At 43.3% G+C, this 57671-nt stretch carries 56 protein-coding genes and 2 tRNA genes (1 of these 58 cut by a window edge); 42 read left to right on the forward strand and 16 right to left on the reverse strand.

The annotated features are described in order from the left end of the window. Nucleotides 1-211: the start of an inorganic diphosphatase gene (ppa, locus tag PSF11_RS12485; protein ID WP_004915724.1), read on the reverse strand. Its footprint begins 320 nt before the window's first position; 211 of the gene's 531 nt are visible here — the first part of the coding sequence; its start codon is at nt 209-211; its stop codon lies off the left edge, out of view. Nucleotides 212-423: 212 nt separating this feature from the next. Beyond that, nucleotides 424-1431, reverse strand: a complete 1008-nt coding sequence (fbp, locus tag PSF11_RS12490) for a class 1 fructose-bisphosphatase (RefSeq protein ID WP_072502703.1) — start codon at nt 1429-1431, stop codon at nt 424-426. A 302-nt stretch (nt 1432-1733) separates the two neighbouring features. Here fbp and mpl point away from each other — a divergent pair, with 302 nt between their 5' ends. Then, on the forward strand, nt 1734-3113 hold the full coding sequence (gene mpl, locus PSF11_RS12495; RefSeq protein WP_014657320.1) for a UDP-N-acetylmuramate:L-alanyl-gamma-D-glutamyl-meso-diaminopimelate ligase: 1380 nt from the start codon (nt 1734-1736) through the stop codon (nt 3111-3113). A 177-nt stretch (nt 3114-3290) separates the two neighbouring features. Here mpl and PSF11_RS12500 read toward each other — a convergent pair whose 3' ends face one another. Next, the gene (locus PSF11_RS12500) at nt 3291-3677 is read right to left on the reverse strand and encodes a DUF6122 family protein (protein ID WP_004915730.1); all 387 of its coding nucleotides are present in this window, start codon (nt 3675-3677) and stop codon (nt 3291-3293) included. A 77-nt stretch (nt 3678-3754) separates the two neighbouring features. Next, nucleotides 3755-4225, reverse strand: coding sequence for a transcriptional regulator ArgR (gene argR, locus PSF11_RS12505; RefSeq protein ID WP_004915733.1), 471 nt, complete (start codon nt 4223-4225; stop codon nt 3755-3757). Nucleotides 4226-4774: 549 nt separating this feature from the next. Between argR and mdh the strand changes: the two genes are divergently transcribed. Next, nucleotides 4775-5713 (forward strand): malate dehydrogenase, encoded by a 939-nt coding sequence (gene mdh / locus PSF11_RS12510; protein ID WP_004915736.1) that lies wholly within the window; start codon nt 4775-4777, stop codon nt 5711-5713. A 78-nt stretch (nt 5714-5791) separates the two neighbouring features. Here mdh and PSF11_RS12515 read toward each other — a convergent pair whose 3' ends face one another. Further along, the gene (locus PSF11_RS12515) at nt 5792-6064 is read right to left on the reverse strand and encodes a helix-turn-helix domain-containing protein (protein WP_272682826.1); all 273 of its coding nucleotides are present in this window, start codon (nt 6062-6064) and stop codon (nt 5792-5794) included. Nucleotides 6065-6579: 515 nt separating this feature from the next. Between PSF11_RS12515 and PSF11_RS12520 the strand changes: the two genes are divergently transcribed. After that, nucleotides 6580-6927, forward strand: a complete 348-nt coding sequence (locus tag PSF11_RS12520; RefSeq protein ID WP_004915743.1) for a DNA-binding protein — start codon at nt 6580-6582, stop codon at nt 6925-6927. Between the two features lie 133 nt (nt 6928-7060). Further along, nucleotides 7061-7423 carry a DNA-binding protein gene (locus tag PSF11_RS12525; RefSeq protein ID WP_004915746.1) on the forward strand — a complete coding sequence of 121 codons (363 nt, stop codon included), beginning with the start codon at nt 7061-7063 and terminating at the stop codon, nt 7421-7423. A gap of 41 nt (nt 7424-7464) precedes the next feature. Here the strand turns inward: PSF11_RS12525 and ispB are convergent, their stop codons facing one another. Beyond that, a complete protein-coding gene (gene ispB / locus PSF11_RS12530; RefSeq protein ID WP_004915749.1) occupies nt 7465-8436 on the reverse strand; it encodes an octaprenyl diphosphate synthase in 972 nt (323 codons plus the stop codon). A 334-nt stretch (nt 8437-8770) separates the two neighbouring features. On the opposite strand from ispB, the gene rplU reads away from it, so the two are divergent. The 3 genes from rplU to cgtA all read left to right on the forward strand — a co-directional run bounded on the left by rplU (nt 8771) and on the right by cgtA (nt 10659). Continuing rightward, nucleotides 8771-9079 carry a 50S ribosomal protein L21 gene (gene rplU, locus PSF11_RS12535; RefSeq protein ID WP_004915752.1) on the forward strand — a complete coding sequence of 103 codons (309 nt, stop codon included), beginning with the start codon at nt 8771-8773 and terminating at the stop codon, nt 9077-9079. Nucleotides 9080-9098: 19 nt separating this feature from the next. Next, a complete protein-coding gene (gene rpmA, locus PSF11_RS12540) occupies nt 9099-9356 on the forward strand; it encodes a 50S ribosomal protein L27 (RefSeq protein ID WP_004915755.1) in 258 nt (85 codons plus the stop codon). Nucleotides 9357-9486: 130 nt separating this feature from the next. Further along, the gene (gene cgtA, locus PSF11_RS12545) at nt 9487-10659 is read left to right on the forward strand and encodes an Obg family GTPase CgtA (RefSeq protein WP_004915758.1); all 1173 of its coding nucleotides are present in this window, start codon (nt 9487-9489) and stop codon (nt 10657-10659) included. A gap of 81 nt (nt 10660-10740) precedes the next feature. Here the strand turns inward: cgtA and dacB are convergent, their stop codons facing one another. Further along, nucleotides 10741-12189, reverse strand: coding sequence for a serine-type D-Ala-D-Ala carboxypeptidase (gene dacB, locus PSF11_RS12550; RefSeq protein ID WP_004915760.1), 1449 nt, complete (start codon nt 12187-12189; stop codon nt 10741-10743). A 261-nt stretch (nt 12190-12450) separates the two neighbouring features. Here dacB and greA point away from each other — a divergent pair, with 261 nt between their 5' ends. Next, the gene (gene greA, locus PSF11_RS12555) at nt 12451-12927 is read left to right on the forward strand and encodes a transcription elongation factor GreA (RefSeq protein ID WP_004915763.1); all 477 of its coding nucleotides are present in this window, start codon (nt 12451-12453) and stop codon (nt 12925-12927) included. Between the two features lie 118 nt (nt 12928-13045). Here greA and yhbY read toward each other — a convergent pair whose 3' ends face one another. Next, nucleotides 13046-13339, reverse strand: a complete 294-nt coding sequence (gene yhbY / locus PSF11_RS12560; RefSeq protein WP_014657324.1) for a ribosome assembly RNA-binding protein YhbY — start codon at nt 13337-13339, stop codon at nt 13046-13048. Between the two features lie 206 nt (nt 13340-13545). Between yhbY and rlmE the strand changes: the two genes are divergently transcribed. The 16 genes from rlmE to PSF11_RS12640 all read left to right on the forward strand — a co-directional run bounded on the left by rlmE (nt 13546) and on the right by PSF11_RS12640 (nt 31602). Then, nucleotides 13546-14175: a 23S rRNA (uridine(2552)-2'-O)-methyltransferase RlmE gene (gene rlmE / locus PSF11_RS12565; RefSeq protein ID WP_004915770.1), complete on the forward strand. Its 630-nt coding sequence runs from the start codon at nt 13546-13548 to the stop codon at nt 14173-14175. A gap of 48 nt (nt 14176-14223) precedes the next feature. Continuing rightward, entirely contained in the window at nt 14224-16203 is a 1980-nt protein-coding gene (ftsH, locus tag PSF11_RS12570; RefSeq protein WP_127891335.1) for an ATP-dependent zinc metalloprotease FtsH, read from the forward strand. A gap of 66 nt (nt 16204-16269) precedes the next feature. Next, entirely contained in the window at nt 16270-17118 is an 849-nt protein-coding gene (gene folP, locus PSF11_RS12575; RefSeq protein WP_004915787.1) for a dihydropteroate synthase, read from the forward strand. Next, a complete protein-coding gene (glmM, locus tag PSF11_RS12580) occupies nt 17111-18448 on the forward strand; it encodes a phosphoglucosamine mutase (RefSeq protein ID WP_053110808.1) in 1338 nt (445 codons plus the stop codon). Before folP ends, glmM begins: the two co-directional genes overlap by 8 nt. A 260-nt stretch (nt 18449-18708) precedes the next feature. After that, the gene (gene secG, locus PSF11_RS12585; RefSeq protein ID WP_004915793.1) at nt 18709-19047 is read left to right on the forward strand and encodes a preprotein translocase subunit SecG; all 339 of its coding nucleotides are present in this window, start codon (nt 18709-18711) and stop codon (nt 19045-19047) included. A gap of 100 nt (nt 19048-19147) precedes the next feature. Continuing rightward, a tRNA-Leu gene (locus tag PSF11_RS12590) sits at nt 19148-19237 on the forward strand. 59 nt (nt 19238-19296) lie between these two features. Continuing rightward, nucleotides 19297-19373 (forward strand) — tRNA-Met (locus PSF11_RS12595). A gap of 206 nt (nt 19374-19579) precedes the next feature. Continuing rightward, complete coding sequence (gene rimP, locus PSF11_RS12600) at nt 19580-20032, forward strand: ribosome maturation factor RimP (protein WP_014657325.1); 453 nt, start codon at nt 19580-19582, stop codon at nt 20030-20032. A 23-nt stretch (nt 20033-20055) separates the two neighbouring features. Continuing rightward, on the forward strand, nt 20056-21564 hold the full coding sequence (nusA, locus tag PSF11_RS12605; RefSeq protein WP_004915799.1) for a transcription termination factor NusA: 1509 nt from the start codon (nt 20056-20058) through the stop codon (nt 21562-21564). 23 nt (nt 21565-21587) lie between these two features. After that, nucleotides 21588-24320: a translation initiation factor IF-2 gene (gene infB, locus PSF11_RS12610; RefSeq protein ID WP_004915802.1), complete on the forward strand. Its 2733-nt coding sequence runs from the start codon at nt 21588-21590 to the stop codon at nt 24318-24320. A gap of 103 nt (nt 24321-24423) precedes the next feature. Beyond that, nucleotides 24424-24834 (forward strand): 30S ribosome-binding factor RbfA, encoded by a 411-nt coding sequence (gene rbfA / locus PSF11_RS12615; RefSeq protein ID WP_014657326.1) that lies wholly within the window; start codon nt 24424-24426, stop codon nt 24832-24834. Beyond that, complete coding sequence (gene truB / locus PSF11_RS12620) at nt 24834-25778, forward strand: tRNA pseudouridine(55) synthase TruB (RefSeq protein WP_072502704.1); 945 nt, start codon at nt 24834-24836, stop codon at nt 25776-25778. Before rbfA ends, truB begins: the two co-directional genes overlap by 1 nt. A gap of 122 nt (nt 25779-25900) precedes the next feature. Continuing rightward, the gene (rpsO, locus tag PSF11_RS12625; protein ID WP_004915813.1) at nt 25901-26170 is read left to right on the forward strand and encodes a 30S ribosomal protein S15; all 270 of its coding nucleotides are present in this window, start codon (nt 25901-25903) and stop codon (nt 26168-26170) included. 280 nt (nt 26171-26450) lie between these two features. Further along, on the forward strand, nt 26451-28574 hold the full coding sequence (gene pnp / locus PSF11_RS12630) for a polyribonucleotide nucleotidyltransferase (RefSeq protein ID WP_014657328.1): 2124 nt from the start codon (nt 26451-26453) through the stop codon (nt 28572-28574). 78 nt (nt 28575-28652) lie between these two features. Continuing rightward, on the forward strand, nt 28653-29570 hold the full coding sequence (gene nlpI, locus PSF11_RS12635; protein WP_004915819.1) for a lipoprotein NlpI: 918 nt from the start codon (nt 28653-28655) through the stop codon (nt 29568-29570). Nucleotides 29571-29739: 169 nt separating this feature from the next. Further along, nucleotides 29740-31602: a DEAD/DEAH family ATP-dependent RNA helicase gene (locus PSF11_RS12640; protein WP_072502705.1), complete on the forward strand. Its 1863-nt coding sequence runs from the start codon at nt 29740-29742 to the stop codon at nt 31600-31602. 115 nt (nt 31603-31717) lie between these two features. Here PSF11_RS12640 and PSF11_RS12645 read toward each other — a convergent pair whose 3' ends face one another. From PSF11_RS12645 to PSF11_RS12655, 3 genes are all read right to left on the reverse strand, one after another. Then, on the reverse strand, nt 31718-32092 hold the full coding sequence (locus PSF11_RS12645; RefSeq protein ID WP_004915826.1) for a YjaA family stress response protein: 375 nt from the start codon (nt 32090-32092) through the stop codon (nt 31718-31720). Nucleotides 32093-32187: 95 nt separating this feature from the next. Next, on the reverse strand, nt 32188-32904 hold the full coding sequence (gene btsR / locus PSF11_RS12650; RefSeq protein ID WP_014657331.1) for a two-component system response regulator BtsR: 717 nt from the start codon (nt 32902-32904) through the stop codon (nt 32188-32190). 15 nt (nt 32905-32919) lie between these two features. Beyond that, nucleotides 32920-34605: a sensor histidine kinase gene (locus tag PSF11_RS12655; protein ID WP_004915834.1), complete on the reverse strand. Its 1686-nt coding sequence runs from the start codon at nt 34603-34605 to the stop codon at nt 32920-32922. A gap of 241 nt (nt 34606-34846) precedes the next feature. On the opposite strand from PSF11_RS12655, the gene PSF11_RS12660 reads away from it, so the two are divergent. The 6 genes from PSF11_RS12660 to PSF11_RS12685 all read left to right on the forward strand — a co-directional run bounded on the left by PSF11_RS12660 (nt 34847) and on the right by PSF11_RS12685 (nt 40888). Beyond that, nucleotides 34847-35818, forward strand: coding sequence for an HlyD family secretion protein (locus PSF11_RS12660; RefSeq protein WP_004915837.1), 972 nt, complete (start codon nt 34847-34849; stop codon nt 35816-35818). Nucleotides 35819-35829: 11 nt separating this feature from the next. Next, complete coding sequence (locus tag PSF11_RS12665) at nt 35830-36975, forward strand: ABC transporter permease (RefSeq protein ID WP_004915838.1); 1146 nt, start codon at nt 35830-35832, stop codon at nt 36973-36975. Then, nucleotides 36975-38132, forward strand: coding sequence for an ABC transporter permease (locus tag PSF11_RS12670; RefSeq protein WP_004915840.1), 1158 nt, complete (start codon nt 36975-36977; stop codon nt 38130-38132). Before PSF11_RS12665 ends, PSF11_RS12670 begins: the two co-directional genes overlap by 1 nt. A 404-nt stretch (nt 38133-38536) precedes the next feature. After that, a complete protein-coding gene (locus PSF11_RS12675) occupies nt 38537-38944 on the forward strand; it encodes a DUF350 domain-containing protein (RefSeq protein ID WP_004915844.1) in 408 nt (135 codons plus the stop codon). A gap of 16 nt (nt 38945-38960) precedes the next feature. After that, nucleotides 38961-39689 (forward strand): DUF1190 domain-containing protein, encoded by a 729-nt coding sequence (locus PSF11_RS12680; protein WP_072502706.1) that lies wholly within the window; start codon nt 38961-38963, stop codon nt 39687-39689. 2 nt (nt 39690-39691) lie between these two features. Further along, complete coding sequence (locus PSF11_RS12685; protein WP_004915847.1) at nt 39692-40888, forward strand: glutathionylspermidine synthase family protein; 1197 nt, start codon at nt 39692-39694, stop codon at nt 40886-40888. A 162-nt stretch (nt 40889-41050) separates the two neighbouring features. On the opposite strand, the gene PSF11_RS12690 is transcribed toward PSF11_RS12685, so the two are convergent. Together PSF11_RS12690 and ubiU are read right to left on the reverse strand one after the other, a co-directional pair. Beyond that, complete coding sequence (locus PSF11_RS12690) at nt 41051-41926, reverse strand: U32 family peptidase (RefSeq protein ID WP_272682828.1); 876 nt, start codon at nt 41924-41926, stop codon at nt 41051-41053. A gap of 13 nt (nt 41927-41939) precedes the next feature. Then, a complete protein-coding gene (gene ubiU / locus PSF11_RS12695; RefSeq protein ID WP_072502707.1) occupies nt 41940-42935 on the reverse strand; it encodes a ubiquinone anaerobic biosynthesis protein UbiU in 996 nt (331 codons plus the stop codon). 347 nt (nt 42936-43282) lie between these two features. Here ubiU and ubiT point away from each other — a divergent pair, with 347 nt between their 5' ends. Together ubiT and PSF11_RS12705 are read left to right on the forward strand one after the other, a co-directional pair. Continuing rightward, entirely contained in the window at nt 43283-43807 is a 525-nt protein-coding gene (ubiT, locus tag PSF11_RS12700) for a ubiquinone anaerobic biosynthesis accessory factor UbiT (protein ID WP_014657334.1), read from the forward strand. Further along, nucleotides 43801-44304 (forward strand): GNAT family N-acetyltransferase, encoded by a 504-nt coding sequence (locus PSF11_RS12705; RefSeq protein ID WP_036942691.1) that lies wholly within the window; start codon nt 43801-43803, stop codon nt 44302-44304. The genes ubiT and PSF11_RS12705 overlap by 7 nt, the downstream gene beginning before the upstream one ends. Here the strand turns inward: PSF11_RS12705 and PSF11_RS12710 are convergent. After that, nucleotides 44277-44588, reverse strand: a complete 312-nt coding sequence (locus tag PSF11_RS12710) for a GIY-YIG nuclease family protein (RefSeq protein WP_004915852.1) — start codon at nt 44586-44588, stop codon at nt 44277-44279. The genes PSF11_RS12705 and PSF11_RS12710 overlap by 28 nt on opposite strands. A 296-nt stretch (nt 44589-44884) precedes the next feature. Between PSF11_RS12710 and PSF11_RS12715 the strand changes: the two genes are divergently transcribed. Together PSF11_RS12715 and PSF11_RS12720 are read left to right on the forward strand one after the other, a co-directional pair. Then, a complete protein-coding gene (locus tag PSF11_RS12715; RefSeq protein WP_004915853.1) occupies nt 44885-45136 on the forward strand; it encodes a DUF1471 domain-containing protein in 252 nt (83 codons plus the stop codon). 114 nt (nt 45137-45250) lie between these two features. Then, nucleotides 45251-45688 carry a YhbP family protein gene (locus PSF11_RS12720; protein ID WP_014657337.1) on the forward strand — a complete coding sequence of 146 codons (438 nt, stop codon included), beginning with the start codon at nt 45251-45253 and terminating at the stop codon, nt 45686-45688. Here the strand turns inward: PSF11_RS12720 and nrdG are convergent. Both nrdG and nrdD read right to left on the reverse strand, forming a co-directional pair. Further along, entirely contained in the window at nt 45685-46149 is a 465-nt protein-coding gene (gene nrdG / locus PSF11_RS12725; RefSeq protein WP_014657338.1) for an anaerobic ribonucleoside-triphosphate reductase-activating protein, read from the reverse strand. The genes PSF11_RS12720 and nrdG overlap by 4 nt on opposite strands. 4 nt (nt 46150-46153) lie before the next feature. After that, entirely contained in the window at nt 46154-48292 is a 2139-nt protein-coding gene (nrdD, locus tag PSF11_RS12730; RefSeq protein ID WP_014657339.1) for an anaerobic ribonucleoside-triphosphate reductase, read from the reverse strand. A gap of 1778 nt (nt 48293-50070) precedes the next feature. Here nrdD and PSF11_RS12735 point away from each other — a divergent pair. From PSF11_RS12735 to PSF11_RS12770, 8 genes are all read left to right on the forward strand, one after another. Then, a complete protein-coding gene (locus PSF11_RS12735) occupies nt 50071-50622 on the forward strand; it encodes a fimbrial protein (RefSeq protein WP_004915868.1) in 552 nt (183 codons plus the stop codon). Nucleotides 50623-50836: 214 nt separating this feature from the next. Beyond that, nucleotides 50837-51415 (forward strand): fimbrial protein, encoded by a 579-nt coding sequence (locus tag PSF11_RS12740; RefSeq protein WP_004915870.1) that lies wholly within the window; start codon nt 50837-50839, stop codon nt 51413-51415. A gap of 57 nt (nt 51416-51472) precedes the next feature. Next, nucleotides 51473-53998, forward strand: coding sequence for a fimbria/pilus outer membrane usher protein (locus PSF11_RS12745; protein WP_061064454.1), 2526 nt, complete (start codon nt 51473-51475; stop codon nt 53996-53998). Nucleotides 53999-54026: 28 nt separating this feature from the next. Continuing rightward, a complete protein-coding gene (locus PSF11_RS12750) occupies nt 54027-54758 on the forward strand; it encodes a fimbrial biogenesis chaperone (RefSeq protein ID WP_014657341.1) in 732 nt (243 codons plus the stop codon). 31 nt (nt 54759-54789) lie between these two features. Continuing rightward, entirely contained in the window at nt 54790-55218 is a 429-nt protein-coding gene (locus PSF11_RS12755; protein ID WP_014657342.1) for a hypothetical protein, read from the forward strand. After that, nucleotides 55211-55744 (forward strand): fimbrial protein, encoded by a 534-nt coding sequence (locus tag PSF11_RS12760; RefSeq protein ID WP_004915879.1) that lies wholly within the window; start codon nt 55211-55213, stop codon nt 55742-55744. The genes PSF11_RS12755 and PSF11_RS12760 overlap by 8 nt, the downstream gene beginning before the upstream one ends. Then, entirely contained in the window at nt 55744-56277 is a 534-nt protein-coding gene (locus PSF11_RS12765; protein ID WP_072502708.1) for a fimbrial protein, read from the forward strand. Before PSF11_RS12760 ends, PSF11_RS12765 begins: the two co-directional genes overlap by 1 nt. 13 nt (nt 56278-56290) lie before the next feature. Further along, complete coding sequence (locus PSF11_RS12770) at nt 56291-57415, forward strand: adhesin (RefSeq protein ID WP_306169839.1); 1125 nt, start codon at nt 56291-56293, stop codon at nt 57413-57415. The last annotated feature ends 256 nt before the right edge of the window (nt 57416-57671 follow it).

Here is a 57671-nt window from a genome sequence, read left to right on the forward strand (position 1 = left end):
CAACAGGGTCACCATCTAAAGATAGTGTGTTGTTGATGTAACCATAGTTACATGGATAGAACATCGCTGTAGACATAAAACGGTCTACAAATAGAGCGCCAGAGTCTTTATCAACTTCATATTTGATAGGATCTGCATTAGCAGGGATTTCGATGATAACGTAGATATCTTCTGGCAGATCTTTACCTGCCGGTACATTGTTCAGGCCCATGAAAAAGTATCCTTTATGTTAAAAACTAATATGCCCATCAATAAGTTAAGCCCTATCTAAGCAACTTAAAACGATTTTGGGTACATAACGTGAAAGGTATTATAGCCGTAAAGAGGGGTAAAACTCACTAGTTGGTAGGGCATTCATAAAAAAAAGCTGAGAAAAGGCCACAAAAAAGGCGGGATTAGCCCGCCTTAGCGCGATGAATAACATTATTCAGCGTCAGGGAACTCACGCATAAAGGATTCCGCTTTTTCAACCATAGAAGCTGTACCAACAAAGAAAGGAACGCGTTGGTGAAGTTCAGTTGGGTTGATATCTAAAATACGGTCACGTCCGTTACTCGCTTTACCGCCTGCTTGTTCTGCAAGGAACGCAATTGGGTTGCATTCGTATAGTAAGCGGAGCTTACCATTTGGATGGCTTGCCGTGCTTGGGTAGATATAGATGCCGCCTTTAAGCAAGTTACGGTGGAAATCCGCAACCAGCGAGCCAATGTAGCGAGTCGTATAAGGGCGACCTGTCGCTTCATCTTGTTCTTGGCAGTATTTAATGTATTTTTTCACGCCCATAGGGAACTTGATGTAGTTACCTTCGTTGATTGAATACATTTTTCCTTCTGCTGGGAACATCACTTTTTCGTGAGAGAGGCAGAAGACACCAAGTGATGGATCATAGGTAAAGGCATGTACGCCACATCCTGTGGTATACACCAACATGGTGGATGAACCGTAAACGACGTAACCTGCCGCGACTTGACGATGACCCGGTTGCAAGAAGTCAGCTTCAGTCACCGGTTGGCCAATTGGGGTAATACGATGGTAGATAGAGAAGATTGTTCCGACGGAAACGTTTACATCGATATTCGAAGAACCATCCAGTGGATCCATTAATACGACATATTTCGCGTTTTCTGCACGATCGCCTTCGAAAATGACGATTTCATCTTCTTCTTCGGAGGCAATACCAGCTACTTCCCCGCGAGCTTTCAAAGCGGCTTTTAATTTTTCGTTTGCATACAGGTCAAGCTTCATCTGGACTTCACCTTGGACATTCGACACACCGCTTGTGCCAAGAATGTCTACAAGTCCAGCTTTGTTAATATCACGATGGATAATTTTAGCGCCCAGTTTGATTGCTGACAGTAATGCGGTCAGTTCTCCTGTTGCATGAGGAAAATCTTGTTGCTTATCGACGATGAATTCGCCTAATGTTTTCATGACGAAGGTCCTGAATATAATTGACAGAGGTTTGCAGGGGGGAATTGTACCCTTGCGCGTGGAGTTAATCTATACCCTTGATACGTTGTACCGCCGCGATGTGGGCCGTATTTTGTTACCTAAGTCACATACTTGAGCATGTACTCTTGGGATAACAGTAACTGGCTCTTGTTGCCGCGTTTGGATCATTTTGGGAATACTCTGCCTATTTTTCCCTGTATTTAATTCGAATTTTTTGTCTATATAAACCTAACGTTGATGGGTAGAATAGTGACAAACCTCATGCTATTGGATGGAAAATAATGCACATACATATTTTGGGTATCTGCGGTACGTTTATGGGGAGCTTGGCAATACTGGCTCGCTCCCTCGGGCATAAAGTAACAGGCTCCGATACAAACGTGTACCCTCCGATGAGTACCTTACTAGAAAAGCAAGGTATTGAACTCATTCAGGGCTATGACCCTAGTCAGCTAGAACCAGCACCTGATATGGTCGTTATTGGTAATGCGATGACGCGTGGTAACCCTTGTGTTGAAGCGGTATTGGAAAAAGGCCTCACTTATACATCTGGTCCACAATGGCTACATGATCATGTACTTCCTGAACGCTGGGTACTCGCTGTCGCGGGCACCCATGGTAAAACAACCACGGCGGGGATGCTTGCTTGGATCTTAGAAGATTGCGGTTATAAACCAGGGTTTTTAATTGGAGGCGTGCCAGGGAACTTTGAAGTATCAGCCCAATTAGGGGAAAGTCCCTTTTTTGTGATTGAAGCTGATGAGTATGATTGCGCGTTTTTCGATAAGCGTTCGAAATTTGTACACTACAGTCCAAGAACGCTGGTGCTCAATAACCTTGAGTTCGACCATGCCGATATTTTTGAAAATTTAGAAGCCATCCAAAAACAGTTCCACCATCTTGTTCGTATTGTGCCTGCTAGCGGTAAAATTTTCATGCCAGATAGCGATAATAACCTTAAACAGGTTATGACGATGGGCTGCTGGAGTGAGCAAGAGTTCGTCGGTGAACATGGTGAATGGCAAGCGAAAAAGCTGAACCACGATGGCAGCCAGTTTGAAGTCTATTATCAACAACAACGTGTGGGTGAAGTGAATTGGTCACAAGTGGGTAATCACAATATCCAAAATGCGTTGATGGCAATTGCCGCAGCACATCACGTAGGCGTGCCCGCCAAAGAAGCGTGCTTTGCTTTAGGTAAATTTATTAATGCTCGTCGCCGCCTTGAATTACGGGGGGTTGAGTATGGTGTCAGTGTTTATGATGATTTTGCTCATCATCCAACGGCGATCCTCGCAACACTGGAAGCGCTGCGCAGTAAAGTTGGGGGCACTTCCCGCATACTGGCGGTATTAGAGCCACGCTCTAATACTATGAAGTTAGGGGTTAATAAAAGTGATATTGCTCCGGCGTTAGGTCGTGCTGATGAAGTTTTCTTATTCCAGCCAAGCAATATTCCGTGGATGGTCACTGAAATTGCGGAAAAATGTGTTCAACCAGCCCGTTGGAGTGGTGATATTGATGCGTTGGCACAAATGGTCATTGAAACCGCTCAGCCAGGCGATCATATTCTTGTTATGAGTAATGGAGGTTTTGGTGATATCCACGGTAAGTTACTCGCCGGCTTAAAAAATAAAGCAGAGACAGAGTTAGACGACTAAATATAATGGCTGACGCAAAATGCCACTTCCCTTAACAGGACAGTGGCATTTTTTGTTTTTGGATAGTAGAAAACGTCTCGTATGTTATACGACTAAACTCAGTGAATGATATTGGTGAAATGCATTGGGTTAGCGCTGTAAAATCGCGCTCTTGGCGAGGTGTGCCGAGGCTAAATGTTAACTCGCCTCAATAAATTGGCGACTATAACAATAACTATACTGTAGCTCTTGTTTTAGGCTGCCCATGTAGCAATCTAAAGAATCTGTGCAGAGATGGAAAAGACAACCAACAGCGATAGCCTTTAATTTCCACGATGGCATCAAAAAGAGGATACAATAAGCGATTGCCGCCCAGAGAGTATGTAATGGGTGAAAACCAATGCCACAGCGATTAGGATCAAAAATTGGATCCGCAAGAAGATGGTCTAAATCAATCGCCATCGTGGCTATCATAAGCAGTGACGCTAATTTCCAATTTTTGCGCCAAAATAGATAACCGAAGAGAATGGGAACTAAAAAGTGAAATCCATAGTGCACAACGTTTCTGAATATCTCAAATATCACTTTGATAGCCCATCGTTTTTATATTCAATCGCGCACGAATGCGCGAATGGAATAGAAATTAAAAAATAAAAATGGATTTAAAGCTCTTGATCAAAGAGTGAAAGGATCGCTTCGTAAAGCTCTTTAGTTGTAAAATTATTCGCTGGTGTAGAGAAAATGGTATCATCCCCTGCGATACTGCCTAAGATCCCTTCCGCTTTCCCTAAAGAATCTAGCAAGCGTGCAATCAATTGTGCGGCGCCGGGGCTTGTTCTGATCACCACAACAGAATGGTTGTAATCGATATCCAGTACTAGGTTTTTTAATGGGCTAGTCGCCGTGGGAACGCCAGGCTCTGTGGGTAAGCAGTAGACCATTTCCATTTTTGCGTTGCGAGTGCGCACAGCACCGAACTTAGTCAGCATTCTGGAAATTTTTGATTGGTTGATATTTTCAAAGCCTTGCTCTTGCAGTGCGATAACAATTTCAGCCTGAGAGCTAAATTTTTCTTCTTTAAGCAGCGCTTTGAACGCTTTAACCAAGTCTTCTTGTTTAGACGGTGTACGCATAATTAACCCATCCTATGACAATAAATTGGTCTGTATTATCTGTAAATGTGAATTTTTATGCAACAAAATTGCGTTATGATGGTTTTGTATACGATGAAAAATGAAGGTTATTGTCTTTTTTATGCATAAAAAGAGAACATTGATGAAAGTTTAGTTTAGCAAAAGTTGATAAATAAAAATAATCAATAATCTTAATGATTTATGCCTATATAAGAAGAAAATAGACCCAGTAGCATAGAGAGGTAATGCAATTTGTTGCCAAAAGGTGTAAATTTTTTGTTAATCACTTTGTGAATAACGGGATTATCAGCAGTAAAAACAATTTATTATGCAAAAATCAATAGTGATAAAAACTATTTGTTAAAAAAGTGCCCCTTATCTCATTAACAGATAAGGATTTTGTTTAGAATAGATGAAATCAGTGCGTAAGCCTATACACATTAATATGCTTCAACATCTGTTAATGAATTGTTTTTTATCAGTAATGTGTTTACTACATAACAAGATGAATCAATATACTTTTTTAAGTACAAATAAAGGAGTTTCAGAATGAAAGTTGCAGTCCTAGGCGCAGCAGGTGGTATTGGTCAGGCTCTGGCCCTTCTTCTTAAAAACCAGCTTCCAGCAGGTTCAGAACTCTCACTATATGACATCGCACCAGTAACTCCGGGTGTTGCTGCGGACCTTAGCCATATCCCAACTGACGTTAAAGTAGTTGGTTTCTCAGGTGAAGATGCGACTCCTGCACTGAAAGGCGCTGATGTTGTCCTGATCTCAGCAGGTGTTGCTCGTAAACCAGGTATGGATCGTTCAGACCTATTTAATGTTAACGCGGGTATTATTCGCAATTTGACTCAACAAATCGCTGATACTTGTCCAAAAGCATTAATCGGTATCATTACTAACCCAGTTAACACAACAGTGGCTATTGCGGCTGAAGTGCTGAAAAAAGCAGGCGTTTACGACAAAAACCGTCTATTCGGTGTAACGACTCTGGATATCATCCGTTCTAATACTTTCGTTGCTGAACTGAAAGGTAAGAAACCACACGAAATCGAAGTGCCTGTCATCGGTGGCCACTCAGGTGTTACTATCCTGCCTCTATTGTCTCAGATCCCAGGTGTTAGCTTCACCGATGAAGAAGTTGTTGCTCTGACTAAACGTATCCAAAACGCAGGTACTGAAGTTGTTGAAGCAAAAGCAGGTGGCGGATCTGCAACACTGTCAATGGGCCAAGCAGCAGCACGTCTAGGCCTGTCTCTGATCCGTGGCCTACAAGGTGAGCCAAATGTTATCGAATGTGTTTACACCGAAGGTGAAGGTGAACACGCTCGCTTCTTTGCTCAGCCAGTCCGTTTAGGTAAAAATGGTATCGAAGAGCATATCTCTTACGGCAAACTGAGTGAGTTTGAACAAAAAGCACTGAAAGACATGCTTGATGTACTGAGAAAAGATATCGAACTAGGTGAAAAATTCATTAATGGCTAATTGCTATTAATTTTCACTTATTTCTTAAGAAAACCGCTGTCCTGATATTGTTGGGGCAGCGGTTTTTTTTATATTCTTTCAGCTTGAGGTTGGGGTTTTTTCTCTTACTTTTCTTTCTAATAATTCACCTGTAATTGGATTGAAATAGCGGCTTGGCCATATCTCTGAAGGATGAATTCCGAGATAATTCGCAATAATCCATTCACCTTTAGGCCAAGGACGAGATAAGGCATTCGCCAGTGTGGAGGAGCTTAAACCTGCTTGTCGAGATATTGCTGCTAAAGTCGTTCCGCGTTTACGTAAAGCGGCAATTATATCTACTGGATGCCAATCCGATTTCCGTAAGATCATTTTTTAGTCCTTTTTTTACTCAGAATCATGTAGAGTTAGTAGTACATCTAACAGGAGATTGTGATACATTCACTGCAATAGCCCTGTTATTGGAAATAAAATAACAGAAATTTTCCAAAATTATTTCTAATTTTTTCTAAAAATTCAGTTTTATGAAAGGAGTTTTATTTTTATGAAATATAAGAAAGATTTGGCATATATATTTGTGATTTTATCTAACATATTGAAAGTAAAAACTAACTAGTTTGGGTTATCTGTAAAAATCACATATTAATGATAGATGTTATAAGTACAGCTAATATATAAAGACGATCGCATGAAAAAAGATAGCTGTGACCTCGTGTATATCCAATCTATTGTTATTAAAAGAAATTAAAATATACTTTACATGTATAACTCATAAATTAATTAATAATAAATATTAATAAAACAAAAAAGAAAAAGGTTATTGAGAAAATAAACACGTTTTTCAGCAATTATTATTAAATTGTAAATCGTGACTAGGAGGGTCAGGCATGCAAAAAGAATGGTTAACGGCGAAAGAGTTAGTTGGCTTAAAAGGACTCCCAATGACTACTCAAGGTATCAATGCGATGGCTCGTCGTGAAAACTGGTTATGCCGCAAGCGGCGGGGGATTCAAGGAAAGGCGTTGGAATATCATATTAATAGTTTGCCTGAAGGTTTATTTGAGCCCCTTTCTGTTTATGAAGCCCCTGCATTATATCAAGCAAAACATCATGATAATGCATTTATTTGGCAGGAAGTTTATCACCAGCTTTCCCCGGAAGAGCGTAACCTTATATTGGCATTTATTATGCGTGAAGGTGTAATAGCATTGGTAGATTTAATAAATAAAAAATAATTTACCTAAAAAATCGGTTTGGGTAATTCAATAATGAAGAATAGGCATATTGGTACTCAACATATTCTTTATTAACAATATTTAGATAGAGCCTCAACGGCAGATTTCATAATATAAGTTCGAAAGAGATAATATGAAAAAAATGTGGTTCACTGCGAAAGAATTAGCAGGTTTAGAAGGCTTACCAACTTCTCCTCAAGGTATTAATTTGATGGCTAGAAGAGAAGGATGGAAAAATCGTCGTAAGCGTGGCGTTCAAGGTAAAGCCGTCGAGTATCATCTAGAGAGCTTACCTGGAGAAATACAGAGTCAATTGAGTCTTTCTGAGCCTTCAGTGGGCTATCAAAGCCAAAGAATGGATGCTTCACAAATTTGGATGGAAGCCTATTACCAACTCACTGAAGCGGAGCGTGATAAAGTGGTGAAATATATTTTGCGTTATGGCCTTTCATCATTGCTCGCTAGGATCGAAAAAGAAGAAAAAGGGGAAGAGTAGTCTCTTTCCCCCTCATCGCATTCAAAACGATACGTTTAACGCTATGAGTGACGTGAAATAGCCACCTCTGCGAGGCTGATTAACGCGTCTTTATAAACTGAATCATCAAGAGTACTCAAAGCATCAATGGCTTTTTGCGATTCCTCTTTTGCGCGAGCGTAGGTGTACTCCAGTGAGCCGCAACGTTTCATAGTTGCCAGCACAGTGTCCAGTAGGTGACGGCCATTGCCCTGCTCGATCGCTTGACGGATCAAGGCGGCTTCTTCCTCTGTTCCATGGTTCATTGCATGAAGTAGGGGCAGCGTAGGCTTCCCTTCATCAAGGTCATCCCCGGTATTTTTGCCTAATTGCTTATTATCTGCGTCATAATCCAACAAATCATCAATCAATTGAAAGGCAGTGCCGAGATAGCGACCGTAATCTTGCAAGGCTTTCTCTTGCTCGGGGGTTGCTGATGCTAAAATTGCCGATGCATGCGCGGCAGCTTCAAACAAACGAGCGGTTTTACTGTAGATCACTTGCATGTAGTTTTCTTCAGTAATGTTAGGATCGTTACAGTTCATCAACTGTAAGACTTCACCTTCAGCGATAACGTTCGTCGCTTCCGACATGAGTTTAAGGACACGCATCGAGTCAAGATCCGTCATCATTTGGAAGGATCGTGTATAAATAAAGTCCCCAACGAGGACACTCGCAGCATTACCAAATACGGCGTTCGCTGTTTGTTTACCGCGGCGCATGTCGGATTCGTCGACAACATCATCATGCAATAAAGTTGCAGTATGGATAAACTCGATCAGCGCAGCAACTTGAATATGTTTTTGCCCTGAATAACCAAGGGATCGTCCTGCCAATACCGCGATCATTGGACGGATCCTTTTCCCACCACCGCTAACAATGTAATAACCAAGTTGGTTAATTAGCGCAACGTCTGAATTCAATTGACTGAGGATTGCTTCGTTTACTGCTGACATATCCTCGCTAGTCAGTTCAACAATAGATTCTAAATTCATCGTAATTTATTCATATTATAGGATTTTAGCCGCCACCCTTTAGTCAAAAAGGTGTCGCCAATAGAACAGTTATAGCCTAAGCATAACATTAATATTTCTAAGATAATTAGTTGTAATGCAAAAAATGTTTAAATAAGTAACAATTCGAGTTATTCATCATAAATCAAAGGCTGACCGGAGTATGGAATAAAAAAGTCGGTTTTTTTGTGATCTAAATGCATTATTGGCTTGTGTTCTGACGCTTTTTTGCGTAGAATTCGCGCCCTATTGTGAATATTTTATAGCGTGCTCAGGAATTAAATTTTTTAGCGGGTACGCGGAAAGCGGAGTTAATATGTACGCGGTTTTCCAAAGTGGTGGTAAACAACACCGAGTTAGCGAAGGTCAAACTGTCCGCCTAGAAAAGCTGGACATCGCAACAGGTGAAACTGTTGAATTTGATCACGTTCTGATGGTTGCTAATGGCGACGATATCAAAATTGGCGCTCCTGTCGTTGAAGGCGTTAAAGTGAAAGCGGAAGTGGTTGCACACGGTCGTGGCGATAAAGTTAAGATTGTCAAATTCCGTCGTCGTAAACACAGCCGTAAACAACAGGGTCACCGTCAGTGGTTCACTGATGTTAAGATCACTGGCATCGCTTAAGATTTAGGAGAGCAGATTAATGGCACACAAAAAGGCTGGCGGCTCGACTCGTAACGGTCGCGATTCAGAAGCAAAACGTCTGGGTGTAAAACGTTTCGGTGGCGAAGCTGTATTAGCAGGTAGCATCATCGTTCGTCAACGTGGTACTAAGTTCCACGCAGGTAACAACGTAGGTTGTGGCCGTGACCACACTCTGTACGCTTTAGCGGACGGAAAAGTTAAATTTGAAGTTAAAGGTCCACAAAACCGTAAATTTATCAGCATCGAAGCTGAATAAGTTTTCTGACTTTTAATTCGAATTAAAGCCCTGCAAAAACTTTTTGCGGGGCTTTTTATATTTAGAATACGCCATCTCTGGGTAACACGGCCATCCAGCACTATAATGGCTATCATACGGAGAAAGAATTATGAAATTTGTAGATGAAGCCAAAATATTGGTTGTGGCGGGGGATGGTGGCAATGGTTGTGTCAGCTTCCGCCGCGAAAAATACATTCCAAAAGGCGGTCCTGACGGTGGTGACGGCGGCGATGGTGGTGATGTCTATCTGCAAGCCGACGAAAACCTGAATACACTCATCGACTACCGTTTTGAAAAATCTTTCCGCGCAGAGCGTGGGCAAAATGGTCAAAGTCGTGACTGTACAGGGAAACGTGGTCAAGATATCACGATCAAGGTGCCTGTCGGAACGCGTATACGCGATCTCGGTACTGGAGAAATACTGGGTGATATGACTCGCCATGAGCAGCGCCAAATGGTCGCGAAGGGCGGTTTCCATGGTTTGGGTAATACACGCTTTAAATCTTCAGTTAACCGCGCTCCACGTCAACGTACGATGGGGACGCCTGGTGAAACTCGTGAGCTGATGTTAGAGCTGATGCTGCTCGCTGATGTGGGTATGCTAGGGATGCCGAATGCGGGTAAATCGACCTTTATTCGTTCGGTATCGGCAGCGAAACCAAAAGTCGCTGATTATCCATTTACTACGCTAGTACCGAGCTTAGGTGTCGTGCGTATGGATAACGAAAAAAGCTTTGTGGTTGCGGATATTCCAGGGTTAATCGAAGGTGCTGCGGAAGGCGCAGGTTTAGGGATCCGTTTCCTTAAACACTTAGAGCGCTGTCGCGTGCTATTGCATCTGATCGACATCTGCCCGATCGATGAATCGGATCCTGTGGAAAATGCCAAGATCATTATTAGCGAACTCGAAAAATACAGCGAAAAACTGGCAGAAAAACCACGTTGGTTAGTGTTTAACAAAGTGGATATTTTAGGCCCTGAAGAGTCCGCAAAACGTGCTGCTGAAATCGCTAAAGCGATGGGCTGGGAAGATAAATACTATATGATCTCCGCGGTGAATCACGAAGGTGTGAAGGCACTGTGTTGGGATATTATGGAGTTTATGGAAACTCAGCCGCGTGATATGGCAGCATCGGAAGATGAAAAACAGCCTGAAAAAGTTGAATTTATGTGGGATGACTACCATAAAGAGCAACTCGAAGGTGCTGAAGATCTGGATGACTGGGATGATGATTGGGACGAAGATGACGACGAAGGTGTCGAAATCATCTATCAGAAATAATCAATCTCAGAAAAACCCCCAATGATTGGGGGTTTTTTCAAATATAAAGATTGTTTTATTTACGGGGAATTGATCGAAGGATCAATTTTTCTGGTAAAGATCTTTATACAACCGACTCTCAAAACGCACGAGAGGAACGCGTCGGCTCCGTTGTTGGTTTTGTGGTACCGCATAGGCAGAGATAAACTGTACGAAAGCAACGCGTTGCCCACTAGCCGTCGTGATAAAGCCTGCTAAGTTATAGACGCCTTGTAAAGCCCCTGTTTTAGCTGAAACTTTGCCATTCACACCGGCTTCATCTAAGCCGCCACGGTAACGTAATGTACCGTCATGTCCTGCAAGAGGCAGCATAGAGATAAAATCAAGTTGCTGATCGTTTTTGGCGATAAATTGTAGAATTTCCATCATTGTCGTCGGCGTGATCAGGTTATGGCGGGATAAACCAGAGCCATCGACCATAACGGTATTACCTAAATCGATGCCCGCTTTTTGTTTTAAAACCTGCCTAACAGCATCCGACCCCGAGCGCCACGTACCGGGAACACCGTAATAGTCTCGACCAATAGTACGAAAGACAGTATCAGCAATCATATTGTCTGATTTTTTCAACATCACCTTCAATAGGTCATGCAGCGGCTGAGATTCGGTTTTGACGAGGACCTGCGATTGTGCCGTTGGTTGGGTACGCTTTTTGACATGCCCTGTTAGCGCTATGCCCGCATTTTGCAGTTCATTTTTAACAATAGCGCCGGAATAGCTTGCGCCATTTTGTACCGCAAAGGCAAGGGGGAGAGGTTCACTACGTTGTGATAGACAGCCTGTTAACGTGTAGCGATTTAGCTCGCCAGGAACCACATCCAGTTCACAATAACGCCCTTCAGGGTCTCCCTTGGCTAATGTTTTAACCTCACTGAACATATTGACGGGGTAGAAACTGGCTGCCTTGATATAAGCCATATCCCCTATTTTTTGAGCGGGATAGAGTGAAACAGAAAAACAGTTTCTATCGATAATGGCTGCGGCAGGCGGCGCACTAAAGCATTGCGTCATATCGTTCCATACCCAGCCCGGCGCTTTATCATGGCTAGTAAATGCCGAAATATCGACAATTAAATCACCTTCAACTTTGTGGATACCAATCTGTTTCAGCGCATTGACCATATTGCGGATTTGCTGGCGTGTGAGTGTTGGGTCGCCGCTAAAGCGGATAACGAGGTCGCCCGTTAGCGTATTGTTGTTTAATTTTGCATTGGTTTCGAAATTCGTCACAAAACGGTAATCAGGACCAAGCTGTAGCAAAGCCGCGAGGGCAGTGACGACTTTTTGGGTACTTGCAGGCAGTGCCATTTGCTGCGCATTGTAATCAATAATGGGGGTGTCACTACCGACTTTTTGCGCAACCAGAGCGAGGTTAGTACCATCGGGTAAATATTGCTTATAATCATCAATTGGAATGGCAAATGCTTGTCCTGTGGTGAAGACAAGTCCTAAAGTGATGATCCATTTTCTGGTAAGTGTTAATAACGGCATAAATTTCACGCATTAGGGTAGACATACTGTACATACTAAAGTGTAATGCCTGAAAAAGTAAACGATGACCCGCTATTAACTCTACGTTAGAATGGTTAGCATTGTGATAAGATAAGTGTGTGAATGGGTTTTAAAGACACATTCACAGCCTGTGTATTGTTTGAGCCTCCCCATTAACCATGGGGCGGTTCAGTGTACTGTTGTTACAAAAATCAGGAAGATACTTATTTTTAGATAGGATTGAAACAGAGGTATTTATCAATGAAACAGATTCCAATGACGGTATTGGGTGCAGATAAGTTACGAGAAGAGCTCGATTATCTTAAATCTGTCCGCCGCCCGGAAATTATTGCAGCGATTGCGGAAGCCCGCGAACACGGTGACTTGAAAGAGAACGCAGAATATCATGCCGCTCGCGAACAACAGGGTTTTTGTGAAGGCCGAATTCAAGAAATTGAATCCAAGCTTTCCCATGCTCAGGTTATTGACGTCACGAAAATGACAAACAATGGTCGTGTGATTTTTGGTGCGACAGTTACTGTGTTGAATGTTGATACGGATGAAGAGCTGACTTATCGCATTGTGGGTGATGATGAAGCAGATATTAAAATCAATCTGATTTCCGTTAACTCACCGATTGCACGCGGCTTGATCGGTAAAGAACAGGATGATGTTGTCACTATCAAAACGCCCGGTGGCGACGTTGAGTTCGAAATTCTTAAAGTTGAGTATATCTGATTCCTATTTGCCTGAATTGGTTATATTATTTTACTGTATTAGCGAAAAAGGCCGCTGGCGGCCTTTTTCTTCATATAAAAGCTGCCTTCAATGGCATTTTTATATAAATTAAGGGTGATTATTTAGGTAAAATAATTTTGCGCTCATCCGATGGTCGGTAGAGAACAAGTATCTTGCCTATAATTTGTACATTAACAGCACCTGTTTCGCGAACGATCGCTGCAGCGATCAAATTTTTAGTTTCGCGATCTTCGCCTGCGATTTTGACTTTGATAAGCTCATGATGTGCTAATGAAAGTTCAATCTCAGCTAAAACACCCTCAGTTAACCCATTGTTACCAATCATAACAACTGGGTTGAGGTGATGAGCGAGGCTTTTCAGGTGTTGGATTTGTTTTTTATTAAGATTCATCGATTTTTTGCTTCGTTAGTATTGAAAATGGCTTATTCTACCGCCATCTGATATCTATCACCATCAATTATATTTATCGGATGGTAAAGAAGTAACAATGAACACCCAAAATAATTCGAATTACATGCAGTGGTATCATCAACGTTCATGTAGGCCGAAAAATGATGGGGATAGATGTGCTCTATTTAGTATAGTTGGAAAATGCAATGGCCAATAAAAAACGTTCGGCAAGCTCTAGTCGCTGGTTGCAAGAACATTTTAGTGATAAATATGTTCAACAAGCACAAAAAAAAGGGCTTCGCTCACGTGCATGGTTTAAACTGGATGAAATCCAGCAAAGTGATAAAATTTTTAAACCAGGTATGACCGTTGTTGATTTGGGGGCAGCACCCGGAGGCTGGTCACAGTATGTGGTTAGTCAAATAGGCCATAATGGCCGGGTGATTGCTTGTGATATTTTACCGATGGACCCGATTGTTGGCGTTGATTTCCTTCAAGGAGATTTTCGTGAAGAAGCAGTGCTAGCTGCACTGTTAGAGCGGGTTGGAGATAAAAAAGTCCAGGTGGTCATGTCTGACATGGCTCCCAATATGAGTGGGACTCCCGCGGTCGATATACCTCGGTCGATGTATTTGGTTGAGTTAGCATTGGATATGTGCCGTGCTGTGCTGGCTCCTGGGGGCAGTTTTATTGTTAAAGTGTTTCAGGGGGAAGGCTTTGACGAGTACCTCAGGGATATCCGTTCCCTATTTACGAAAGTAAAAGTTCGTAAACCCGAATCTTCGCGGGCACGATCGCGTGAAGTATACATTGTAGCGACAGGGCTAAAACTGTAGTACCCTGAACGTTATTTGTTAACACAGTTGTAATATGAGGTTAATCCCTTGAGTGACATGGCGAAAAACCTGATTCTCTGGTTAGTCATCGCAGTTGTTCTGATGTCCTTGTTCCAGAGTTTTGGCCCAAGCGATTCGAATAATCGCAGAGTTGATTATTCTACGTTTATCAATGAGTTAGCCCAGGATCAGGTACGTGAAGTTCGTATCACAGGTCGTGAATTAAACGTCAGAAAGGCTGATAATAGCCGTTATACAACTTATCTTCCTATGCAGGATGAGAAGCTGTTAGACACGTTGCTAAATAAGCACGTAACTGTCGTTGGTGAGCCACCAGAAGAACCTAGCTTTCTGCAAACTATCTTTATTTCCTGGTTCCCAATGCTTCTGCTGATCGGTGTCTGGATCTTCTTTATGCGCCAAATGCAAGGCGGTGGCGGTAAAGGAGCAATGTCATTCGGCAAAAGCAAAGCTCGAATGCTAACGGAAGATCAAATCAAAACGACTTTTGCCGATGTTGCTGGCTGTGATGAAGCAAAAGAAGAAGTTGGTGAAATTGTTGATTTTCTACGTGAACCAGCTCGTTTCCAGAAGTTGGGAGGTAAAATACCAAAAGGCGTCCTGATGGTAGGTCCTCCAGGTACAGGTAAAACTTTGCTTGCTAAAGCAATTGCCGGTGAAGCCAAAGTACCATTTTTTACGATTTCAGGTTCTGACTTTGTTGAAATGTTTGTCGGTGTTGGTGCATCGCGTGTTCGTGATATGTTCGAACAAGCGAAAAAAGCAGCACCTTGTATTATCTTTATCGATGAAATCGATGCGGTTGGTCGTCAACGTGGCGCTGGTTTAGGTGGTGGTCACGATGAGCGTGAACAGACTCTGAACCAAATGCTGGTTGAGATGGACGGTTTTGAAGGCAATGAGGGTATTATTGTTATTGCGGCAACAAACCGTGCTGATGTTTTGGACCCTGCATTATTACGTCCAGGCCGTTTTGACCGTCAGGTTATGGTAGGTTTACCAGATGTACGCGGTCGTGAACAAATATTAAAAGTTCACATGCGTCGTGTTCCTATTGATCCTGCTGTTGATACAGCCATCCTTGCTAGAGCAACGCCTGGGTTCTCCGGTGCTGAATTGGCAAACCTAGTGAATGAGGCAGCCCTGTTTGCGGCTCGTGCCAACAAACGCGTTGTTTCAATGGTTGAGTTTGAAAAAGCTAGGGATAAAGTATGGCTGGGGGCTGAACATCGTTCTTTGATGATGACAGAAGAACAAAAAGAAGCTACCGCGTATCACGAAGCAGGCCATGCAATTGTTGGTTATCTGATGCCTGAGCATGACCCTGTGCATAAAGTGACGATTATCCCTCGTGGGGGTGCATTGGGCGTTACTTTCTATCTACCTGAAGGCGACCAAGTCAGTGCAAGCCGTCAGAAATTAGAAGGGAATATCGCTAGCACATACGGTGGTCGTATTGCAGAAGAGTTAATTTATGGTCATGACAAAGTCTCTACAGGGGCGTCAGGCGATATTCAGCAAGCAACCAACACCGCTAGAAAAATGGTGACTCAGTGGGGCTTCTCTGAGAAGTTAGGGCCAGTACTGTATGCTGACGAGGAAGGGCCTGCATTTTTAGGTCGCTCGGGGCACAGCTCGACTTATTCGGATGAAACTGCTCGCATTATTGATGAAGAGATTAAAGCAATTATTGAGCGCGCTTACCAAGTCGCCTATAAAACGCTGACAGACAATATGGATATTCTGCATGCTATGAAAGATGCATTATTGAAATATGAAACCATTGATATGCCAATGATTGATGATTTGATGAATCGTCGTCCTGTACGCGAACCGGCGGGCTGGGATGAAGACAAAAAAGTCAACAATGTAACGGGTTCTTTTGGTGCTGCGGTTAATACATCAAAACCTGAAACAACGACTGAAAAACCTCAATCTGAAGAGCCAAAAAACAGTAATGATGAATCTCATTCATCAGACAATACAAACGATAACAAACCACAATAAGCTATCGTTAAGTGATATGGAAAAACCCCAGTTCTCTGGGGTTTTTTACGTTAAGGTGAAATAACGATGAAAATTAGAGCAAGGGCTTGTGAACTCGATCTATCCACACCAAAAGTGATGGGGATTTTGAATGTTACTCCTGATTCATTTTCAGATGGTGGCACTCATAATCGTTATCATGACGCATTGGAACATGCCGCTAAGATGGTGAATGAAGGGGCATCGATTATTGATATTGGCGGTGAATCGACGCGTCCGGGAGCGGCAGAGGTTTCTGTCAATGAAGAACTCGATAGAGTTATTCCAATTGTGGAAGCCATTGCACAGCGTTTTGATGTGTGGATTTCTGTTGATACTTCAAAAGCGGAAGTGATGTCAGAAGCCGCAAAAGCAGGTATGCACTTAATCAATGATATTCGCTCATTACATGAGCCAGGAGCCATTGAAGTTGCGGCACAAAGTGGCTTACCCGTTTGTATTATGCATATGCAAGGTCAGCCAAGAACCATGCAAGATGCACCTAATTATGAAAATGTTGTAGCAGATATTAAAGCTTATTTTGATGCTGAAATTGCGCGTTGTGTCGCGGCAGGTATCGATAAACAGCAGATAATACTCGATCCCGGTTTTGGTTTTGGTAAAAACCTGTCACATAATTATCAACTGCTGGCAAATTTGGATCAGTTTCATGATTTCGGACTACCGCTATTGGCAGGAATGTCCCGTAAATCTATGATTGGAAACTTATTGAATGTTCCACCACAAGAAAGGCTTGTGGGAAGTATTGCTTGCGCAACTATTGCAGCGATGCAAGGCGCACAGATTATTCGTGTACATGATGTCAAAGAGACCGTACAAGCAATGCAGATCGTTCAGATGACTCTGTCAGAAAAGGAAAAGTTAGCGTATGAGTAACCGTAAATATTTTGGTACTGATGGTATTCGTGGCAAAGTGGGTGACAGCCCAATCACGCCTGATTTCGTATTAAAATTAGGCTGGGCAGCAGGGAAAGTTCTTGCTCGCCATGGCTCACGAAAAATTATTATTGGTAAAGATACGCGTATCTCCGGTTATATGTTGGAGTCATCTTTAGAAGCGGGTCTAGCGGCTGCGGGTTTATCTGCGTCATTTACTGGCCCAATGCCAACACCTGCCGTAGCTTATCTGACACGTACTTTCCGCGCTGAGGCGGGGATTGTAATTTCTGCGTCTCATAACCCTTATGATGATAATGGGATTAAATTCTTCTCGATTGATGGGACTAAATTGCCTGATGAAGTCGAAGAAGCGATAGAAGCGGAGATGGAAAAACCAATCACATGTGTTGAATCCGCAGAGCTAGGTCGCGCAAACCGTATTGTTGATGCTGCGGGTCGTTATATTGAATTTTGTAAGGGCACTTTCCCTAGTGAACAAAGCCTCTCTAGCCTAAAAGTCGTTATCGACTGTGCTAATGGCGCAACTTACCATATTGCACCGAATGTATTTCGTGAGTTAGGGGCTGAAGTCATCGCGATTGGCTGTGAACCTAATGGGATCAACATTAATGAGAAGTGTGGCGCTACGGATGTTCGCATGCTACAAGAGCGTGTGCTTGCAGAAAAAGCGGATGTGGGGCTAGCCTTTGATGGTGATGGTGACCGTTTGATTATGGTTGACCATGAAGGTAATAAAGTCGATGGTGACCAAATTCTCTATATCATTGCGCGTGAAGCATTACGTCAAGGTCAATTAAAAGGTGGTGTTATCGGCACGCTGATGAGCAATATGGGGTTAGAAATCGCTCTGAAACAACTTGGCATTCCTTTTGAGCGCGCAAAAGTGGGTGACCGCTATGTACTTGAGAAGCTCCAAGAAAAAGGTTGGAGAATGGGGGCTGAAAACTCAGGTCATATTATCTTATTAGATAAAACGACGACGGGTGACGGTATTGTGGCTGGTCTGCAAGTACTCAGTGCGATGGTTCGTAACCAAATGAGTTTGCATGACTTATGCAGTGGCATGAAACTGTTACCGCAAGTATTGGTTAACGTACGCTTTTCTGGCTCACATGACCCATTACAAAGTGAAGCTGTATTGACCGCGAGTGAGCAAGTCGAGAAAGAGTTGGCAGGCAAAGGTCGTGTTCTGCTGAGAAAATCAGGTACAGAACCTTTGATTCGAGTCATGGTCGAAGGTGAAAATGAAGCTGACGTTTTGGCGATGGCTAACCGCATTGCTGATGCAGTAAAAGCGGCAGGTTAATCATTTTAACGATAGGATCGTTTAAAAATAAGGCACTAACTGAGAGCCTGACAAAATTGCCCATCCCGAGTTCATTTGCTGTTTTTTTCCGCAAATGAACTCAGGAAATGAAATTTGGCTTGCTTGTCGGCTCAGCTTTGGTTAGTATTCGCACCTGCTTAATCCCGTAAAGGTCATACTTAAGCGGCAAATAAGCGGGTGTGCAGTATTATAGGTCATAGTGGTTACACTATGTTCCGCAAACTGAATAGGTAACTCAAATGTACATAGCTCTTTTAATTGTTTTCTTGTTGGTAGCTATCGGCCTGATTGGTCTGATCATGTTACAACAAGGTAAAGGTGCTGACATGGGTGCGTCATTCGGTGCGGGTGCCTCTGCAACACTGTTTGGTTCATCGGGTTCTGGTAACTTCATGACTCGTATGACTGGAATCTTGGCTGCTGTATTTTTCATTATCAGTTTGATCCTTGGCAATATGACTGCCAATAAATATGGAACTGGTAGCAAATGGGAAAATATTAGTGAACCGGCAAAAGTCGAGCAACCAACAGACGTTCCGGCAGCACCAGCAACACCAACGAGCGATATCCCTCGTTAAGTGTTAAAGATTCCGGATGAAGGCATTTAAGCCATCATCAATAAAGTAAAAAAGAATTTGAGGTTATTGTTAAGTTATTCATCAATAACCTCGCCTCAGTGCCGAGGTGGTGAAATTGGTATACACGCTACCTTGAGGTGGTAGTGCCTACAAAACGGGCGTACGGGTTCAAGTCCCGTCCTCGGCACCATTATTTAAGATAACTTGTGCTCTACAGGTTATTTGTGTAGAATATGTCACGTTTTCGAACGCGGGATGGAGCAGCTTGGTAGCTCGTCGGGCTCATAACCCGAAGGTCGTCGGTTCAAATCCGGCTCCCGCAACCAATTCTTAGTCAGCATATCTTATCAGATGTATTTATCGGAAATTCTCATCGATTTATCACGGTTTTAAAGATATACTAAGAACATGGTGAACCCGTTGGCACTACAGGGTCCAGTTTCATAAAGCCCCGAAATTTCGGGGTTTTTTGTTATTTGACAATCGAATTAACTGGGCTTTTATAGCCCTTTTTTTATGTCTGGGGGTGGGCTTGTCCACATTAGAACAAAAATTGACAGAGATGATTTCAGCACCGGTGGAAGCACTTGGCTTTGAATTTGTAGGCTTAGAGTTTGTCCGTGCTCGTACATCGACATTGCGTGTTTTCATTGATAGTGAAGAAGGCATCACTGTTGATGATTGTGCTGATGTCAGCCATCAGGTGAGTGCAGTATTGGATGTCGAAGATCCAATCTCTGTGGTCTATAACCTAGAAATATCGTCACCAGGGCTAGAACGCCCACTGTTCACTGTCGCACATTATGAGCGTTTTGTCGGTGAAGAGGTGGCACTGACTTTACGCATTGCGATGCAGAACCGCCGTAGATGGCAAGGCATTATAAAAGCTGTCGAAGGTGAAATGATAACGGTTACTGTGGATGGTAAGGATGAAGTGTTCGCCCTTGGCAACATCCAGAAAGCTAACTTGGTACCCCACTTTTAATTAAGTTCAATGAGGCAACTAGGATGAACAAAGAAATTCTGGCTGTTGTAGAAGCGGTTTCTAACGAAAAATCCCTCCCTCGTGAAAAAATCTTCGAGGCACTGGAAACGGCACTAGCGACAGCAACCAAAAAGAAATATGAGCAAGAAATTGACGTTCGTGTCGAAATCGATCGCAAATCCGGTGATTTTGATACCTTCCGTCGTTGGCTGATCGTTGAAGATGTAACGATGCCAACACGTGAAATTACGTTAGAAGCAGCACAATTTGAAAACCCAGAGCTAAAACTGGGCGAATACGTTGAAGACCAAATCGAGTCCGTTGCTTTCGACCGTATTACAACCCAAACTGCAAAACAAGTGATCGTACAGAAAGTACGTGAAGCGGAACGTGCGATGGTGGTTGATCAATTCCGTGAGCAACAAGGTGAGATCATCACCGCTCAAGTTAAGAAAGTAAACCGTGAAAATATCACGTTAGATCTTGGTAACAATGCTGAAGCGGTGATCTTACGAGAAGATATGTTACCGCGTGAAAACTTCCGTCCAGGTGACCGCATCCGTGGAGTCCTGTATGATGTTCGTCCGGAAGCACGTGGCGCACAACTTTTTGTTACCCGTTCTCGCCCAGAAATGTTGGTTGAATTATTCCGCATTGAAGTGCCAGAAATTGGTGAAGAAATTATTGAAATCAAAGCCGCTGCTCGTGATCCGGGTTCTCGCGCTAAGATCGCAGTAAAAACTAACGATAAGCGTATTGACCCGGTCGGTGCGTGCGTTGGTATGCGTGGCGCGCGAGTTCAAGCTGTTTCTAGTGAGCTAGGCGGCGAGCGAATTGATATTGTGTTATGGGATGATAACCCAGCTCAATTCGTGATTAATGCAATGGCTCCGGCTGATGTGGCATCTATTGTGGTTGATGAAGACAAATGTACAATGGATGTTGCCGTAGAAAGCAGTAACTTAGCTCAGGCGATTGGTCGTAACGGCCAAAATGTGCGCTTAGCAGCACAGTTACTGAAAAAACACCGTGGTGATGACAAATGGGAATTAAATGTCATGACTGCAGAAGAGCTGAATGCAAAACATCAGGCAGAAGCGCATGCTTCTATTGACACATTCACTAAGCATCTTGACATTGATGAAGAGTTCGCCACTGCACTTGTTGAAGAAGGCTTCTCGACGTTAGAAGAACTGGCCTACGTGCCTATCAAAGAGCTTCTGGAAATTGACGGTTTAGATGAAGAAACTGTTGAAGTTCTACGTGAAAGAGCGAAAGCGGCCCTCACTACGATTGAATTGGCTCAAAAAGAGAGTCTAGGTGATAACCAGCCGGCAGAAGATTTATTGAATCTGGATGGTATGGATAATACTCTGGCCTATAATTTGGCTATTCGCGGTATCTGTACACTGGAAGATCTTGCTGAGCAGGGCATCGACGACCTGATTGATATCGAGGGTCTGGATGGTGAGAAGGCAGGTGCACTCATCATGGCCGCACGTAATATTTGCTGGTTCGGTAACGATGCGTAAACACTGTAGCAGGAAGGAACGGCATGACAGAAACTGTAAAATCATTGGCAGCAGAAATTCAAACCACAGTTGAACGCCTGGTACAGCAATTTGCTGAAGCAGGGATCAAAAAAGGTGAGAATGACTCTGTTAGTCAGGCAGAAAAAGAAACATTGCTGGGGCACTTGAATCGTGAGCAAGGCGGTTCAGCGAGCCAGCCAAGTAAGTTAACATTGCAACGTAAAACACGTAGTACGTTGAGTGTTCCAGTCACCGGTGGTAAGAGCAAATCGGTAAATGTAGAAGTCCGCAAAAAACGCACTTATGTGAACCGCGACGCTGAGCAAGCGCAAGCGGAAGAGCAGGCGAAGCGTGAAGCGGAAGAGCAAGCACGGCGCGAAGCTGAAGAACTGGCTAAACGTGAAGCAGAAGCAAAACGTATCGCAGAAGAAAATGCGAAGCGTGAAGCGGAAGCAAAGCGTGCAGCCGAAGAGAAAGCAAAACGTGAAGCAGCTGAGAAAGCTACGCGCGAAGTAGCGGAAAGAGAAAAAGTGAAATCAAGCGAAAATCATCAAAAAGCTGGCAAAGCCGGTGAGACCAACTCTGAAAAACAGCGCCGTGAAGCTGAAGCAGCAGCTCTGAAGCGTAAAGTTGAAGAAGAAACTCAACGTAAAGTTGAAGCAGAAGCGAGACGTGTCGCAGAAGAGGCTCGCAAAATGGCAGAAGAAAACAACGAAAAATGGAACAATGATTCCAGAATCGACGACGATAGTGACTATCACACGACGACTTCTCGCCATGCTCGTGCAGCGGAAGATGAAAGCGACGAAAAAGAAGAAGGTCGTCGTTCTCGTAACCGTAGTGCGAAAGCGCCTCGCCAAAAGAAAGGCAATAAGCTTTCTGAAAAAGCCGATCGTGAAGAAGAACGCGCTGCTGGCCGCTCTAATCGCGTCAAAGGTAAACAACGTAAAGGTAGTTCACTGCAACAGAGCTTTAACAAGCCTGCGGCAGCAGTAAACCGTGACGTGGTTATCGGTGAAACGATCACTGTTGGTGAACTCGCTAACAAAATGGCGGTGAAAGGTTCACAAGTGATTAAAACAATGATGAAGATGGGCGCGATGGCGACTATCAACCAAGTCATTGACCAAGAAACTGCGCAGCTTGTTGCAGAAGAGATGGGGCACAAAGTTATCCTTCGTCGCGAAAATGAGCTAGAAGAAGCGGTAATGAATGACCGTGATACGGGTTCAGCAGTTGAAGAGCCACGTGCACCGGTTGTTACCATCATGGGTCACGTTGACCATGGTAAAACATCACTGCTTGACTATATTCGTTCAACGAAAGTCGCTTCAGGCGAAGCAGGTGGTATCACTCAGCACATCGGTGCTTACCATGTGAAAACTGATAAAGGGATGATCACCTTCTTAGATACTCCGGGTCACGCCGCGTTTACGTCAATGCGTGCTCGTGGTGCTCAGGCGACGGATATCGTTGTTCTGGTTGTTGCAGCAGACGATGGTGTGATGCCACAAACTATCGAAGCCATCCAACACGCAAAAGCGGCGGGTGTGCCTATCGTTGTTGCTGTGAACAAAATTGATAAACCAGAAGCGGATCCAGATCGTGTAAGAAATGAGCTGTCACAATACGGTGTTATTTCTGAAGATTGGGGTGGTGATACTCAGTTTATTAGCGTATCGGCGAAAAAAGGTACCGGTATCGATGAGCTGCTTGATGCTATCTTGCTACAAGCAGAAGTCCTCGAGCTGAAAGCAGTTTACGCAGGTATGGCAAGCGGTGTTGTTGTTGAATCTTACCTTGATAAAGGCCGTGGTCCAGTTGCAACGATTCTTGTTCAAGAAGGTACGCTCAACAAAGGTGATATTGTTCTTTGTGGTTTTGAATACGGCCGTATTCGTGCAATGCGTAACGAACTCGGTAAAGAAGTTCAATCTGCTGGCCCATCAATGCCTGTTGAGATTTTAGGTCTATCCAATGTTCCATCCGCAGGTGATGAAGCAACCGTTGTTCGTGACGAGAAAAAAGCACGTGAAGTTGCATTGTATCGCCAAGGTAAATTCCGCGATGTGAAATTGGCTCGCCAACAGAAATCTAAACTGGAAAACATGTTTGCTAACATGGAAGAAGGTAAAGTTTCTGAACTGAACATTGTTCTAAAAACCGACGTTCAAGGTACTTGTGAAGCGATTACTGACTCACTGTTAAAACTATCGACTGATGAAGTTAAAATCAAAATCATCGGTTCTGGTGTGGGTGGTATTACCGAAACTGACGCAACTCTGGCTGCGGCATCGAATGCGATCATTCTTGGCTTTAACGTTCGTGCTGACGCATCTGCTCGCCGCGTTATTGAGAGTGAAAGTGTTGATTTACGTTACTACTCCGTCATCTATAGCTTGATTGATGAAATCAAACAAGCGATGAGCGGTATGTTAGCACCTGAATACAAACAGCAAATCATGGGTCTTGCAGAAGTCCGTGACGTCTTTAAATCACCGAAGTTTGGTGCTATCGCTGGTTGTATGGTGACAGAAGGTACTATCAAGCGTAATAACCCAATCCGTGTTCTGCGTGATAACGTGGTTATTTACGAAGGTGAGCTGGAGTCACTGCGTCGCTTTAAAGATGACGTCAACGAAGTCCGTAATGGTATGGAGTGTGGTATCGGTGTTAAGAACTACAACGATGTCCGTGTTGGCGATATGATTGAAGTCTTTGAAGTGATTGAAGTTAAACGTTCGATTGACGGTTAATTTCTTTTATACCCGCGAAGGGAGCATATCGCTTATCGCGGGTATCCATAGCTTTGTATTTATTGGGGGGCAATAGCCCCCCAAAATGTCAGGAGATATAACGATGGCAAGAGAATTTAGTCGTTCTCAGCGCGTAGCCCAAGAAATGCAAAAAGAAATTGCGATTATCTTGCAGCGTGAAGTTAAAGATCCCCGCATTGGCATGGCAACTGTTTCAGGTGTCGAGCTATCAAGAGACTTGGCTTATGGTAAAGTTTTCGTGACTTTCCTTAACATTTCTCATGAAGAGCATGAGTCTCAAATGGTTCAAGATGGCATTAAAGCGCTCAATGAAGCTTCTGGCTTTATTCGTTCTTTGCTAGGAAAAGCGATGCGTTTACGCGTTATTCCAGAGTTAACGTTCTCTTACGATAGCTCATTGGTTGACGGTATGCGTATGTCTAACTTAGTTTCCAATGTTATTCGTAATGATGAAATGCGTCGTGCGAACGCGGATGATAAAGAGGAAAAATAATGGGGCGTCGTCGTAGCGGCCGTGACATACATGGCGTTTTGCTGCTGGATAAACCCACTGATATTTCTTCAAACGATGCGCTGCAAAAAGTGCGGCGCTTCTTCAATGCAAATAAAGCGGGTCACACGGGAGCGTTAGATCCACTTGCAACAGGGATGCTCCCTGTTTGTCTCGGTGAAGCAACCAAGTTTTCTCAATTTTTACTCGACTCAGACAAGCGTTATCGTGTGATTGCCCGTCTAGGACAACGTACTGACACTTCGGATTCCCATGGTCAAATCATCAGTGAGCGTAACGTTGAGTTTACACAATCTCAGCTTGATGAGGCATTAGCGCATTTTCGTGGTGATACATTGCAAGTGCCATCAATGTATTCGGCACTAAAACATCAAGGGAAACCTTTGTATGAGTATGCGCGTAAAGGGATCACCGTTGAGCGGGAAGCACGGCCTATCACAGTGTATGAGTTACAGTTTATTCGTTTAGAAAATAATGAACTGGAACTGGAAATTCACTGCTCTAAAGGTACTTATATTCGTACCATTATTGACGATTTAGGTGAGATGTTAGGTTGTGGTGCACATGTCATTTACCTACGACGCTTGCAGGTAGCAAACTACCCTTATGCGCGGATGGTGACATTAGAGCAGCTCGCCGCATTAAGAGCGCAAGTTGATGAAGGCAATGGCACTTTTGAATCGCTGCTCGACCCTTTATTGTTGCCGATGGATACTGCGGTGGTGCATTTTCCTGCCGTTAATTTGACAGAAGAAACGGCGGCATACTTTAAGCAGGGCCAGCCTGTTAGGGCGAATATTGGTCAATTAGCGGAAGGCACCATGGTTCGCGTGACTTGTGGTATTGCTGAACGTTTTATTGGCATTGCGTTGATCAGTGAAGATATGCGGGTTGCTCCTCGGCGTTTAGTTGTTGAAAATGAATAATCCGCATGGCGGCACTTATTGCTTTGCGACTATAAGCAGCGTAGAATAGCGGCGCTTAATCTGTGAGATGCTAAATTAGAGATTGGCTCTCATTACATACATTTATACATTTGGAGTTTAATATGTCTCTAAGTACTGAAGCTAAAGCAAAAATCGTTGCTGAATTCGGCCGCGATGCTAACGACACTGGTTCAAGCGAAGTGCAAATCGCTTTGTTGACCGCTCAAATCAACCATCTGCAAAGCCACTTTGCAGAGCACAAAAAAGATCACCACAGCCGTCGTGGTCTGCTGCGTATGGTTGCTCAGCGTCGTAGATTGCAAGCTTATCTGAAAAGCAAAGATATCGCGCGTTACACCGCTCTTATCGAGCGTCTGGGTCTGCGTCGTTAATCGAGTCAGTTTCAGTGGAAAGGGGCCTAATGGCCCCTTTTCTTCTAAAAGTTATATTTAAAGTTGAAGTAAGACTCGAATTATACTTAACTTAAATGCTAAGCTATGATTCGTAATTAATTGTTTTATTAACGCCTCTTCAGCTACACCGATTCGCGCGGCTAATGAGAAAATTGATCATTTGAATATCTGTCTTCTCATTAGTCGCGAGGCTGTAGTTAGGAAGAGAAAGCCAATGCCACGAGAGAGAGTCGAGTGGCCTAAAATAAAGGGTACTATTTTGTTAAATCCTATCGTACGCAAATTTCAATACGGTCAACATACCGTATCCATTGAAACCGGCATGATAGCGCGTCAAGCGACTGCCGCTGTTATGGTAAACATGGATGATACAGCCGTTTTCGTGACCGCGGTTGCTCAGAAAAAAGTTAAAGAAGGCCAAGACTTCTTCCCTCTGACCGTTAACTACCAAGAGCGCTCTTATGCTGCTGGTCGTATTCCAGGCAGTTTCTTCCGTCGTGAAGGCCGCCCTGGTGAAGGTGAAACGCTGATCGCGCGTCTTATTGACCGCCCATTACGCCCTCTGTTCCCAGAAGGTTTCCTGAACGAAATCCAAATCATCGCAACCGTTGTTTCTGTTAACCCACAAGTTAACCCGGATATTGTTGCTATGATCGGTGCATCGGCTGCATTGGCGTTGTCTGGTGTTCCTTTTAATGGCCCAATTGGTGCGGCACGTGTTGGTTTTATCAATGACCAATATGTTCTGAACCCAACAGCAGATGAGCTAAAATTAAGCCGCCTTGATTTAGTGGTAGCAGGAACAGAAAGCGCAGTTCTGATGGTTGAGTCAGAAGCGGATCTGTTAAGCGAAGAGCAAATGCTGGGTGCCGTTGTTTTTGGTCATGATCAACAACAAATCGTGATTCAAGAAATCAATGAGCTAGTTAAAGAAGCAGGTAAAGAAAAATGGGATTGGCAACCAGAGCCAGTTAACCAAGCTTTACGTGATAAAGTTGCAGCGCTGGCTGAAAGCCGTATGGGTGATGCTTATCGTATCACTGAAAAACAAGAGCGTTATGAGCAAGTTGACCTGATCAAAGAAGAAGTCACAGCAGCAATCGTGGCTGAAGATGAAAATGTCGACGTAGCTGAAGTTGCTGACATTCTAGCGAACCTAGAAAAACAAGTTGTTCGTAGCCGTGTCATTCGTGGTGAGCCACGTATTGATGGTCGTGAAAAAGACATGGTTCGTGCGCTGGATGTACGCACTAGCGTTCTGCCACGTACTCACGGTTCTGCGCTATTTACCCGTGGTGAAACTCAGGCATTAGTCACTGCAACACTGGGTACTGAACGTGATGCACAGGTTATTGACCAGTTAATGGGCGAATATACTGATCGCTTCTTGTTCCACTATAACTTCCCTCCATACTCTGTTGGTGAAACAGGTATGGTTGGTTCGCCTAAGCGTCGTGAAATTGGTCATGGTCGTTTAGCGAAACGCGGTGTGATGGCGGTCATGCCTGATCATGCTGATTTCCCATACACTGTTCGTGTTGTATCTGAAATCACTGAATCAAACGGTTCATCATCAATGGCGTCGGTTTGTGGTGCTTCTTTAGCACTGATGGATGCAGGTGTACCAATTAAAGCAGCGGTTGCTGGTATTGCTATGGGTCTGGTTAAAGAAGGCGATGATTTCGTCGTACTTTCTGACATCCTTGGTGATGAAGACCATTTAGGCGATATGGACTTTAAAGTCGCAGGTAGCCGTGATGGTATCAGCGCACTGCAAATGGATATTAAAATCGAAGGTATTACTCGCGAAATCATGCAAGTTGCATTGAACCAAGCAAAAGGTGCTCGTCTGCACATCCTAGGTACAATGGAACAAGCGATTAACAGCCCTCGTGATGATATTTCTGAATTTGCACCACGTATTCACACTATCCGCATTAATCCAGATAAGATTAAAGATGTTATCGGTAAAGGTGGTTCGGTTATCCGTGCGCTGACAGAAGAAACTGGCACTACAATCGAAATTGAAGATGATGGTACAGTGAAAATTGCTGCAACTGATGGCTTGAAAGCAAAAGAAGCTATCCGTCGTATCGAAGAAATTACTGCTGAAGTCGAAGTCGGCCGTGTTTACCAAGGTAAAGTTACTCGTATCGTTGACTTTGGTGCGTTCGTTGCTATCGGTGGTGGTAAAGAAGGCTTAGTGCATATTTCTCAAATCGCCGATAAGCGTGTTGAGAAAGTGACTGACTATCTGCAAATGGGTCAAGAAGTTCCTGTTAAGGTGTTGGAAATCGACCGTCAAGGCCGCATCCGCCTGAGCATGAAAGAAGCTGTTGCGACTGAAGAAACTCCAGCACAGCAGCAGGACTCAGCAGAATAGGCTGAATCTAAGCAGCGCCCTATAAGTTAGGGCGCATAGCCGTAATTTGCTGAAATAGTGGTAATGTAAGGGCGGAGTATGCTGAATAGTATCTGTCTTCGGTTTAGGGGCTTAAGCACGTTTACTCGTGTGGTCTCTGCGCTTATCTTTTTTGTGCTCATTGGATGCAGCAGTAAAGATTGGCGTAAAAACGAGGTATTTGCTGTTCCTCTGCAACCTTCATTACAACAAGAAGTAATATTGGCTCGTATGGAACAAATCCTTGCGAGCCGATCTTTAACCGATGACGAATACGCTCAGCTTTTATATGAGCGCGGAGTGTTGTATGATAGTCTCGGTTTGAGGGCGTTAGCGCGCAATGATTTTTCAACGGCGTTAGCGATTCGCCCTGATATTCCTGAAATTTTTAACTTTTTAGGAATATATTTTACGCAGGCTGGCAACTATGATGCCGCCTATGAAGCGTTTGATTCTGTATTAGAGCTTGATCCAACTTACACTTTCGCGCGTATGAACCGCGGCATCGCATTATATTACGGTGGTCGGTACAAACTAGCGCAAGATGATCTGCTGGCGTATTATCAGATAGATCCAAATGATCCTTTTCGCACGCTATGGCTTTATCTCGTTGAGAAAGACATAGACCCGCGAGTAGCGCAAGATAATCTTGCAGCTCGTTATGACCGTGCGGAGAAAGGGCTATGGGGCTGGAATATCGTAGAGTTTTACCTTGGCAAAATCAGTGAAAACACATTGATGGAGCGCTTGAAAGAAACTTCTACGGATAACACTTCGCTCGCTGAGCATCTCAGTGAAACTAACTTCTATTTAGGTAAGCATTACCTAAGTCTGGGGGATAAGGATAGCGCAACTGCGTTATTCAAACTGACGGTGGCTAACAACGCTCATAGCTTTGTTGAACACCGCTATGCATTGTTGGAATTGGCGCTGTTAGGCCAAGAACAAGACGACCTTTTAGAATCGGGCCAGCAATAGCTGACGAACATTTCATCACTATTTTTTGAGTCATCATCCTTCGGGGTGACGGCCTATTTGTTCGTTTAATAACACAATTTGAGCCAGTTCACATTTTAAATGAAAATGACCGAAATGATTTTCGCACGGTTATGTAAACTGGCCGCCATTAAGTATGAGGCACCTTTACATGACCACCGAGACTGATATCTCTTTCGCTGATTTAGGTTTATCAGCGTCTATTTTGACTGCACTAAACGACCTGGGATATGAAAAACCTTCTCCGATCCAAAAACAATGTATTCCATTGTTAATGGACGGTAATGATGTGTTGGGTATGGCACAGACGGGGAGTGGTAAAACCGCAGCCTTTAGTTTGCCGCTACTGCACAACATTGATCCAGATTTAAAAGCTCCGCAAATTCTAGTCCTAGCCCCAACACGTGAGTTGGCGGTTCAGGTTGCTGAAGCGATGGGCGATTTTTCTAAACACATGAGCCGTGTTAACGTGGTGGCCCTATATGGTGGCCAGCGTTACGACGTGCAATTGCGTGCTTTGCGCCAAGGGCCACAAGTTGTTGTAGGAACGCCTGGGCGTCTGCTTGATCATCTGAAACGCGGTACATTAGACCTGTCTAAATTGAAAGGCTTAGTACTGGATGAAGCTGATGAAATGCTGCGTATGGGCTTTATTGAAGATGTTGAAAACATCATGAGCCAAATCCCAGCAGAGCATCAAACAGCGCTGTTTTCAGCGACGATGCCAGAACCAATTCGTCGTATAACACGCCGTTTCATGAAAGAGCCTAAAGAAATTCGTATTCAGGCTAGCATTACAACACGTCCAGATATTGCTCAAAGCTATTGGACTGTTTACGGCATGCGCAAAAATGAGGCTCTGGTTCGTTTCTTAGAAGCCGAAGATTTTGACGCAGCAATTATTTTTGTTCGTACAAAGAATGCAACGCTGGAAGTGGCAGAAGCGCTTGAGCGCAACGGTTATAACAGTGCTGCATTGAACGGTGATATGAACCAAGCGTTACGTGAACAAACGCTAGAACGTTTAAAAGACGGTCGTTTGGATATTTTGATCGCCACTGACGTTGCTGCTCGTGGTCTTGATGTTGACCGTATTAGCTTAGTCGTTAACTATGACATCCCAATGGATGCAGAGTCTTACGTTCACCGTATCGGTCGTACTGGCCGTGCAGGGCGTGCTGGCCGTGCACTCTTGTTCGTAGAGAACCGTGAGCGTCGTTTGCTGCGTAACGTTGAACGCACCATGAAGCTAACGATCCCTGAAGTTGAACTGCCAGATTCACAATTGCTAAGTGAACGTCGTCAGGCGAAATTTGCTGAAAAAATCCAACAGCAATTTGAAAGCAGTGACTTAGACCAATACCGCGCGCTGTTAAAGAAACTGTCACCGTCAGAAGATGTTGATATGGAAACATTGGCCGCCGCGTTGCTAAAAATGGCTCAAGGTGAGCGTGCACTTATTCTGCCACCAGATGCACCGCGTCGCCCACGTCGTGAATTCAATGACCGTGATGATCGCCGTCGTGATCGTAATGGCTTTGACCGTGCAGAGCGTGGTGATCGTAGTGGTCGTCGTGAGCGCCGTGATGTTGGCGATATGGAAATGTATCGCATCGAAGTAGGCCGTGATGATGGCGTAGAAGTGCGCCACATTGTAGGGGCGATTGCCAATGAAGCGGATATTAGCAGCCGTTATATTGGTAATATCAAGCTGTTTGGCTCTCACTCAACGATTGAGCTACCAAAAGGCATGCCAACCGAAGTGTTAACTCACTTAAGCCGTGCACGCATTTTGAATAAACCAATGCAAATGCAATTAATTGGTGATGCACAGCCGTTTGAACGTCGTGAGCGTCGTGGTGGTTCACGCCGTGACGGTGGCTTTAATGGTGAGCGTCGCAACGACCGTGAGGGTGGCAATCGTCGTGGTGGCCATCGTGGTAACGGACGTGGTCGTAATGAAGATCACAACTCGGCAGCTCCGCGCCGCCGTAGCACCAGCCATAATGCTTAATTGCACACATTTACCGAGTGTTTCTATTTAGGAAGCACGACTTAAATTGTGAAAAAACCGCTTCAAATTAATGGAGCGGTTTTTTTATGCTGTTCTAACACGGTAGGTAATAACACTATTTATTATCTAATAATTCTTCCGCTTGCCTTTGTGGCATGGGTAATTCGTCATGGCTGACAATCACTTTTTTCAGTTTATGATTAAACGCCGTAACGGTAATTTCTTCTAATAACCTGACTTCAACGGGGCTTAGTCCACCTTCATTTTTTTCTAAGGCTTGGATAACAATGCGGTGATGAGGGGTTAAAGGAAGGCGAATACTGAGTTTCATTGCATCAATAAGCTGTATTAGGAGGCTTTGGGCGACGTAGAAATCTCCGACAATTAACCGAGAAGATGAGAACTCCCCTTCGGCGGTGTACTCCTCATGGGTCTTTAGGTTTTTTAAAGTCATTGAGTTAGTGCGAAGTTGTAAATAGAAGTCCGCCATGTGTGATCTCCTTATAAACTCGTTATCCGCCAAGTTGCAGTATGTTGACTTGTCGCCTAGCGACAACGCAAATTATTTAGAGTCAGTATGGCACATTAAATGATCCCCAGCGCTTCTTTTAGTGGTTTTAAGTAACGACGGCTGACAGGAATATGTTCGCCCGACCTTAAAACGAGCTCTGCTTGCCCATTGTCACCAAACAAAATCTCACTTAATTCTGTCATGTTCACCAAATACTGGCGATGGCAACGGACCAAAGGTGTGCGTAACTCTAGCGTTCTCAGTGTCAGTTCGGTGAAGCCCTCTTGACCTTGCGTGCTCATCACATAAACACCACTCATCCGCGAGGTCACATACTGCACTTCGTCCAACTTCATCAGCCAAATACGACTGTGACCAGTACAAGGAATAAATTTGAGTGGTTCATGGTCACTTAGGATCTCAAGATCTTGTTTTTGCTTGCCTTGGCGTAGACGAGTTAGTGTTTTATTTAGCCTTTCACTCTCTAATGGTTTTAATAAGTAATCAAAAGCATGTTCTTCAAAGGCCTGTATGGCAAATTCATTAAATGCAGTTAGAAAGACAATATAAGGCCTATCTTCAGGGTCGAGCATGCGTACCATTTCAAGACCCGTAATACGTGGCATCTGAATATCAAGAAACACGACATCGGGCTTCTTTTTATGGATAACACTGATCGCCTCAATGGCATTGGCACACTCATCCATAATTTCAATATCATCATGCTCTTCCAACAAACAGCGTACATTTTCCCGCGCAAGTGGTTCATCATCAACAATCAATACATTCATAGAAATTTAATCATTTTATTCTGTTAGCCTATAAGGCAGACGTAATTGCACTCGCGTAAACTGTTCAGGTTCATATTCCACGCTAACGCCATATTGTTCGCCATATTTTAGGCGTAGACGTTTATCAACTAGGCTCATGCCTAATCCATCGTTCTGAGCTGTGGGTTGATAAAGACCTGCATTATCTTCTATCTCAATATAAACCTGTTCACAGCGTATATAACTTCTAATTGTAATATATCCAGTGTCTAATAACTGTGAGGTGCCGTGTTTAATTGCATTTTCAACGATCGGTTGTAGGGAAAAGGCAGGTAACTCTACTTGTCTTAATGCTTCAGGGATATCCAGCTCTATCTGTAATTTCTCACAAAAGCGTGCTTTCTCAATTTGTAAGTAAGCATTTACATGCTCTAACTCTTCGCCAAGCGTTGCATTTTGTTCCGGACGCTTAAGGTTATTACGAAAGAAGGTGGAAATATATTGCACTAGCTGACCCGCTTGTTGGCTGTCTCTGCGAATAACGGCTTGTAGCGTATTGAGGACATTAAATAAGAAGTGAGGGTTTACTTGCGCGTGAAGTAGCTTCACTTCGGATTGTAGTAATGATTGTTTATTGCGTTCATATTGCCCAGCAAGGATTTGTGCCGAAAATAGACTCGCAATGCCTTCACCCAATGTACGGTTGATAGAGCTAAATAAACGGTTTTTGGCCTCATACAGTTTAATTGTACCAATAACGCGTTCGTTCTCTCCCCTAAGTGGGATCACCAGTGCAGAGCCGAGCTTACATGTTGGGCTTAACGAACATTTATAGGGGGTTTCATTACCATCGGCATACACCACCTCGTTATTATCAATTGCTCGGCGCGATTGTTCTGAAGCTATGGGGGTTCCGGGGCAATGGTGATCGGCTCCTATCCCAATAAAAGCTAATATTTTTTCTCTATCGGTGATGGCGACCGCACCAATTTCTAGCTCTTGATAGATAATTTTAGCCACTTTCATACTGTTATCGGTATTGAACCCTTTACGTAAAATACCATCTGTGCAGAGGGCTATTTTTAGGGCCTGTGCGGAGAATGCGGTTGTGTATTTTTCTACGATAGCGCGGCGATCGAGTAAAATCCGAATAAACATCGCGGCACCAATCGTGTTGGCAATGACCATCGGGGCGGCAATACTTTTGACCAGTTCCAGTGCTTCGCCGAAAGGGCGGGCAAGTAATAGGATGATCAGCATCTGAATAATTTCGGCCACAAAGGTAACGCAACTGGCGGTGAGAGGATTAAATATTTTATTGATCTGACCGCGTTTCATATAGTAGCGGTGGACTAAGCCACCAATTAGCCCTTCCACGATGGTGGAGACCATACAACTGAAGGCGGTCATGCCGCCGAGTGAGTAACGGTGTAATCCTCCCGTGAAGCCAACAGCAAACCCAACCGCGGGGCCACCAAGTAATCCACCAAGGACAGAGCCAATGGCGCGTGTATTTGCTATTGAGTCGTTAATGTGTAACCCAAAATAGGTTCCCATGATGCAGAAAACCGAGAAAATGAGATAGCACATCACTTTATGGGGTAAGCGAATGGTCACTTTTAATAATGGAATAACAAGGGGGGTTTTACTGAGCGCCCATGCAATGACCAAATAAACGCACATCTGCTGTAGTAGCAGCAGAATGAGATCAAACTCGTACATAAAGGTTTCCAGTTGGTGGCGTCTTAACAGGGCAATTGTAACGTAAGCGGCTGATTTGATAATAGCGATTTGGTCAAAGTTAACTTTTCTTTATTTGACATAAGGGGCAAGTCACTTCAATATTATATATCCCCCTTCTATTTGTGACCTTGCGCACAAATTTATTAACGCTGTATCGGCAATTACTGCGATAATTTTATAGCCATAGTTTCCTCCGTGATTATTTAGGGTTTTACTAATAATGAAAAAAAGAACAATAGCACTGATTTTGTTGATGCTGATTTTGATAGCGGCGGCGGCACTTTTCCATTCTCACAATCAATTTTTGCTATTACAAGGTGAAGTTGATGCACCCGAAGTCATGGTCACATCTAAGGCTAAAGGTCGTGTTATTGAGCGTCATGTTGAGCGTGGGGATGATGTTAAAAAGGGGCAGTTATTATTGACCTTAGAAAGCCCTGAGCTAACAGCGCAATACGCTGCCTTGAAAGCCGCAAGAGATCAAGCAAAGGCACAGTTAGCACAATCGCTCCATGGCACTCGCGAAGAGACGATCCGTCACCTGCAAGCCTCATTGGCACAAGCCAATTCACAATACCAAAATGCGTCTCGTGAATACCAACGCTTAAGTAATTTATCGGCTAAAGGCTATGTTTCAGCCAATGAGCTTGATAATGCGCGTAAAGCGAAAGAAGTTGCTTTTCAGCAAGTTCAAGGGGCAAAAGCGCAGCTTGAAGAAGCTAAGAATGGTGATCGCATTGAACTGCGTCAAAAATATGAGGCGGCGCTGAATGAAGCAGAACAAAAACTCGCGGAGCTTCAAGTCCAATTAGATGATTTACAAGTGAAAGCGCCAGTGGATGGGGAAATCGGTCCAATTCCCGCAGAAGTAGGGGAAATTTTCAATGCGGGCAGCCCGCTTTTGACCATGGTGCGTATACCGCAGTCTTACTTTATCTATAACTTACGTGAAGACATTCTTGTCGATGTGAAAAAAGGCGATAGAGTTCAGCTTGATGTGCCTGCATTAGGCGATAAAAAAATCGAAGCTGAGGTGCGTTATATTGCGCCAAAAGGGGATTACGCAACAAAAAGGGCAACACGTGCAACAGGGGATTTTGACTTGAAAACCTTTGAGGTTCGTTTGTATCCAGTAGAGCCTGTTGACGGCTTAAGGCCTGGAATGAGCGTGCTATGGCGCTGGGATAAATAAAAGGCGCGAGTATGAGATTAAAATTCGCTTGGCATGGTTTTGAGCATGCATTCAGTCGAGAAACACAAGCCGCTATTCGTAGTCCGGTTTTTCACTGGTTAAGCTGGTTGTTTCCATTAATGTTATTCACGTTAGTTAGTGCTAACTTCTCAGAAGGAACGTTGATGGATTTGCCTGTTTCGGTGGTGGATAATGACAGAAGCCCCGTTTCCCGACAAATTATCCGGGATCTCAATGCTGGACCCCATGCTGACGTTAAAGCGATTGATAATAATCTTAATACATCGTTAAAACGATTAGCCAGTGCACAGGATTATGCGCTGCTGTACGTGCCGACTAATTTTGAGGCCGATGCATTACGGGGGCGTCAACCTGAGCTACGCATGTACTATAACGCGCTGTTTTATGCGTCAGGGAGCTATGCAATCCAAGACTTTAGTGGGCTGGTGGCTGAGCTAAATGCCAAATATCGAACTCAGTTGGCAGGTTCGATGGGGAAAGCATTACCACCGCTCGCTCAAGTGACCCTCTCTTATGACAGTTTATTTAACCCTAGTGGTAGTTATATTTATTATCAGCAATTTGCGGCTACCATTCATATGCTACAACTGTTTGTGGTGACCTGTACGATTTACACATTATCACGTAGTTCTATCTTACAAAGCGTGAAGCCTTTCGGTATGGCGGTCTTAGGGAAAATGGCTCCTTATACGCTATTTTTTACGACACTGTTAGTGGTTGAACTTGCGGCTTTGGTCAGTATTTTTGATGCTAAGGTTGTGGGGAATCCCCTCTATATGATAATGGTGGGCTTTTTCTATGTAATAGCGGCACAAAGTATTGGGTTACTGCTATTTAGCTTTACTTCAAGTGCGATTATGGCTTACAGCTTGATAGGGATGCTAGTGAGTATTGCACTCGCTTTCTCCGGTATGGCTGTACCGGAATTATCCATGATTTTACCTGCGCAGATTATTTCCAATATCGAGCCATTAACTCATACACTCAATGCGATGTTTGATATTTTCCTACGTGAGATCTCATTTAAACGTATTGTGGAAGTGTGTCTATTTTTGCTGATTTATCCAATAGTGACGGCATTTTTGATCCGTAAGCGCTTGCCGAAACGTATTGCGGCACAAGGAGGGGAGCTGTAATGCAAATGTATTTTGCGACTTTCCGTAAGGTGCTGATTGGCATGTTAGATAAGCCAATGTGGTTATTATTGATCGTTTCACTGTGTGTGATGAGTTTGGTGTATGCGAAACCCGTCTTGTGGGATCTGCCTGTTGCAGTCATCGATCAGGATCATAGTGTGGCAAGTCGGGCACTTATCCGCGATTTGGATGCGGCGCCTAAAGTTAAATTACACAGCTATGACAATTTGGAACAAGCTCGTAAGGATATGATTAATCGGCAGCTTTTTGCCATTATTATTATCCCGACAGACTTTGAAAAATTCCTGCTAAATGGGAAAAATATCACTATCCCCGTTTATGGTGATGCGACAAACCGTTTAGCAAGTGGTCAGATCCAGCAAGAGCTAATGAGTGCGTATCAAACGTTATTAAATAGCTATAACACCCAATTACTCATCAACTCAGGATTTAGTCAAGAGCAAGCGAACGTCATTATTACGCCAATACGTAGTTTAACAGAGCCGTTATATAACCCGGGTGTAAGCTTTGCCGCGATTGTGTTTCCTGGGTTGTTAGTGATGTTGCTACAACACTCCTTGCTGATTGCTTGTGTTCGCGTGAGTATTGCTATCCGCGGTACACCGAAAGGTAAACCACCATTAGCGGTGTATTTGGGGGCGCTATCGGCCTTGATACCGATCTGGCTATTTTTATCGACCGTCTTTTTTGCATTATGGCCGTGGATCTTAGGCTATCGTCAAGAGGCGCCATTGTATCAATTGTGGATGCTCACTTTTCCCTTCTTGCTTGCCGTAATTGGGTTAGGGAAGTTGGTCACTGAGTGTTTGCGTAGTGTCGAGATGATTTATCTGACATTAGCGTTTATTACAACACCTGTCTTTTACATGTCCGGTACGATATGGCCCTTACAAGCCATGCCAGAATGGGTACGAATGATTGCTTCGGCTTTACCATCAACATGGGCAACGAGTGCCATGGCGGGTATCAATCAAATGGGGCTACCTTTTAGTGGCGTCTTGATGGATATTGTGATGATGTTAGTGCTCGGTGTGATTTATACTGTAATTGGTGTCTTAATTGGCATGTTGCGTGATGGTGAATTACGTCAGATTTCTCATATTATTCATCGTTGGCGTAAACAACATCATAATTAATATTATTCTTCTGGCGTGTTTGATTGTCAGAAAATAAAAAACGATGGCAGTTGGTGGTAGCCAGCTGCAACACCACTAATCATTTTGCACTCAATATTATTATCTTTATCTGTTTGGTATTCTTACTTAAATATAAGTGTTTTTAACATTAGATAAGAAAAATCCATTATTGGTTTATTCGTGACAGGATTGTCATCATCAATTAATCGTTTAGACCTCATGCAGTTATTCTATTATTAATAAAGCGACTTATTTGATACTACTACTCTATCATGCTCAGCAAAAAATGAATCATTAGATCATAGTCTCTAGATAAAAGTAAAATGCACTGAATTATTTATAATCTCTTTATTTTTGAAAAAGGTTAAGCTACATTTATTCCTTTTTCACGGAAATATAATTTCATGGATTTTACAGCTATACTTTCTGCTCTACTCTCCTTTATTAGTTATTTTGCAATTGGTGCTGTTATGGTACTTGCATTCCTCTTTATTTATACACGTATATCGCGTCATAATGAATGGGTATTAATTAAACAGAATAATACCGCCGCTGGCCTTGCGTTTATTGGTGCGATGCTAGGTTATATCACTCCGTTGTCGAGTGCGATTTCTCATTCTATTAGTATTCTTGACTGTATAATATGGGGTGTTATTGCATTATTAGTTCAATTGCTTGTTCTTGGTGCAACAAAAATCTATATGCCAAAAATCAGTGAAAAAATAGAGCAAAATAATATATCCGCAGGCCTCTTTTTAGGTGGAACATCACTTGGATTTGGTATTTTGAATGCAGTAAGCATGAGCTATTAATGAATAATGATGTTCTATGAAAAATAAAAATAAAATCAAAAGAAAACAGCGTAAGTATAATAAGGCTCAAGAGGGGCCTGAATTAAAGCGTATTGGCCTTGATGTAAAAGATGAACCACGCAAAGGCGCTAATATACTTACGTTGGCAATTATGGGAGGAGCCGTTTTTTTGGGGTTACGCAGTTGCAGTGACGAATCACCAACACCCAAAATAACGATTTTCAAGGGGCTTAATGATTGTGAGCTTGCAGGTTATACCAACTCTTTTTGTAAACAAAAACAAGAAGAAGCACAACAAGAATTGAATAGAAGCATGGCGATTTACAATCGATTAGTTGATTGTGAATATCATTATGGGAAAGATAACTGTGTTTTAGTTCATCGTGCCCTTAATATAAGAGAATATCAGCAATGCTTATTACAATCAAAGCCAGAATATTGCGATAGCATACAGCGTGATGTTTATGGCCCCAAATTGGCTGGTTTTGCGCTTAATGAATTTCCGCAGCCAGCAAGTAGTAGTCATACAACCAGCTCTTACTCAGGCTCTCATTACTATTTTTCACGAGTTCGTCCATTTTATCGCGCTAAAAATGAACCGAATATTTATCATGAACTAGGTTCATCCGATAAATGGGTTGCTGATGGTTCGAATAGGCTAAAGCCTGCGAAATATAGTAATAATTCGGCTAAAACAACATCAAGAGGGGGCTTTGGGCATAAATCGGGGAGTAGAGGTGGTTAATTATGTTACGAATACCTGTAAAGCCACGCGAAGATTTAGTGCGAATTACACAAGATTATGGTTTTGACTTCCATATTATCGACAATGAAATTTATTGGGATGAATCGCATGCTTATTGTTTTACATTAGCGCAAATTGAATCTGGCATCGAAGACCCAACCGAAGAGTTGCACCAAATGTGCTTAGAAGTAGTCAATTCTGCTATCAATGATGAACGTATTTTAGAAGCATTAGCCATACCTGAATTATATTGGGATGCGATTGCAAATAGTTGGCGAAATAATAAATCATCACTGTATGGGCGAATGGATTTTTCATGGAATGGATATCAGCCTGCAAAGTTGCTGGAATATAATGCAGATACCCCGACATCACTTTATGAATCGGCATTTTTTCAATGGCAATGGTTATCTGACATGACAGATAGAGGTATGCTTCCTGCAAATGCCGATCAATTTAATTCGATACAGGAAAAGCTTATCCAGCGTTTTTTATTGTGGCGCAATGAGCACCCTTTTTATTTTTGTTGCTGTGAAGGCTCCATTGAAGATAGAGGAACTGTTTTATATTTGGAAGATTGTGCGCGTCAAGCAGGGCTACAGACACAATTTATTTATGTGGAAGACATCGGATTAGGTTTAGGTGGTGTTTTTACGGATTTACAAGATCAAATTATTCACCAAGGCTTTAAATTATATCCATATGAATGGATGTTCCAAGATGATTATGGTCCGGTACTACGTAGTGAACGAACAGAATGGGTAGAACCTTTATGGAAATCCATTTTAAGTAATAAAGGACTATTACCGTTATTATGGCGTTTTTTTCCTAATCACCCTAACTTACTTCCTGCCTATTTTGCGGATGAGCAGAGCGATATTGTGGGAAAATTAAAACAGGATATGGGGAAAGCGTGGCAAGGGTTTACGACAAAGCCATTATTTTCACGTGAAGGCGCTAATGTTTCATTATTTTTTAATAATGAGCAAGAAGTGATCACGCAAGAATTAGGGATGTATGCTCATGAGCCTAGAATTTATCAGGCGAGTGCTTTTTTGCCTAAATTCGGTAATGACTACACTTTAATTGGGAGCTGGGTGGTGGGAGATGCCCCAGCAGGGATAGGTATACGTGAAGATAACTCTTTAATCACAAAAGATACTTCTAGGTTTGTTCCTCACTATATTATGAATGAGTGAGAGTGAGAGTGAGAGTGAGAGTGAGAGTGAGGTAATGCTGTGACCCGTGCAATTTATTCATTTTTCAAAAATAAAATCAATGAGATGCTTTAGGATGAATACACAGCGGGAAGCTGGTGTTTGCTCCCGCTTTTTATCCAATGGCGCTGATTGATATTGCGGCTAAGGCAGCATTTCTAATCCTGCCACTTGTCTCCAATAACCATTACAACTCTTGTCATTGGTGACCAGTGGCGCTTCTCCGGTTTGATTCGCTTTAAATTGCGCCAATATGTCTAGAGACTCAATGTTCTCCGGCGAAATACGTACAATATCAACCAAATCAATCATAGATGTTTGCTCATTACCTAGGTTGTAGCAATAGCCACTTTGTGTCTGTAACCCGTTGAGAGTAAACACTTGCTGTTGTTCTTGAGAGAACACCTTTCGCCCCTGAGGATAGTGAATGCAGCAAGTTTCACAATCATCTTTGGCACGATTTTCTGAGCGGGCAGTAAAACAGCGAGCAGAGTAGGCCAGCGGTAAATGACCATAACTCATCACTTCTACTTCAAATTTGCCACGTATCCCCAATTCATCGCATTGATTGAGTAAATTGATCAACCAGTCACGAGAAAGCTCTACAGGCATACACCAACGCTGCATGCCTTGGCGTAATAATATATTGAGGGTCTGTGCGTTATAACAATTCAAACCATGGCCAGCAATAAAAGGAAGATGGCGCTCAGAGAGCATATTGACGACACCAAAGTCATGGGCTTCAACCAAAAAATCACCATTATCAACGAGTTTACTTATTTCTTTAAGTTCGGAAGGTGCCTGCAATAGCGCTAATGTACTTAAGATAATCTGCTTGCCACTTAGCGCTAGCGTTTTTGCTAATTCAATCCAATCAGCCGGTTTCATTTCACGGCGCTTGCTACAAACCGTCTCACCAAGATAAATAATATCGGCTTCACTTTGTGCTGCTTGCTGATAAAAATCATATAGCTCTTGTTTAGGCCAGTAATAAAGAACTGACCCTAATGCATACTTCATCATCTATTCCTTATTATTGCCATTTACGATGGTAAGCGCCTAATGTGGTTTGGCTGCCTTCAGAAAGCCCACCCAGTACTTTTATCCATTGTGGATCTGCAATAAATTGCTCTGGGTTTGCATGATATGTATCGATAGCTTTTCGCCAGATGCGTGTCACTTCGGTGACGTAAGCAGGGCTGCGCTGGCGGCCTTCAATTTTGACCGAGGCGATATTCGCCGCCATTAGGTCTGGTAGTAATTCGATGGTATTGAGGCTAGTTGGCTCTTCGAGTACATGATATCGATGGTCATCCACCAAATAACGCCCTTTACAGAGAGTGGGGTAGCCTGCATTTTCATGACTTTGGTAGCGATCAATAAGCACTTCATTTAAGCGTGACTCCATGCCATGAGGCGTTTGTTGCCAACGAACGAAACGCGCGGGCGAGCATGCCCCAACAGTATTGGGGGATTCACCCGTTAAATAGGAAGAGAGATAGCAGCGTCCTTCCGCCATAATACATAGGCTACCAAAAGCAAAGACTTCTAAGGGGACAGGGCTACTTTTAGCGAGTTGTTTGACTTGATGAATAGATAGAACCCGAGGCAGTACAATCCGATGAACATTAAAATTGCGGGCATAAAAGCGAATCGCTTCGGTGTTGGTTGCTGAAGCTTGAACGGAGACATGACGTTCAATATGAGGGTATCGGTGTGCAGCATACTCAAGCATCGCGAGATCGGCAAGGATCAGGGCATCAGCCCCTAGCGAAGCCGCAAGATCGACCGAATTTTTCCAACGTTGAAAGCCATCTGGGTGAGCAAATGTATTGATAGCAATATGAAGTTTACGCTGATGTTGATGTATGTAGCGCTCTGCTTCTTGCAATTTTTTTTCAGTAAAGTTGAGTCCAGCAAAATGGCGTGCGTTAGTATCATTTTTCAAGCCAATATAAACCGCATCGGCACCGTTATCGACAGCGGCTTTAAGGGCCGGTAAGTTGCCTGCTGGGCAGAGTAATTCCATGGTATCTGTTCCAGTTTAAATTTTCGACAACTTAGCATTCTAGTCAACTCATGCGATGTAAATTTTGATTTAAGGCATTGAATTGGCTGTTGGCTATCTGTTTTTGTGGCTTATGAGGTCATGACTCCATGAGCTTTTTGGCATAATAAAAAATAAATGCTGGCGAGAAGTGTAAACCTTGATATAGGATCAAGTGAGTACTTATTTTCTCTGGCATGATAGGACTATTCTATTATTGAGTATGTCGATATAAATGCCTGTTCTAATACTGATTTGCTACCGAGAGGCCGTAGCTGATGCTGGGGTGTGTATTTAACGGGCAGGCAATTGATACGGGAGTCAGTGCTGTGTTAGCTAAAATTCGTTCTCAACTTATTTCAAAAGGGCCTTCATTATTGAAGTTACCTTTAAAAGTGACCCCATTTGCAGTGCAGCGTCAAGTACTTGAGCAATTACTGAGCTGGCAGTTTCGTGAATCGGTCAAAGAAGGGGAATTGGATTTTCTCGAAGGGAAATGGCTGAAAGTTGAAGTCAGTGACCTTGATTTAGTCTGGTTCATTAGTTTGCAAAATGGCATGTTAATTGTGCGTAATCAAGAGCAAGCCGATGTCAGTGTCTGTGCTACAGCCAATGACTTGATCCTTATCGCGGCGCGTAAAGAAGATCCTGATACGCTGTTTTTTCAGCGCCGTTTGGTCATTGAAGGTGACACTGAATTAGGGCTGTATGTAAAAAACCTTATGGATGCTTTTGAGCTAGACAATATGCCGACACCCCTGCGTTTTGCATTACTACAATTGGCCGACTTGATTAAAACGACTCAACAAAATGAGGACACAGAGCATAAAGGCTCCGTGGTTGCCTCATGCTAATTCGTGTTGAAATTCCTGTCGATGCTATGGGGATCGATAAGTTACTGCGTGACACTTTCCCGACGGAAGCAGAAGCCGATCTGGTACAAAAGCTACGAGAAGACGGCTTATTGACTCTGGGTGTTGTTGCCACGAATGACAACGGCGAAGTGATCGGTTATGTCGGCTTTACACCTGTTGATGTCAACAATGAAGACGTTCAATGGGTTGGCCTTGCACCGCTTGCAGTGAGTAAAGCGCACCAAAAACAAGGCATTGGTGGGCAACTTATTTATGAAGGGCTAGATAGTCTTAATGAGTTTGGCTATGGTGCGGTTGTGGTATTAGGAGATAGCAACTATTACCGCCGTTTTGGCTTTGAACCTGCCTCAAAATATGAAGTTTTCAGCCAGTGGCCTGAATTGCAAGAGCATTTTATGATTTGCGGGCTAGAAAATGGCAGCTTGAGTGACCACAAAGGGCAGGTGACTTACTCTTCACACTTTGATGTATTCTGATGCGTTAAGTAATCAAAGATATTAATGGGCTGGTCAATAACCAGCCTTTCTTTGGCGGCTTTACTCAGTTGTTTTATCTGATATTCCAATCTTGACGCGGTAGCGCGATCCCCGGCTAAACAATCAAATACTAGCGTGAGCGGCATTTTCCCCTTCAACGCTTTTGCGCCTTTTCCCTCTTTATGTTGGGTAAAGCGGCGCGAGACATCTGTGGTGATCCCACAATATAACCTGTTATTTTTCTCTCTAATTAGGTAAATGTACCAGTTTTTCTGCGTAGACATTTTATTTTGTTGCCCTATTTTTGACTTTCTGTGCTGAAATTTAAGGGGAAATAATTCATAAATAGACTAAAAATCTCGCGAACAAGGATAGCCATAACTTATTAAATTATAAATAAAAAATGACACATTAAAGTCATAAATTTGTAACCTAAAGCGTGGTTTTGATTCAAAATATTTGAACTATAACAGCAAAATTAGCTAATTTTCATCGTAACTAAAAGAGCATAATATGATCCATATCACAGGGGGAGAACAAAAATCCCTGATAAAAATGAATATACAATGAGGAAAACATTATGAAAAAATCAACATTAGTCGCTGCAACTTTGGCTTTAAGTGCTATTTCATTTGGTTCAATGGCTGCTGAAGAAGTTCAACATTCTAGCCAACCAGCTGCGGGTTATGTTTCTGTATCAGGTGCTGTTAGTGTTAATGACCTGACTGAAAAGTTAGCCAAAAAAGCTGATGAAGCTGGTGCAACTTCATTCCGTGTTATCTCAGCTGGCGGTGAAAACTCAATGAATGGTGTTGCTGCAATCTATAAATAATTTATAGTACCTAGCAAATGTAATACCAAACGTTCAGAACAGCTTAAGCACGCTCAGCGATAGGATGTACATATTCAAAGAGCGTGTTCTGAACGGTCAATATGGGCTTTTGCTATGAATGATGAACACGCCTTACAACATATCCAACGTTACTTTTCTCGCCAACACGTCTTTTCTCTATTTACTTGCCACGGCAATGATATCTGGCCTGCCAGTTGTTATTATGCATTTGATGCTAAGTCGATGAGTTTATTCTTTATGACCGATCCTGCTTCACGCCATGGTCAACTGATGACTGAAAATCCTCACGTCGCAGGGACTGTCTCTGCCCAAACGAAAGTGGTTAGCCAAATCCAAGGGCTACAATTTATTGGGCAAGTGATAGCGCTGGATGGAAGCTTACGACAGCAAGCCCATCAATTTTATTGTCGTCGCTTCCCTGTGGCATTGACGGCAAAACTGCCTGTATGGCGTTTGCAGTTACAAGAAGTCAAAATGGTCAATAATAAATTGGGTTTTGGCAGCAAGCTCTATTGGTCTAGAAATCGCTAGCGTAATTTATGGATCACTTGATTACTGCTTCCTCGCCAAAGTAACGCGGGGTCATGCAGCGCTTTTACAAATTTCCCATCAACCAGTACATTGATCAAACTCACCACCTTATGTTGCTCGGCGGTCAGTTCGGCAAATTGATAGCCTGTCCATAGCCAAATGTCTTTATCTGGACAAACGGTTTTTACACGTTTAACCAACTGAAAGATCGCTGATAAGTTAGCGGGATGTAGTGGATCCCCGCCGGAAAGGGATAAACCTTGCCGACGGATACGGGTATCTTGTAAGTCTTGAATGATCCTATCTTCCATTTCCTGAGTGAATGGAATACCCGAATCGAGGCGCCATGTGCTTTGGTTATAACATCCTCGGCACTGATGAACACATCCTGAGACGAACAGTGTGCAACGCGTGCCCGGACCATTCACGACATCAACAGGGTAATATTGATGATAATTCATACTATTAACCTAACTGCCCATTACCTAGGTGTTTGATACGTCGCTTCACTTCTTCTTGCTTGCCTGCATTAAATGGGCGTGCATCAGGGCTGCCAAGGTAACCACATACTCGGCGGATCACTGAGACACGGTTAGTATCATGGTTACCACAACGAGGGCAAACAAAGCCTTTACTGGTACAGTTAAACTCACCCGTAAATCCACACTCATAACATTCGTCTATGGGCGTATTTGTTCCATAATATGGAACATGCTCATAACTGTAATCCCAAACATCTTCGAGCGCTTTGAGGTTATGCTGCAAATTAGGATACTCGCCATAGCAGATAAAGCCCCCATTTGCGATGGCAGGGTAAGGCTGTTCAAAGTCTATTTTGTCGTATGGGTTCACGCGTTTTTCAACATCAAGATGGAAGCTATTTGTGTAGTAGCCTTTGTCTGTCACACCAGCTATTACGCCAAATTCAGCAGTATCAAGGCGGCAAAAACGATCACATAAGTTTTCACTAGGTGTACTGTACAGGCTAAAACCATAGCCAGTTTCTGCTTTCCACTCATCTGTTGCTTGGCGTAGGCGGTTAACAATCGCGATGGCTTTTTCCCTTAAGTGCTCACTGTCGTAAACATGGTTTTGCGTACCAAATAGTGCATTGATGGTCTCATGTAGTCCGATATAGCCGAGCGAAATTGAGGCTCGACCCTTTTTAAAGATTTCTGCAACGCTATCATCAGCGGCTAATCTTACACCGCAAGCCCCCTCCATATAGAGAATTGGCGCGACACGTGCTTTGACGTTTTCAAGGCGTGCGATCCGTGTCATAAGGGCTTTTTTAGCAATAGATAAACGTGCTTCTAACAGTTGCCAAAATGCGTCTTCATTGCCTTGTGCTTCAATGGCAATGCGAGGCAAATTAAGGCTGATCACCCCTAAATTATTGCGACCATCATGAATTTGTTGCCCCGCTTCTTCGTAGACCCCTAAGAAGCTACGGCAGCCCATGGGTGTTTTAAACGATCCGGTCACTTTAACAACTTGGTCATAATTAAGGATATCGGGGTACATGCGCTTGCTAGCACATTCAAGGGCTAACTGTTTGATATCATAGTTAGGATCACCAAATTGGTGGTTTAATCCTTTTTTAATGGCAAAGACCAACTTAGGGAATACGGCTGTTTTACGATTTTTGCCTAAACCTGCAATACGATTTTTCAAGATGGATTGTTGGATTAAGCGCGCTTCTTTCGAGGTGCCAAGACCAAAACCAAAGGTGACAAAGGGGGTTTGCCCATTCGCGGTATGCAATGTATTGACTTCATATTCTAGGGATTGGAAAGCATCATAGCACTCTTTTTCCGTTTGGCAGTCAGCATAACCTTGAGCATCATTGATACCCCACGTTTCAGCCGTTTTAAGATGTTTTTCATAGCTGATGCGTACATAAGGAGCCAGAATTTCATCGATGCGATTAATCGTCGTACCACCATAAATATGGCTAGCAACTTGCGCAATGATTTGTGCAGTCACGGCGGTTGCTGTTGAAATTGATTTTGGTGGTTCGATCTCTGCATTGCCCATTTTAAACCCTTGCGTAAGCATGCCTTCAAGATCGATCAACATACAGTTAAACATCGGGAAAAAGGGGGCATAATCAAGATCGTGATAGTGTATTTCTCCTCGTTCATGAGCGATAACGACATCACGAGGCAAAATATGTTGTTTGGCATAGTGCTTAGCCACAATACCAGCAAGTAAATCACGTTGAGTCGGGATCACTTTACTGTCTTTATTGGCATTTTCATTAAGCAGTGAAACGTTGCTTTGTTCGATAAGGCCGCGAATATCATGGGTAAGCTGGCTGCGTTTTTCGCGAGCACTATCCCTATCATGGCGATATTCAATATAGGCTCGAGCGAGGTCTTTATAAGGGCCTGACATTAGTTGATTTTCAACGGCGTCTTGGATCTCTCGAATATCGACTTTTTCACGGTTGCCAAGTTGCTCTGTGACCGTTGTAGCAACTTGAAGGCAATAGTCATCATCCTGAATATTCACAGCCGCTGATGCACGTTTTATTGCCTCTTGAATTCTTTGGAAGTCAAAGTTCACTTGGCAACCATCTCGTTTAATCACAACCGTTTTCACTGAAATGCTCCTTGTTGAGTTATCCACAACCTTAAACCTAGCGATAAGTTTCCGCTGCATGTGCGAAGGGAATGTGGATAAAACTGTGAATAAATACTATATGTAGTGTTTGTTTATGTAATTAAAGCACAATATATAGTTTATTGCTCTTTTTTAGCTATCGATAATTTGATCCACAACAAGGAAAAAAATAAATTGTATGAATATCAAAAGCGGAGAAGATGAAAAATAAAAACGCCCCTAATTATTTAGGATGATGGCAACCTTGAGCACGTGATAGGTTTTCGAACAAATGGTTTTTTCCAACAGCGCGATATATCGAACGGTGACCTAAGTTGTGTCATTACTGCAATTGGCAACTTAAATGAGACTCTCCTATGCCATCATCATTGGATGCATGGAATATCACGCTCCCCCTGAACTGGCTTCTGCTCTTTCCCACGGAAGAAGCCATATTTCCCACTTTTTGCCGTTCAAGAGCTAGCGCATTTCTGACAAGATTTGGCGGGTTATACAGGCAAAGTGGCCACCAAAACTGCGGGCCAAATTATTTTGTTGACCATTATCAGAGCATAGGCGTGGCTCTGGATATTAATATCCAGTTGATAATCGATTAGTCGTATTGTCGATGGAGGATTTGAGTCGGTGAAGATTTTGAGGATAGGGCTTTGATAAGGGTATTGTTGGCATTTAAAGAGCGCTGATATGCGATGATGAGTAATATTTTTATTTCACTGTTAAAAAACAATAAATTATCATTAAATAAATTTAATAGCGAAAAGTGATAACGCATTTAATGAGTAATTAAGGTGGGTTATATTGTATTTAATGGGTTACACCTATGTTTATTATGGGTGTTCTTAGAGTGTATCTAAGTTTATGAGTATTTTTTCTATTTTTTAATGGCGCCAAAAAATAAGCAATATTGAGGTTTTTTGTTTTATTATTGAAAAAAATAAAGCTATATCTCTTATAAAAATATCAAAATAATTAAATATGTAACAAAATGAAAATAGCGTTAAATAAAATCAACATACTCTCATTAAGAATAAGACATTGTTTGGAGATTTATATGGTTTTGATTATCATGATTTATTGTAATCCATTGATATATAGGAACCAAATTAATATTTGGTTATGTCGATGCCATTAATAACAAATATTTAATAGTTATCACCTATCGAAATATGGAGACTTATCGTTAAAAACGTATTTACTCTAAATGGGGTTGGTTCTATATTCGCCATCAATTTATTATTTCAAAAATATCAAAATAATAGTTTTATTTTATGAATTTTTATTTGAGAAATTAAATTTAATATGGCAATAAAAATTCATTAAATATAAATATTGAGATTGTTTAAATAAAATAAGTTAGTGTAATTATTTCACGGAATGTTAATAATTAAATGTTAGATGTTTCTCCTATTTTAAGTCGATGAAATCAGTAATTAATATTTTAATTCCGGATACTATGCTCAACATTTTCGGGGAAATCTAACAGAATTTATTCTGTTCAGTCATGGTTAACTATGACGGCAAAATGTCAAATTAATTAATTCTATTTTAAGATTATATATAAATAAATTATATGGGTTAGCCTTAGCCTATAAGGAACTATTTGTCTCTTAGATATGGATAAGGGATAGGTAGCAGCAGGGACGATGTTTTTATTAATGATGTAACCTTTGCTTTATCAACAAAAAATGAAATTAACACTCTTCAATTTATGTGTGGTGACTGGTTTCTATTGTCTTTTTACTAGAAAGGAAAAATAAATGAAATTAACAAAATTAGCAGTTGCAACTGTATTTGCGGCGTCTGTTGTGTCATTTAGCGCAATGGCGGATAACACCGGAACGATTAACTTTGTGGGTACAGTTGTGAACACGCCTTGTAATATCGAGCAGTCTTCTCTGAAACAAACCGTTGATTTCGGTCAGCTGTCTCGTAAAGCGTTGGAAAGTGGTAAGCCTGCGGAAGCAGAGTTCGAGATCAAATTCACTGGCTGTGACTTTGCTAACTTTGGTAAAGATACTGAAGGTAACCCTGTTGCGGTGAAATCAATGGAACTCGTGTTTACTGGCCAAAGCTATGCAGATAAAGGCAACACGCTGCTGGCAACTTCCGCGGGGAATTCGAACAACCTCGGTATTTTGATTGATGGTTTTGAGTTCGGTAAAGCCACAGACGTTCTCCCTCGTATTGCCAACACAAATGGTGAAAATACTTTAATTTTTAAAGCATTGGCGAAAGCGGTTGATACCACTAAAGATGTTGCGGAAGGGCGATTCAGCGCCATCTCTAACTTCCGTATCACGTACCAGTAAGTCGATACATTGACCGTCAGTGAACGCTGGCGGCCAAGGGGCTCACGAAGAGGGGTAAAGTGCAATCTCGCCCTCTTCGTCTTCTCAATCGAAAGTCAATAAATTGATTTTCTTCATGGAGTTAACAACCTCTAACGACTGCCGTCAAACAGTATTTGTTTGTTAACAGTCATAACACAGGTGGATTTTTTTACTGTCTGCAAGGGAGAAACGGGTGGCTGTTTATCAACGCGTGAGTTTGCAAACAACAGGGATCCTCTTTTCGCTGATTTTGGGGGGCACATCGGCTTTTGGCGCCAACGAGGTGGGCATGCGCCATGAAGGTGTCACTCAACTGGTTGGCAGTGTGATCTCAACACCATGCTCGATTGTGATGTCAAATCGCGACCAAACGGTCGATTTTTCGTCGTTAACGTTGACGATGCTCTCAACCGCCGTGGCGCGTGAACAACAAACACGCCCTTTTGACATTGAGCTTCGTGACTGTGGCAGTGTGTACAGCACCCTTGACAGTAAAACATGGACAATACGTTTTGACGGGCAAGGGGCCGATAATATCGACGCATTTGCCTTGCAAGGGCCTTCTCAGGGGTTGGGCGTATCCGTGCTGGATAACACGAAAAATATCGTGATCCCTGGGGAAACCTATCCTTTGTTTGACAGTGTGTTACGGCAAGGTCAATCGGGGCAAACCCTCTTTTTGCGCTATTTTTTACGGCTCGAGCTGACAGGAAAGCCGCTACAAGCAGGACGTTATCACGGGCTGGTTCGTTTTTTTATCGATTATCAATAAAGCACAGAAGCACGTCTTCAATGATGACATTGAGGAGGCATTCTTGCTGTCTTTGGGATGGTACAGAGCATGATGTTCAAACTTAGCAAAGTCAGGCAGGCCGTTTTATTGGCGGTGAGCGTCAGTGCATGCACGGTGTCTGCAACAGAGTTCAATACTGACGTATTGGATGCGGAAGATATGCAAAACGTCGATATGAGCCAATTTTCCGTTGCGGGTTATGTACCTCCCGGAGACTATGTGTTAACCGTGTTTGTTAACGGCCAGCGCTTAGGGGCGCCTCGTGATATCACGGTCTTAGCACAACATGCCATTTGCATACCGGCGAACTTACTGGATCTGATTGGCCTGAAAGATTCGGCAAAACAAAAAGTCACCCTTTCCGAGGCGGGGCAGTGCCTTGATTTTTCCGCGTTAACTGGGGTGAAATCGACGGTTGAATTGTCCACACTCTCACTGAAAATCACTATTCCCCAGTTATGGATGGAATACCGTGATCCAAACTGGACACCCCCGGCGTTATGGGAAGAGGGGGTGAATGGTGCCTTTGTGGATTATAGCGCCAATGCGTCTGTCATCGAAGAAAGTCGCGGGAGCAAACGGGTCTATTTATCCACCAATGGTACAACAGGTCTTAACCTCGGTGCTTGGCGTTTTCGTGGTGACTATAACGCGAACTACCAAAAACAGCACGGTGGCAGCAACCCCCAAGAAACCCACCGTTTTGATTTTAGCCGGCTGTATGCGTTTACCTCCTTGAAGAAATTAGCCTCTATTTTGACCATTGGGGAAAACTACTTCTATTCTGATGTGTTTGAGTCATGGCAATACAGTGGTATCGCCCTCGAAAGTGACGACCGCATGTTACCGCCTAAATTGGTGGGGTACGCGCCGGAAATTATTGGCGTGGCGAACACGAATGCCACGGTGATTGTGCGTAGCCAAGACCGCGTGATCTTAGAAACCACGGTGCCCCCGGGGCCGTTTCGCATTCAGACCTTGGACAGCGGCGTACGAGGGGTGCTCGATGTCACTGTGCGTGAAGAAAATGGCGAAGAGAAAACATTTAGTCTCAACACCGCCTCACTGCCTTATTTAACCCGCCCGGGGCGCATTATTTATAAGTTAGTGGCGGGTAAAACGCGCTATGACGGTCATCGCCTAACTGGTAAGCCGGTGATCAGCGGCGAGTTGTCTTATGGGTTATCCAATGCGTGGTCACTGTATGGGGGGACGCAACTGAATGGGGATTACCAAACCGCAGCGATAGGGATTGGACGAGACTTGTTTGCATTTGGGGCATTGTCACTCGATATGACGCAGTCTTTTGCCCGCTTTACTCATCACACGCTGCAAGGCCGCTCCTATCGCCTCAACTATGCAAAGTCATTTGATGAGTTACGCACGGATATTACCTTTGCAGGGTATCGATTTGCCGATAGAGATTACCGCACATTAAGCCAATTTATAGATCAAAGCCGTAGCGGTCATGTGGCGCGTGTGGCAAAAGAAAACTACCAAATCTATCTGAACAAGTATTTTGATAATTTCAGTTTATCGTTGAATTATCAATACAGTACTTATTGGCAAGATAAACCGCAAACGCAATATGGTTTATACGCCAGTACCAATATCAGCATACCTAGGCTATCGCAGCAAGATGCCAATATTTCATTATCGGCGACGCGTACCGAGCGTGATAACGGCTATAAAGATGATGCTATCAACCTGTATTTAACGGTTCCTCTGTATCGCGGGCACAATATCACCTTCTCCGAACGCTATTCACGTGCCGGTGAGTATAACCAATATAGCCACAGTGTCGGGTATAGCGGCTATAGCGATCGTGATAATTACAGCCTGAATGTGGGGTATAACCACGGACAGCATATGCAGAGTCAGTCGAGTTTCAGTGGCTATTATTCACGCGATCTGTCGCAGGCTAACTTATCCACGAACGTCAGTTATGTGCCACAACAATATCGCAGTTTTGGCGCCTCGATTAACAGTGGGATCACGGCGACGGCTCACGGGGTAGCACTGCACCGTTCAGCAAATGGTGATACCCGCTTAATGATTGAAACACCGGGGGTGGGGGATGTGCCACTGGACAGTGGCGTCATCAAAACCAACCGTTTTGGGATTGCGGTTATTCCTAACGTGAACAGTTACCGTAAATCGACGGCGTCGATTAACACCAGTCAGCTGCCAGAGAATTTAGAAACGTTACAGTCAACGACCGACATTACCTTAACCAAAGGCGCGATAGGTTACCGCCGTTTATCGGTGATGAAAGGGGAAAAACTGTTCGCCATCGTATCGTTGAGTGATGGCAAAAATCCCCCGTTTGGGGCCAGTGTGCGCAATGCTGACAACCGTGAATTGGGCATTGTGGGTGAAGAGGGGGTGACGTGGTTGGTCGGTATTTCCCCTCAAGAAATCCTGTCTGTTTATTGGGCCGGAAAGAAGCAGTGTGAATTACGCATGCCTGACAATGTCACGTCATTATCCAGCATGTTATTGCTGCCTTGCGCTGCACCCGCGCCCGCGCTGTCAACGGCAAATGTAACGCCAGCAAAATAAGTCTTTTATTCGTTTTATGAGGTCAATGATGTTGAATTTAGGTCAAAGATTATGCCATATGTGGGTGGGTATCGCGGTATTTGTCTCAATGAGTGCCTACAGCGCAGTCACATTAGATAGAACACGCATCATTTTTCCGGGAACGGAAAAATCGATTAACGTCACCATTTCGAACGATAACCCTGAAGAAGCTTACTTAGCCCAAAGTTGGATTGAAGATTTACAGGGGAATAAGCTCACCAAAGGGGCTATTTTGGCGACGCCGCCGTTGCAACGCATTGAGCCCATGAGCAACAGTTTAGTGCGTTTAAGCACGACGCCGGCACTGAGCCAATTGCCACAAGATCGTGAGTCGGTGTTTTACTTCAATTTGCGTGAAGTGCCCCCTAAATCCACCGATGGCAATACCTTACAAATTGCCTTGCAATCACGGGTCAAACTGTTTTATCGACCGGCCAGTATTTTGCCTGAATCGGACACTAAGTGGGCGCATCAAGTCACATTAACAAAGATAGCGAAAGGTTATCGCATCAATAATACCACGCCATTTCACTTAACGGTGATTGGGCTAGGGAACAGTCAAGCCGCGGCTGAGCACAATTCATTTGATGTGGTTATGGTGCCGCCTAAGTCAACACAGGATGTGGTATCCCCCGCACTGTCCACACCGTATCTGACGTACATCAATGATTATGGTGGTAAGCCCACGCTGGCATTTCGTTGCCAAGGTGAGACTTGCACGGTAACGGGTGAGCCGTAATTTTCAGCGTATGAGCGAACGGGAAAGGACGATGCGTAAACACAACATGTTCATCAAAACAGCCGGGTACAACGCGGTACTGTTTGTTCTTGGCAGTGTCTTGAGCCAATGGGCGATGGCTAATAGCCCTGTGGCGAATACACCGGTTAATCAATCGGACTACGAACCGCAGCATCAAGGCCAAATACAGGTGAGTGCCACGCTATTTAATGCCCCCTGCAATTTGTCGTTAGATAACACGCTGCGTTTGATTGGGTGTGGCGCGGGAAACAAGTACCAAGAAATGGCGGTGTTTAATGCAGCAGCCAATACCCCAGCGAGTGTGCGGCTTTACGATGTACAACGCGGGGTGTTTTCAGTGCGTTACCCGCTGTCTTTGCTAAATGGGGATAATCCAATCGACCTACCGACATGGATGAAAGATGGGCACACGGTGCGTTTAGAGGTGAGCTATGAATAGGGCAGCAAAGTATATTTGGCTGTTTTCGGTGGCGCTTTTCGGGGGAGCTTCTCAGGTACGCGCGGCCAATAGCTTAGATATTGAGTTGAGTGGTGAGCTGGTCAACACGGCATGCCAAGTGGCAGCCGGCTCTCTCCATCAGAAAATCACACTGTATAACTTGCGTTGGCAATTGATTAATGAAAATGGCACCAGCGCGGTGACGCCCTTTACCATTGCCATCGATAAGTGTAGTGCAACGGATTTACAAAAAAGTATTCAATTAACGTGGAAAAGCAGCGAATTAGTCACGATTGGCGGTGAGAGTTTTTTAACCACCAAAGGCGACAGTGGGGTCGTCTTGGGGCTGGTCGATCATGATGAAAAACCCCTTGTGTGGAATAAGCCGATGACGATGGGTGATGTCAGTGTGGTTGACGGCTTACAACAATTTGATTTTGGTGTTTTTGTCCGTAAACCCGCCACTGGCGAAGCTAATGTGGGCGATTTTTCCGGGATCGTGACCTTTCAGGTGGAGTACGAATAGTGATAAAACTGAATAAACTCAAACAGCCTCTCGGGTTACTCCTGTTATTGACCGTATTAGAGAGCCACGCTGACGTTTTGGTGGATGTGACCGCCACCATGGTAGATCCCGCTTGTAATATTCGCAGTGAAAACAGCAGCTCACCACTGAAAATTGGTTTCGGCACACTTAACCCAAACTCACTGAATACATCGGCGGCAGTGAACGATTTTTCACTCTATATCACGGGGTGTAATTTCAACAATACGTTAGCTATCGTGTTGAGCCCCAAAGGGGGCAGCAGCGTGTTATATAACGGGAAAAATATTTTAGCGACCAGTATCAATGGGCTGGGTATTGATTTTAAAGAGGTGACGGGCGGCACGGTGCGTGCATTGGAAGTGAGTAAAAAGCAACGAATTTACCCCGAACGGGTGGACGCGACATTGTATCGCATGGATTTACAAGCGCAATTAGTGAGTACGGTGCCGATCAATCAATTGGCTCTGGGGAAATTTACGTCAACCGTCACCCTTTCTGTGACTTATCATTAGTAGGATCATGATTATGTTGAACTTAAAAGGCATTATTCTTACACACGGGTTGCAGTCTTTTAAAAAAAAGAAAATCGGCTGGGGGGGCATTGCATCAGGCGGTTTATTACTTCCCTCGATTGCCCTAGCAAACTATGCACCGATGATCCAAAACCCAAATGATGGCTATTTGATCACACTGGCGAGTAATAGCGCAATCGTTTCGACGCCTGTCACCGGCTCTGATGGTAAAAATTATTATCGTGTGGGGGAGCCGATAGTGATTAGTAGCATTGACTCAGCGGTTAAAGCAACGGGAGCGGCAAAATGTATTGGTAGAACTTGGGGGGGAACAAGTACGAGGATTATTGGTAGTGATAGTGCTTACCACAGGCTATTCATGTATGTCCCTGAAGCCGCTACGATAGAAGGCAAACCAGGTTATCGCATCAATAGTAACGTCGTGATGACCGTTGAGAGTAGAATGCTTAATTGGATCAATATTACGGGAGCTGGAGTTTGTGCGAATGCTTCGAGTACAGCGATGATAGCGTCGGCATCTAATTTTGGAGTACAGTTTCCCATCACCGTAACATTTTATATTAATGAGCGCATTATTGATGGTCAGGTGATGATTGCTGCTATGCCTCTTGGGGGGTATGTACGTGCATTTATGAACCCTAAAGTACCGCCAATCTATACATCTTGGCCATTAGAGGAAACAACGGTTCCAATGCGCTTACTCTCTTCAACATTAAATGTGGGCTCATCGTGTAATACCACCACGACCACTGGGCAAGCGGGGACAGTAAACTTACGGCATGGACACTTAAACACATTAAATTACGATAGTGTTGTCACTGAACAAGTGACTTATAACTGCAAGTTCGCTATTCCAACAAATGTCAGGTTACGCCTTGATTATGCAACAGACAATGACCCACAGAAACGTTTACCAATGACGAGTAGCCAAAATAGTAATCATAAAATCTACAGTAACTTGACCATGACCGATGAAACAACGGGTCAAACGGGTAAAGATTTTAAAATTGAGATTAAAGACCTAAGAACAATTAAAATTACGAGTCATATCCAAGGAACAAATGCCGCCGCGGGGGATTATAAAGGTTCGGCTTGGTTGATAGCGACATTTGATTAATTGTTTATATTTTTTCTCGATAAGATAAAAGTAAGTTAATAAACGGCCTTGATAAAATATCAAAGCCGTTTATTGACAGGGGCAGGAAATGAGAAAATCTTCCTTAGCTAATTTTGAATATTTCATCAATATCAGCCCCCTAAGGGGATAACTGTTTTTTTTTCAGCGCTAATTAATAGCCAGTCATCACTGGCTGTTAATTGCCAATTCATCAAGAGTACTATTTAACTATTGTAACTTTACCATCAATAATGGA

The organism is Providencia sp. PROV119 (genome assembly GCF_028482435.1).
In the GTDB taxonomy this organism is placed as follows: domain Bacteria; phylum Pseudomonadota; class Gammaproteobacteria; order Enterobacterales; family Enterobacteriaceae; genus Providencia; species Providencia stuartii.

What these genes read in the sequence shown, in the direction of transcription:
- PSF11_RS12760 (WP_004915879.1), top strand. Translation starts at nt 55,211, where the DNA reads ATGAATAGGGCAGCAAAGTATATTTGGCTGTTTTCGGTGGCGCTTTTC.
- rpsO (WP_004915813.1), top strand. Translation starts at nt 25,901, where the DNA reads ATGTCTCTAAGTACTGAAGCTAAAGCAAAAATCGTTGCTGAATTCGGC.
- PSF11_RS12750 (WP_014657341.1), top strand. Translation starts at nt 54,027, where the DNA reads ATGTTGAATTTAGGTCAAAGATTATGCCATATGTGGGTGGGTATCGCG.
- PSF11_RS12525 (WP_004915746.1), top strand. Translation starts at nt 7,061, where the DNA reads ATGAAAAAAATGTGGTTCACTGCGAAAGAATTAGCAGGTTTAGAAGGC.
- greA (WP_004915763.1), top strand. Translation starts at nt 12,451, where the DNA reads ATGAAACAGATTCCAATGACGGTATTGGGTGCAGATAAGTTACGAGAA.
- PSF11_RS12690 (WP_272682828.1), bottom strand. Translation starts at nt 41,926, where the DNA reads ATGAAGTATGCATTAGGGTCAGTTCTTTATTACTGGCCTAAACAAGAG.
- PSF11_RS12720 (WP_014657337.1), top strand. Translation starts at nt 45,251, where the DNA reads ATGAATGATGAACACGCCTTACAACATATCCAACGTTACTTTTCTCGC.
- PSF11_RS12655 (WP_004915834.1), bottom strand. Translation starts at nt 34,605, where the DNA reads ATGTACGAGTTTGATCTCATTCTGCTGCTACTACAGCAGATGTGCGTT.
- PSF11_RS12710 (WP_004915852.1), bottom strand. Translation starts at nt 44,588, where the DNA reads ATGTCTACGCAGAAAAACTGGTACATTTACCTAATTAGAGAGAAAAAT.
- PSF11_RS12745 (WP_061064454.1), top strand. Translation starts at nt 51,473, where the DNA reads ATGGTACAGAGCATGATGTTCAAACTTAGCAAAGTCAGGCAGGCCGTT.
- truB (WP_072502704.1), top strand. Translation starts at nt 24,834, where the DNA reads ATGGGGCGTCGTCGTAGCGGCCGTGACATACATGGCGTTTTGCTGCTG.
- PSF11_RS12665 (WP_004915838.1), top strand. Translation starts at nt 35,830, where the DNA reads ATGAGATTAAAATTCGCTTGGCATGGTTTTGAGCATGCATTCAGTCGA.
- PSF11_RS12770 (WP_306169839.1), top strand. Translation starts at nt 56,291, where the DNA reads ATGTTGAACTTAAAAGGCATTATTCTTACACACGGGTTGCAGTCTTTT.
- rlmE (WP_004915770.1), top strand. Translation starts at nt 13,546, where the DNA reads ATGGCCAATAAAAAACGTTCGGCAAGCTCTAGTCGCTGGTTGCAAGAA.
- btsR (WP_014657331.1), bottom strand. Translation starts at nt 32,904, where the DNA reads ATGAATGTATTGATTGTTGATGATGAACCACTTGCGCGGGAAAATGTA.
- mpl (WP_014657320.1), top strand. Translation starts at nt 1,734, where the DNA reads ATGCACATACATATTTTGGGTATCTGCGGTACGTTTATGGGGAGCTTG.
- argR (WP_004915733.1), bottom strand. Translation starts at nt 4,225, where the DNA reads ATGCGTACACCGTCTAAACAAGAAGACTTGGTTAAAGCGTTCAAAGCG.
- cgtA (WP_004915758.1), top strand. Translation starts at nt 9,487, where the DNA reads ATGAAATTTGTAGATGAAGCCAAAATATTGGTTGTGGCGGGGGATGGT.
- PSF11_RS12640 (WP_072502705.1), top strand. Translation starts at nt 29,740, where the DNA reads ATGACCACCGAGACTGATATCTCTTTCGCTGATTTAGGTTTATCAGCG.
- PSF11_RS12715 (WP_004915853.1), top strand. Translation starts at nt 44,885, where the DNA reads ATGAAAAAATCAACATTAGTCGCTGCAACTTTGGCTTTAAGTGCTATT.
- infB (WP_004915802.1), top strand. Translation starts at nt 21,588, where the DNA reads ATGACAGAAACTGTAAAATCATTGGCAGCAGAAATTCAAACCACAGTT.
- folP (WP_004915787.1), top strand. Translation starts at nt 16,270, where the DNA reads ATGAAAATTAGAGCAAGGGCTTGTGAACTCGATCTATCCACACCAAAA.
- PSF11_RS12705 (WP_036942691.1), top strand. Translation starts at nt 43,801, where the DNA reads ATGCTAATTCGTGTTGAAATTCCTGTCGATGCTATGGGGATCGATAAG.
- PSF11_RS12520 (WP_004915743.1), top strand. Translation starts at nt 6,580, where the DNA reads ATGCAAAAAGAATGGTTAACGGCGAAAGAGTTAGTTGGCTTAAAAGGA.
- PSF11_RS12675 (WP_004915844.1), top strand. Translation starts at nt 38,537, where the DNA reads ATGGATTTTACAGCTATACTTTCTGCTCTACTCTCCTTTATTAGTTAT.
- nrdG (WP_014657338.1), bottom strand. Translation starts at nt 46,149, where the DNA reads ATGAATTATCATCAATATTACCCTGTTGATGTCGTGAATGGTCCGGGC.
- PSF11_RS12670 (WP_004915840.1), top strand. Translation starts at nt 36,975, where the DNA reads ATGCAAATGTATTTTGCGACTTTCCGTAAGGTGCTGATTGGCATGTTA.
- PSF11_RS12735 (WP_004915868.1), top strand. Translation starts at nt 50,071, where the DNA reads ATGAAATTAACAAAATTAGCAGTTGCAACTGTATTTGCGGCGTCTGTT.
- rpmA (WP_004915755.1), top strand. Translation starts at nt 9,099, where the DNA reads ATGGCACACAAAAAGGCTGGCGGCTCGACTCGTAACGGTCGCGATTCA.
- ubiU (WP_072502707.1), bottom strand. Translation starts at nt 42,935, where the DNA reads ATGGAATTACTCTGCCCAGCAGGCAACTTACCGGCCCTTAAAGCCGCT.
- fbp (WP_072502703.1), bottom strand. Translation starts at nt 1,431, where the DNA reads ATGAAAACATTAGGCGAATTCATCGTCGATAAGCAACAAGATTTTCCT.
- secG (WP_004915793.1), top strand. Translation starts at nt 18,709, where the DNA reads ATGTACATAGCTCTTTTAATTGTTTTCTTGTTGGTAGCTATCGGCCTG.
- PSF11_RS12680 (WP_072502706.1), top strand. Translation starts at nt 38,961, where the DNA reads ATGAAAAATAAAAATAAAATCAAAAGAAAACAGCGTAAGTATAATAAG.
- rplU (WP_004915752.1), top strand. Translation starts at nt 8,771, where the DNA reads ATGTACGCGGTTTTCCAAAGTGGTGGTAAACAACACCGAGTTAGCGAA.
- yhbY (WP_014657324.1), bottom strand. Translation starts at nt 13,339, where the DNA reads ATGAATCTTAATAAAAAACAAATCCAACACCTGAAAAGCCTCGCTCAT.
- PSF11_RS12755 (WP_014657342.1), top strand. Translation starts at nt 54,790, where the DNA reads ATGCGTAAACACAACATGTTCATCAAAACAGCCGGGTACAACGCGGTA.
- PSF11_RS12685 (WP_004915847.1), top strand. Translation starts at nt 39,692, where the DNA reads ATGTTACGAATACCTGTAAAGCCACGCGAAGATTTAGTGCGAATTACA.
- mdh (WP_004915736.1), top strand. Translation starts at nt 4,775, where the DNA reads ATGAAAGTTGCAGTCCTAGGCGCAGCAGGTGGTATTGGTCAGGCTCTG.
- PSF11_RS12660 (WP_004915837.1), top strand. Translation starts at nt 34,847, where the DNA reads ATGAAAAAAAGAACAATAGCACTGATTTTGTTGATGCTGATTTTGATA.
- rbfA (WP_014657326.1), top strand. Translation starts at nt 24,424, where the DNA reads ATGGCAAGAGAATTTAGTCGTTCTCAGCGCGTAGCCCAAGAAATGCAA.
- nlpI (WP_004915819.1), top strand. Translation starts at nt 28,653, where the DNA reads ATGCTGAATAGTATCTGTCTTCGGTTTAGGGGCTTAAGCACGTTTACT.
- glmM (WP_053110808.1), top strand. Translation starts at nt 17,111, where the DNA reads ATGAGTAACCGTAAATATTTTGGTACTGATGGTATTCGTGGCAAAGTG.
- ispB (WP_004915749.1), bottom strand. Translation starts at nt 8,436, where the DNA reads ATGAATTTAGAATCTATTGTTGAACTGACTAGCGAGGATATGTCAGCA.
- dacB (WP_004915760.1), bottom strand. Translation starts at nt 12,189, where the DNA reads ATGCCGTTATTAACACTTACCAGAAAATGGATCATCACTTTAGGACTT.
- nusA (WP_004915799.1), top strand. Translation starts at nt 20,056, where the DNA reads ATGAACAAAGAAATTCTGGCTGTTGTAGAAGCGGTTTCTAACGAAAAA.
- PSF11_RS12515 (WP_272682826.1), bottom strand. Translation starts at nt 6,064, where the DNA reads ATGATCTTACGGAAATCGGATTGGCATCCAGTAGATATAATTGCCGCT.
- PSF11_RS12645 (WP_004915826.1), bottom strand. Translation starts at nt 32,092, where the DNA reads ATGGCGGACTTCTATTTACAACTTCGCACTAACTCAATGACTTTAAAA.